62 protein-coding genes (1 of these 62 only partly in view) are annotated in these 56,673 nt (G+C 45.3%); 21 read left to right on the plus strand and 41 right to left on the minus strand.

The annotated features are described in order from the left end of the window. Window positions 1-502 precede the first annotated feature (502 nt). The 6 genes from ACJB0T_RS15175 to dusA all read right to left on the minus strand — a co-directional run bounded on the left by ACJB0T_RS15175 (window position 503) and on the right by dusA (window position 6,762). Complete coding sequence (locus ACJB0T_RS15175; protein ID WP_479292180.1) at window positions 503-1,279, minus strand: phosphoadenylyl-sulfate reductase; 777 nt, start codon at window positions 1,277-1,279, stop codon at window positions 503-505. Window positions 1,280-1,328: 49 nt separating this feature from the next. After that, window positions 1,329-3,077 carry an assimilatory sulfite reductase (NADPH) hemoprotein subunit gene (gene cysI / locus ACJB0T_RS15180; RefSeq protein WP_252013305.1) on the minus strand — a complete coding sequence of 583 codons (1,749 nt, stop codon included), beginning with the start codon at window positions 3,075-3,077 and terminating at the stop codon, window positions 1,329-1,331. Then, window positions 3,077-4,951: an assimilatory sulfite reductase (NADPH) flavoprotein subunit gene (locus tag ACJB0T_RS15185; RefSeq protein ID WP_479288672.1), complete on the minus strand. Its 1,875-nt coding sequence runs from the start codon at window positions 4,949-4,951 to the stop codon at window positions 3,077-3,079. The genes cysI and ACJB0T_RS15185 overlap by 1 nt, the downstream gene beginning before the upstream one ends. A 98-nt stretch (window positions 4,952-5,049) precedes the next feature. Next, window positions 5,050-5,280 carry a thymidylate kinase gene (locus ACJB0T_RS15190; protein ID WP_479288671.1) on the minus strand — a complete coding sequence of 77 codons (231 nt, stop codon included), beginning with the start codon at window positions 5,278-5,280 and terminating at the stop codon, window positions 5,050-5,052. A gap of 98 nt (window positions 5,281-5,378) precedes the next feature. Next, complete coding sequence (locus ACJB0T_RS15195) at window positions 5,379-5,588, minus strand: envelope stress response protein PspG (protein WP_042478737.1); 210 nt, start codon at window positions 5,586-5,588, stop codon at window positions 5,379-5,381. Window positions 5,589-5,757: 169 nt separating this feature from the next. Then, on the minus strand, window positions 5,758-6,762 hold the full coding sequence (dusA, locus tag ACJB0T_RS15200; RefSeq protein WP_479288670.1) for a tRNA dihydrouridine(20/20a) synthase DusA: 1,005 nt from the start codon (window positions 6,760-6,762) through the stop codon (window positions 5,758-5,760). 111 nt (window positions 6,763-6,873) lie between these two features. On the opposite strand from dusA, the gene ACJB0T_RS15205 reads away from it, so the two are divergent. After that, on the plus strand, window positions 6,874-7,935 hold the full coding sequence (locus ACJB0T_RS15205; protein WP_479288669.1) for a site-specific integrase: 1,062 nt from the start codon (window positions 6,874-6,876) through the stop codon (window positions 7,933-7,935). A gap of 24 nt (window positions 7,936-7,959) precedes the next feature. On the opposite strand, the gene ACJB0T_RS15210 is transcribed toward ACJB0T_RS15205, so the two are convergent. From ACJB0T_RS15210 to ACJB0T_RS15300, 19 genes are all read right to left on the minus strand, one after another. Beyond that, window positions 7,960-8,979: a hypothetical protein gene (locus tag ACJB0T_RS15210; RefSeq protein ID WP_479288668.1), complete on the minus strand. Its 1,020-nt coding sequence runs from the start codon at window positions 8,977-8,979 to the stop codon at window positions 7,960-7,962. A 253-nt stretch (window positions 8,980-9,232) separates the two neighbouring features. Next, entirely contained in the window at window positions 9,233-9,433 is a 201-nt protein-coding gene (locus ACJB0T_RS15215; RefSeq protein ID WP_479288667.1) for a hypothetical protein, read from the minus strand. Between the two features lie 97 nt (window positions 9,434-9,530). Then, window positions 9,531-10,010, minus strand: a complete 480-nt coding sequence (locus ACJB0T_RS15220; protein WP_479288666.1) for a structural protein — start codon at window positions 10,008-10,010, stop codon at window positions 9,531-9,533. 5 nt (window positions 10,011-10,015) lie between these two features. Then, window positions 10,016-10,753 (minus strand): hypothetical protein, encoded by a 738-nt coding sequence (locus tag ACJB0T_RS15225; RefSeq protein ID WP_479288665.1) that lies wholly within the window; start codon window positions 10,751-10,753, stop codon window positions 10,016-10,018. A 2-nt stretch (window positions 10,754-10,755) separates the two neighbouring features. Then, window positions 10,756-11,475 carry a hypothetical protein gene (locus ACJB0T_RS15230; RefSeq protein WP_479288664.1) on the minus strand — a complete coding sequence of 240 codons (720 nt, stop codon included), beginning with the start codon at window positions 11,473-11,475 and terminating at the stop codon, window positions 10,756-10,758. Further along, window positions 11,472-12,029: a chemotaxis protein gene (locus tag ACJB0T_RS15235; protein ID WP_479288663.1), complete on the minus strand. Its 558-nt coding sequence runs from the start codon at window positions 12,027-12,029 to the stop codon at window positions 11,472-11,474. The genes ACJB0T_RS15230 and ACJB0T_RS15235 overlap by 4 nt, the downstream gene beginning before the upstream one ends. Window position 12,030: 1 nt before the next feature. Next, on the minus strand, window positions 12,031-12,405 hold the full coding sequence (locus tag ACJB0T_RS15240; RefSeq protein ID WP_429761604.1) for a DNAase: 375 nt from the start codon (window positions 12,403-12,405) through the stop codon (window positions 12,031-12,033). Next, window positions 12,402-12,602: a hypothetical protein gene (locus ACJB0T_RS15245; protein WP_112479085.1), complete on the minus strand. Its 201-nt coding sequence runs from the start codon at window positions 12,600-12,602 to the stop codon at window positions 12,402-12,404. The genes ACJB0T_RS15240 and ACJB0T_RS15245 overlap by 4 nt, the downstream gene beginning before the upstream one ends. Window positions 12,603-12,730: 128 nt before the next feature. Beyond that, complete coding sequence (locus tag ACJB0T_RS15250) at window positions 12,731-13,066, minus strand: hypothetical protein (protein ID WP_353497231.1); 336 nt, start codon at window positions 13,064-13,066, stop codon at window positions 12,731-12,733. Between the two features lie 11 nt (window positions 13,067-13,077). After that, the gene (locus tag ACJB0T_RS15255) at window positions 13,078-13,911 is read right to left on the minus strand and encodes a major capsid protein P2 (RefSeq protein ID WP_338163416.1); all 834 of its coding nucleotides are present in this window, start codon (window positions 13,909-13,911) and stop codon (window positions 13,078-13,080) included. 3 nt (window positions 13,912-13,914) lie between these two features. After that, window positions 13,915-14,043: a hypothetical protein gene (locus ACJB0T_RS15260; protein ID WP_275426429.1), complete on the minus strand. Its 129-nt coding sequence runs from the start codon at window positions 14,041-14,043 to the stop codon at window positions 13,915-13,917. 125 nt (window positions 14,044-14,168) lie between these two features. Further along, window positions 14,169-14,918: a hypothetical protein gene (locus ACJB0T_RS15265; RefSeq protein ID WP_479288662.1), complete on the minus strand. Its 750-nt coding sequence runs from the start codon at window positions 14,916-14,918 to the stop codon at window positions 14,169-14,171. After that, a complete protein-coding gene (locus ACJB0T_RS15270; RefSeq protein WP_088876284.1) occupies window positions 14,893-15,330 on the minus strand; it encodes a hypothetical protein in 438 nt (145 codons plus the stop codon). The genes ACJB0T_RS15265 and ACJB0T_RS15270 overlap by 26 nt, the downstream gene beginning before the upstream one ends. Next, window positions 15,323-15,853, minus strand: a complete 531-nt coding sequence (locus ACJB0T_RS15275) for a hypothetical protein (RefSeq protein ID WP_479288661.1) — start codon at window positions 15,851-15,853, stop codon at window positions 15,323-15,325. Before ACJB0T_RS15275 ends, ACJB0T_RS15270 begins: the two co-directional genes overlap by 8 nt. After that, window positions 15,846-16,154, minus strand: a complete 309-nt coding sequence (locus ACJB0T_RS15280; RefSeq protein ID WP_429761609.1) for a hypothetical protein — start codon at window positions 16,152-16,154, stop codon at window positions 15,846-15,848. Before ACJB0T_RS15280 ends, ACJB0T_RS15275 begins: the two co-directional genes overlap by 8 nt. 73 nt (window positions 16,155-16,227) lie before the next feature. Next, entirely contained in the window at window positions 16,228-18,120 is a 1,893-nt protein-coding gene (locus tag ACJB0T_RS15285; RefSeq protein WP_479288660.1) for a replication endonuclease, read from the minus strand. Window positions 18,121-18,123: 3 nt separating this feature from the next. After that, the gene (locus tag ACJB0T_RS15290; RefSeq protein ID WP_338163410.1) at window positions 18,124-18,303 is read right to left on the minus strand and encodes a hypothetical protein; all 180 of its coding nucleotides are present in this window, start codon (window positions 18,301-18,303) and stop codon (window positions 18,124-18,126) included. A 1-nt stretch (window position 18,304) separates the two neighbouring features. Further along, window positions 18,305-18,487 (minus strand): hypothetical protein, encoded by a 183-nt coding sequence (locus tag ACJB0T_RS15295; RefSeq protein WP_479288659.1) that lies wholly within the window; start codon window positions 18,485-18,487, stop codon window positions 18,305-18,307. Beyond that, a complete protein-coding gene (locus ACJB0T_RS15300; protein ID WP_479288658.1) occupies window positions 18,484-18,747 on the minus strand; it encodes a pyocin activator PrtN family protein in 264 nt (87 codons plus the stop codon). The genes ACJB0T_RS15295 and ACJB0T_RS15300 overlap by 4 nt, the downstream gene beginning before the upstream one ends. Before the next feature lie 134 nt (window positions 18,748-18,881). On the opposite strand from ACJB0T_RS15300, the gene ACJB0T_RS15305 reads away from it, so the two are divergent. The 5 genes from ACJB0T_RS15305 (at window position 18,882) to ACJB0T_RS15325 (ending at window position 23,483) form a co-directional block, all read left to right on the plus strand. After that, window positions 18,882-19,487, plus strand: coding sequence for a S24 family peptidase (locus ACJB0T_RS15305; protein WP_479288657.1), 606 nt, complete (start codon window positions 18,882-18,884; stop codon window positions 19,485-19,487). Between the two features lie 3 nt (window positions 19,488-19,490). Next, entirely contained in the window at window positions 19,491-20,525 is a 1,035-nt protein-coding gene (locus tag ACJB0T_RS15310) for a GAF domain-containing protein (protein ID WP_479288656.1), read from the plus strand. After that, window positions 20,525-20,716: a hypothetical protein gene (locus ACJB0T_RS15315; RefSeq protein WP_479288655.1), complete on the plus strand. Its 192-nt coding sequence runs from the start codon at window positions 20,525-20,527 to the stop codon at window positions 20,714-20,716. The genes ACJB0T_RS15310 and ACJB0T_RS15315 overlap by 1 nt, the downstream gene beginning before the upstream one ends. A gap of 402 nt (window positions 20,717-21,118) precedes the next feature. After that, window positions 21,119-22,186, plus strand: a complete 1,068-nt coding sequence (locus tag ACJB0T_RS15320) for a site-specific integrase (RefSeq protein ID WP_479288654.1) — start codon at window positions 21,119-21,121, stop codon at window positions 22,184-22,186. Window positions 22,187-22,418: 232 nt separating this feature from the next. Continuing rightward, on the plus strand, window positions 22,419-23,483 hold the full coding sequence (locus ACJB0T_RS15325) for a site-specific integrase (protein ID WP_479288653.1): 1,065 nt from the start codon (window positions 22,419-22,421) through the stop codon (window positions 23,481-23,483). A gap of 1,242 nt (window positions 23,484-24,725) precedes the next feature. On the opposite strand, the gene ACJB0T_RS15330 is transcribed toward ACJB0T_RS15325, so the two are convergent. Together ACJB0T_RS15330 and ACJB0T_RS15335 are read right to left on the minus strand one after the other, a co-directional pair. Next, a complete protein-coding gene (locus ACJB0T_RS15330) occupies window positions 24,726-26,276 on the minus strand; it encodes a hypothetical protein (RefSeq protein ID WP_479288652.1) in 1,551 nt (516 codons plus the stop codon). 212 nt (window positions 26,277-26,488) lie between these two features. Continuing rightward, window positions 26,489-27,235: a metallophosphoesterase gene (locus tag ACJB0T_RS15335; RefSeq protein WP_479288651.1), complete on the minus strand. Its 747-nt coding sequence runs from the start codon at window positions 27,233-27,235 to the stop codon at window positions 26,489-26,491. 543 nt (window positions 27,236-27,778) lie between these two features. On the opposite strand from ACJB0T_RS15335, the gene ACJB0T_RS15340 reads away from it, so the two are divergent. The 5 genes from ACJB0T_RS15340 to ACJB0T_RS15360 all read left to right on the plus strand — a co-directional run bounded on the left by ACJB0T_RS15340 (window position 27,779) and on the right by ACJB0T_RS15360 (window position 33,736). Beyond that, complete coding sequence (locus ACJB0T_RS15340) at window positions 27,779-28,285, plus strand: hypothetical protein (RefSeq protein ID WP_479288650.1); 507 nt, start codon at window positions 27,779-27,781, stop codon at window positions 28,283-28,285. 192 nt (window positions 28,286-28,477) lie between these two features. Beyond that, on the plus strand, window positions 28,478-29,833 hold the full coding sequence (locus ACJB0T_RS15345; protein ID WP_479288649.1) for an ATP-binding protein: 1,356 nt from the start codon (window positions 28,478-28,480) through the stop codon (window positions 29,831-29,833). Between the two features lie 881 nt (window positions 29,834-30,714). After that, on the plus strand, window positions 30,715-31,830 hold the full coding sequence (locus tag ACJB0T_RS15350) for a RepB family plasmid replication initiator protein (protein ID WP_495292922.1): 1,116 nt from the start codon (window positions 30,715-30,717) through the stop codon (window positions 31,828-31,830). A 269-nt stretch (window positions 31,831-32,099) separates the two neighbouring features. After that, window positions 32,100-32,873, plus strand: coding sequence for a HipA family kinase (locus ACJB0T_RS15355; protein ID WP_479288647.1), 774 nt, complete (start codon window positions 32,100-32,102; stop codon window positions 32,871-32,873). Continuing rightward, window positions 32,870-33,736, plus strand: coding sequence for a hypothetical protein (locus ACJB0T_RS15360; RefSeq protein WP_479288646.1), 867 nt, complete (start codon window positions 32,870-32,872; stop codon window positions 33,734-33,736). Before ACJB0T_RS15355 ends, ACJB0T_RS15360 begins: the two co-directional genes overlap by 4 nt. Before the next feature lie 267 nt (window positions 33,737-34,003). Here the strand turns inward: ACJB0T_RS15360 and ACJB0T_RS15365 are convergent, their stop codons facing one another. The 3 genes from ACJB0T_RS15365 to ACJB0T_RS15375 all read right to left on the minus strand — a co-directional run bounded on the left by ACJB0T_RS15365 (window position 34,004) and on the right by ACJB0T_RS15375 (window position 35,609). After that, window positions 34,004-34,282: a pyocin activator PrtN family protein gene (locus ACJB0T_RS15365; protein WP_479288645.1), complete on the minus strand. Its 279-nt coding sequence runs from the start codon at window positions 34,280-34,282 to the stop codon at window positions 34,004-34,006. A 555-nt stretch (window positions 34,283-34,837) separates the two neighbouring features. Next, window positions 34,838-35,056 carry a hypothetical protein gene (locus ACJB0T_RS15370; protein WP_479288644.1) on the minus strand — a complete coding sequence of 73 codons (219 nt, stop codon included), beginning with the start codon at window positions 35,054-35,056 and terminating at the stop codon, window positions 34,838-34,840. 208 nt (window positions 35,057-35,264) lie between these two features. Then, a complete protein-coding gene (locus tag ACJB0T_RS15375) occupies window positions 35,265-35,609 on the minus strand; it encodes a hypothetical protein (RefSeq protein ID WP_479288643.1) in 345 nt (114 codons plus the stop codon). A gap of 254 nt (window positions 35,610-35,863) precedes the next feature. Here ACJB0T_RS15375 and zur point away from each other — a divergent pair, with 254 nt between their 5' ends. Together zur and ACJB0T_RS15385 are read left to right on the plus strand one after the other, a co-directional pair. Then, the gene (gene zur, locus ACJB0T_RS15380; protein ID WP_479288642.1) at window positions 35,864-36,316 is read left to right on the plus strand and encodes a zinc uptake transcriptional repressor Zur; all 453 of its coding nucleotides are present in this window, start codon (window positions 35,864-35,866) and stop codon (window positions 36,314-36,316) included. Window positions 36,317-36,324: 8 nt separating this feature from the next. Next, window positions 36,325-36,786 (plus strand): chemotaxis protein CheX, encoded by a 462-nt coding sequence (locus tag ACJB0T_RS15385; RefSeq protein ID WP_479288641.1) that lies wholly within the window; start codon window positions 36,325-36,327, stop codon window positions 36,784-36,786. A gap of 81 nt (window positions 36,787-36,867) precedes the next feature. Here the strand turns inward: ACJB0T_RS15385 and pmbA are convergent, their stop codons facing one another. Next, entirely contained in the window at window positions 36,868-38,211 is a 1,344-nt protein-coding gene (pmbA, locus tag ACJB0T_RS15390) for a metalloprotease PmbA (RefSeq protein WP_479288640.1), read from the minus strand. A 117-nt stretch (window positions 38,212-38,328) separates the two neighbouring features. On the opposite strand from pmbA, the gene yjgA reads away from it, so the two are divergent. After that, a complete protein-coding gene (yjgA, locus tag ACJB0T_RS15395; protein ID WP_112460383.1) occupies window positions 38,329-38,856 on the plus strand; it encodes a ribosome biogenesis factor YjgA in 528 nt (175 codons plus the stop codon). A 65-nt stretch (window positions 38,857-38,921) separates the two neighbouring features. On the opposite strand, the gene thiQ is transcribed toward yjgA, so the two are convergent. From thiQ to mpl, 5 genes are all read right to left on the minus strand, one after another. After that, window positions 38,922-39,626, minus strand: coding sequence for a thiamine ABC transporter ATP-binding protein (gene thiQ, locus ACJB0T_RS15400; protein WP_479288639.1), 705 nt, complete (start codon window positions 39,624-39,626; stop codon window positions 38,922-38,924). Further along, window positions 39,610-41,241, minus strand: a complete 1,632-nt coding sequence (thiP, locus tag ACJB0T_RS15405; protein ID WP_479288638.1) for a thiamine/thiamine pyrophosphate ABC transporter permease — start codon at window positions 41,239-41,241, stop codon at window positions 39,610-39,612. The genes thiQ and thiP overlap by 17 nt, the downstream gene beginning before the upstream one ends. A 79-nt stretch (window positions 41,242-41,320) precedes the next feature. Beyond that, window positions 41,321-42,304 (minus strand): thiamine ABC transporter substrate binding subunit, encoded by a 984-nt coding sequence (thiB, locus tag ACJB0T_RS15410; RefSeq protein ID WP_479292178.1) that lies wholly within the window; start codon window positions 42,302-42,304, stop codon window positions 41,321-41,323. A 310-nt stretch (window positions 42,305-42,614) separates the two neighbouring features. Continuing rightward, window positions 42,615-43,235, minus strand: coding sequence for a flavin prenyltransferase UbiX (locus ACJB0T_RS15415; protein WP_479288637.1), 621 nt, complete (start codon window positions 43,233-43,235; stop codon window positions 42,615-42,617). Then, entirely contained in the window at window positions 43,235-44,584 is a 1,350-nt protein-coding gene (mpl, locus tag ACJB0T_RS15420; RefSeq protein WP_479288636.1) for a UDP-N-acetylmuramate:L-alanyl-gamma-D-glutamyl-meso-diaminopimelate ligase, read from the minus strand. Before mpl ends, ACJB0T_RS15415 begins: the two co-directional genes overlap by 1 nt. 284 nt (window positions 44,585-44,868) lie before the next feature. On the opposite strand from mpl, the gene fbp reads away from it, so the two are divergent. Both fbp and ppa read left to right on the plus strand, forming a co-directional pair. Continuing rightward, a complete protein-coding gene (gene fbp, locus ACJB0T_RS15425; RefSeq protein ID WP_042502808.1) occupies window positions 44,869-45,879 on the plus strand; it encodes a class 1 fructose-bisphosphatase in 1,011 nt (336 codons plus the stop codon). Between the two features lie 135 nt (window positions 45,880-46,014). Beyond that, window positions 46,015-46,545 carry an inorganic diphosphatase gene (ppa, locus tag ACJB0T_RS15430; protein ID WP_112460387.1) on the plus strand — a complete coding sequence of 177 codons (531 nt, stop codon included), beginning with the start codon at window positions 46,015-46,017 and terminating at the stop codon, window positions 46,543-46,545. A gap of 101 nt (window positions 46,546-46,646) precedes the next feature. Here the strand turns inward: ppa and ACJB0T_RS15435 are convergent, their stop codons facing one another. From ACJB0T_RS15435 to tamA, 4 genes are read right to left on the minus strand one after another with little or no spacing between them, the layout of a single operon-like run. Beyond that, window positions 46,647-47,000 carry a DUF2799 domain-containing protein gene (locus tag ACJB0T_RS15435; RefSeq protein ID WP_042502805.1) on the minus strand — a complete coding sequence of 118 codons (354 nt, stop codon included), beginning with the start codon at window positions 46,998-47,000 and terminating at the stop codon, window positions 46,647-46,649. A gap of 47 nt (window positions 47,001-47,047) precedes the next feature. Next, entirely contained in the window at window positions 47,048-47,401 is a 354-nt protein-coding gene (locus ACJB0T_RS15440) for a DUF2799 domain-containing protein (protein ID WP_112460389.1), read from the minus strand. Window positions 47,402-47,459: 58 nt separating this feature from the next. Then, on the minus strand, window positions 47,460-51,224 hold the full coding sequence (tamB, locus tag ACJB0T_RS15445; protein WP_479292176.1) for an autotransporter assembly complex protein TamB: 3,765 nt from the start codon (window positions 51,222-51,224) through the stop codon (window positions 47,460-47,462). Further along, entirely contained in the window at window positions 51,224-52,939 is a 1,716-nt protein-coding gene (gene tamA, locus ACJB0T_RS15450; protein WP_479288635.1) for an autotransporter assembly complex protein TamA, read from the minus strand. The genes tamB and tamA overlap by 1 nt, the downstream gene beginning before the upstream one ends. A 164-nt stretch (window positions 52,940-53,103) precedes the next feature. On the opposite strand from tamA, the gene msrA reads away from it, so the two are divergent. Then, window positions 53,104-53,727, plus strand: a complete 624-nt coding sequence (gene msrA / locus ACJB0T_RS15455) for a peptide-methionine (S)-S-oxide reductase MsrA (RefSeq protein ID WP_479288634.1) — start codon at window positions 53,104-53,106, stop codon at window positions 53,725-53,727. 58 nt (window positions 53,728-53,785) lie between these two features. Here the strand turns inward: msrA and ACJB0T_RS15460 are convergent, their stop codons facing one another. Next, the gene (locus tag ACJB0T_RS15460; RefSeq protein ID WP_112460392.1) at window positions 53,786-53,986 is read right to left on the minus strand and encodes a DUF1107 domain-containing protein; all 201 of its coding nucleotides are present in this window, start codon (window positions 53,984-53,986) and stop codon (window positions 53,786-53,788) included. Between the two features lie 279 nt (window positions 53,987-54,265). On the opposite strand from ACJB0T_RS15460, the gene ACJB0T_RS15465 reads away from it, so the two are divergent. The 4 genes from ACJB0T_RS15465 to ACJB0T_RS15480 all read left to right on the plus strand — a co-directional run. Beyond that, the gene (locus ACJB0T_RS15465; protein ID WP_479288633.1) at window positions 54,266-54,817 is read left to right on the plus strand and encodes a YtfJ family protein; all 552 of its coding nucleotides are present in this window, start codon (window positions 54,266-54,268) and stop codon (window positions 54,815-54,817) included. Between the two features lie 245 nt (window positions 54,818-55,062). After that, a complete protein-coding gene (gene zrgA / locus ACJB0T_RS15470) occupies window positions 55,063-55,797 on the plus strand; it encodes a zinc uptake protein ZrgA (RefSeq protein WP_479288632.1) in 735 nt (244 codons plus the stop codon). A 55-nt stretch (window positions 55,798-55,852) separates the two neighbouring features. Next, entirely contained in the window at window positions 55,853-56,542 is a 690-nt protein-coding gene (locus ACJB0T_RS15475; RefSeq protein WP_479288631.1) for an ABC transporter ATP-binding protein, read from the plus strand. Continuing rightward, a protein-coding gene (locus tag ACJB0T_RS15480) for an ABC transporter permease (RefSeq protein WP_479288630.1) crosses the window boundary here: on the plus strand, window positions 56,539-56,673 show its 5' portion. The gene runs 1,125 nt beyond the window's last position; the window shows 135 of its 1,260 coding nt (coding positions 1-135); the start codon lies at window positions 56,539-56,541; the stop codon falls past the right edge of the window. The genes ACJB0T_RS15475 and ACJB0T_RS15480 overlap by 4 nt, the downstream gene beginning before the upstream one ends.

Raw genomic sequence — 56,673 nt, forward strand, 5'->3', positions numbered from 1 at the left:
TTGGTCACTCAGTTCATTGAAAACCTAATTTGATACCGCTCTTTATTAAGAGAAACATCTAATTTGATTATCATCAACGAGTGCCCACACAGATTGATAGGTTTAAATTTTTAAAGAACATTCTCTTCAGAACTCTGCGTTTCGCTTTCCGTCTGAAGAGGCGGCTATTTTAGCGAGATGAATCTCAGTGTCAAACACTTTTTTCTAATTATTTTTGATTTTTTCAAATCTAACTAGAAGACCATCTTGTAAGCTGAACGCCTTACTGACTATCGTCTCGAACCCTTGTGGGCTCTGCCGTGTCAGTGGAAGCGCATTATAGAGATACCGATCACATTAGCAAGCCTTTTTTTAGAAAAAATACAAAAATAACGCCTAACCGCGTCTTTTTCGCTCAAAGGCTTATTTATTCAACTTTATCCTACTGATGACTACAAGTTATCCACAGAGTTATTAAAAAAGGAGGGCTAAACCCTCCTTCTTGTGATGATATGAACGACGGTCAAATACCAGAACCGTCTGTCTCACCATCGTCTTCATGTAATCCACACTCTCGTTTTAGACCATTAAAACGAGTTTCCTCTTCTTTCATACCTGGTTCCCACTTCACTGTAGAGTGCGTATCACCTAAAGATAGGTAACCCGCTTCTTTAAGAGGGTGGTAACTCAAGCCATGCTCTTCTATATAGCTATCAACTTGTTCGTTGCTCCAATCGATTATCGGCAAGAACTTGAAGCGGCCATTTTGAATAGCAAGTACTGGTAAGTTGGCACGGCTCTCTGACTGCTCACGTCTTAGGCCAGAAAACCAAGTATGAACATCCAACTCTTCAAGTGCCCTTTTCATTGGCTCTACTTTATTAAGCTGGTTGTATTGTTTAAGTCCATCCAGCCCTTTTTCCCATAACTTACCGTAGCGAGCCTCTTGCCAAGCTGGTGAGATGTTCGCTTTATAGATATGTAAGTTCAGATCTAATTGCTTCTGAAGCTTATCTATAAATTGATAGGTTTCTGGAAATAGATAGCCTGTATCCGTGAGCACCACGGGAACGTCTGCTTTCACGCTGGTCACAAGATGAAGCATAACCGCCGCTTGCACCCCGAAGCTTGAGCTTAGAATATGCCCACTAGGCAAATTCTCTAGTGCCCACTCAACTCTCTGCTTCGCACTCAATAGCTCAAGCTGACCATTTAGCTCTGCTAGCTTAAGAATCTGCTCGGTTTTAGTCAGTGACAACAGCTCTTGAAGCTCTAGCGCTTTTGACTGCTCTTGCACGATGTCGCTAACTGAACCTTGTTTAGCTGCTTGTTTCTGGGAAATAACGTCTCTAGGCATAGAAGTCCCTTTTCGATACTTTGACCTCTTCTATAATCCCAGCGCGGATAACGAAGTCACCAAATGCTTCACCTTCATTACGCTGCTCCGCCCATTGACCTACTAAAGCATCAATCTCTTCTAGGATTTGCGTATCCGTAATGTTCTCTTTGTACATCTTAGGTACACGGGTACCTGCCTTGTTGCCGCCTAAATGCAGGTTGTATCGGCCAGGTGCTTTACCAACCAAACCAATTTCAGCCAACATCGCTCGACCACAACCATTTGGACAGCCGGTGATCCTCAAAATGATGCTCTCATCACTTGGGATCTGGTGTTTATCCAGAATGCTCTCTACATCAGTAACAAAGCTTGGTAGGAAACGTTCCGCTTCTGCCATTGCAAGAGGACAAGTTGGGAAAGCCACACATGCCATCGAATTTTTGCGCTGCTCAGATACCGCATCGTCCATCAGACCATGTTCACGAGCAATCTTCTCAATCTTGGCCTTGTTTGACTTAGATACCTTAGCGACAATCAGGTTTTGGTTTGCCGTCATCCTAAAGTCACCTTTGTGGATCTTAGCGATCTCAGCCACACCGGTTTTAAGAGGCTTACCTGGGAAGTCAAGCAATCGACCATTCTCAATGAATAGTGCTAAGTGGTATTTACCATCGATACCCTCAACCCAACCAATTCTGTCGCCACGCTCAGTAAACTCGTAAGGACGGCTTTGCTCGAAGCTAATGCCCGCACGTTTTTCAACTTCTGCTTTAAATACATCAATACCAACGCGGTCTAGTGTGTACTTAGTCTTGGCATTCTTACGATTTGAACGGTTACCCCAGTCACGCTGAGTCGTCACAACCGCTGCTGCTACATCTAGCGTTTTCTCCAGAGGAACAAAACCAAAGTCATCAGCACGTCTTGGGTACGTCGACGTATCACCGTGAGTCATGGCAAGACCACCGCCAACAAGAACATTGAAACCCACCAGCTTGCCGTTATCAGCAATCGCTACGAAGTTCAGATCATTGGCGTGCACGTCCACATCATTTTGTGGTGGGATCACGACTGTCGTTTTGAACTTACGTGGTAAGTAGTTTTTACCCAGAATAGGTTCGTCTTCTTCCTTACCTTCTGATGCAGTCGATTCTACTTTCTCACCATCAAGCCAAATCTCTGCATACGCTTTGGTTTTTGGAAGCAAATGCTCACTGATCTTTTTCGCCCATTCATAGGCTTCTTGATGTAGCTCTGATTCCACAGGGTTAGTCGTACATAACACGTTACGGTTCACGTCACCGGCTGTCGCGATAGAATCAATACCGATAGAGTTCAGTGTTTGGTGCATTAGCTTGATGTTTGGCTTCAGAACACCATGAAACTGGAACGTTTGACGCGTCGTTAAACGAATACTTCCATACAACGAATGATCAGTCGCAAACTTGTCGATAGCTAACCATTGCTTAGGCGTGATAATACCGCCCGGCATACGTGCACGAAGCATCACGTTATGAAGAGGCTCTAGTTTTTGCTTAGCTCGCTCGTTACGGATATCACGGTCATCTTGCTGATACATACCGTGGAAACGAATGAGCTGGAAATTGTCAGCGGTAAATCCACCTGTGATGCGATCTTGTAGATCGTTCTCAATGGTTCCGCGCAGTAGGTTACTCTGCCCTTTTAGACGCTCGTTATCAGACAACGGCCCCAACTCTTCACCCAACACTTCTTGAATAGTGGCTGATTGCTTGCTCATTAGTACACATCCTTCTGATAACGTTTTGCTTTTCTTAGTTCGTTGACAAATTCTTCTGCCTGTTCAGCTTCTTTTCCACCATGCACCTTAACAATCTCGATCAGGGCATTGTGAACATCTTTAGCCATATGGTTGGCATCGCCACATACATAAATGTGAGCGCCTTCCTGTAGCCATTGCCATACCTGCTCGCCTTGCTTTAGCAATCGATGCTGAACATACACTTTCTCGTGCTGGTCACGGCTAAAGGCCACATCCAATCGGTTTAACACTCCTGACTTCAGATACTTTTGCCACTCCACTTGATATAGGAAATCTTGAGTAAACGTGCGGTCACCGAAGAACAACCAGTTCTTGCCAGTGTCGCCTTGGTTATCACGCTCTTGGATGAAGCTTCTAAATGGCGCAATACCCGTACCAGGACCCACCATAATCACAGGCGTGTCACCATTTTCTGGTAGCTTGAAGTTATTGTTGTGCTCAACGAATACTTTGACTTCACCACCTTCCTCCAATCCACGCGATAGGAAGTAAGATGCGCCGCCAAATCGGCTTTCCTCGCCCGCTTGATATTCAACAAGCCCAACCGTTAGATGAACTTCTTCATCTACTTCTTCTTGGCTGGATGCAATTGAATAGAGACGTGGGGTTAAACGGCGTAGTAGACCCAGTAGTTGCTCGGCGTCTAGTTTTGCTTTCTTCTCTTTAAATACGTCAATCACTTGGGTATTCGAAGCATATTCGCGAAGTTTGTCTTTATCCGCCGCCAGCTTCTCAAGCTTTTTGCTTCCAGAAATCTCCGCATATTGTGCTACTTGCTGAGGATTTGCCGCAGTGATCTCATAGTGCTTAATCAGCGCAGAGCGTAAAGATAGGCTTTCCCCATCCACTTCCACACTTTCAATACCCGATAGGCCAACTTGAGCAAGAAGTGCGTCCACCAGCTCACTGCTGTTCTCGAACCACACACCCAGCGCATCGCCAGGCTTGTAACTGATGCCTGAGCCTTCAAGATCAATCTCGATATGACGAACATCTTTGCCAGAATCACGACCCGTGATCTTTTGGCTGGTCAGTAGTGTAGCGGTATATGGATTTTTCTTGGTGTAGTTAACCGTAGCGGCTGCAGTTGCAACAGGCAGTGTCACAACGTCTGCTGGTTGAGAGGCAAGATCTTCTTTGATGACCTCTAGCGCTTTCGCTCGCCACTCACCCGCTGGCGCGTCGTAATCAACGTCACAGTCAATGCGATCAATAAATGAGGTGGCACCTAACTTGCCAAGGTACTCATCAAAATCTTTACCGGTTTGGCAGAAGAACTCATAGCTAGAATCGCCTAAGCCAATAACACCATACTTAAGATTCGGAAGTTTTGGCGCTTTCTTAGATTGAAGGAACTCATGTAGCTCAATCGCATTATCAGGCGCTTCACCCTCACCGTTTGTAGAGGCAACAACGATGACGTGTGTCTCTTTCGCTAGGTTCTTACCTTTGTAGTCACTGGCATCAAATAGCTCAACATCGATACCAAGCGCAGAAGCTTCTTCTTTTAGCTCCTCAGCAACCCCTTTGGCGTTACCTGTTTGAGAAGCAAAGATAATGGTCAGCTTACCTGCTGGTACGGCTGCCGCTGCTGTATTGACTGCGCTAGCAACTGGAGTAAGCGCTGATGGTGCACCCGCCTGACTCAATCCCCAAAAATACCCGCTTACCCATGCAAGCTGGTTTGAAGATAGGTTCGTTGATGCTTGTTGTAGTTGTGATAGCTGCTGATCGTTAAGTGGAGCAGCTAGGCTTGGTAATTCTTGAGAATTGTTATTACCGTTCGGCGACTGTTTTACGTTTGAAGACATTGTCACGACATCCCTAATCATTGCGTGACGATAGATTAACCAACCACCTTAATAACAAGAAAGAATAGATATGAATGTTTTATAACTTTTTGGAAGAAGAGGTTCGTTTGGTAGGGAGGCTATTTAGCCTCAATACGAACCTCAGTGAAGCCGACGGCGAGCGCGGATTTAGACGCCTTGTCGAGATCATTGTACTGACACTCAGCGCCGTGAATATCCGTCAGCATAACGAAACCGCCTTGCCTATGGCGAAACTCAACGATCCAACCGCCTTCGGATTCGGCGGGTTCAATGATCGCTTCTGCCAGTAAATCTTGATGGAATAAATACTTCAATTCCGTAATTGTCATGGCTCCCTCCAGAAATCCTATAATGACCGACGCCCTTGGTCATATAGATAACTATAGCAATTGTGCTTATCCCTGTAGGGTTATTTGTGATCAGTTTGTTAATTTGTGGGCGCCATTACCTTTTTATAGATCCAAATCGCTATAAGGAAGGCGATAATGTAAGGCAAGAGATTTAAAACAACCCCAACCATACCCAACAGAAACATCACCGCGAACGACACTACAATTGCCATTGTCACAGTGACAAACGTAACGCCTGTCATAACAAGAGTTGCAAGAAATACCAAAACGAAAATTAGTTCAAACATAACCTCTCCCATTTCGTTGCTAGTTTAAGTCTTTTGAATTATTTAAATGGATTGCAGGAAGCGTTCCAACTTTTAGATTCTTTAAAAATCATATAGATAGCTAGAAACAAAAACTCCGACTGGCTTTCGCACAGTCGGAGTTGGTATTTATCGCCAAATGATTGGTAAATTACACATCTAGTTCAGATGGAATTTTTGCTAGTGCTGTTTCAAGCACTTCAATGCCAGCACCTTTCTTATGTGCATTTTCACTGATATAACGACGCCATTGCCTTGCGCCTGGCATTGCTTGGAATAAGCCAATCATATGACGCGAGATATGACCAAGGTACGAGCCGTTAGAAAGCTGACGTTCAATGTACGGGTACATCTCTTCAACGACTTGCTTACGCTTTTTCACTGGAGTGTCTAAACCAAAAATAAGCTGGTCAACCTGCGCAAGGATGTATGGGTTCTGATAAGCCTCACGACCGATCATCACGCCATCAAGATGCTGCAAGTGCTCTAGAGATTCTTCTAGTGTTTTTACGCCACCATTCACCGCCACATTCAGATGTGGGAAGTCCTTCTTAATTTGGTAAGCGCGAGGATAGTCCAACGGTGGGATTTCACGGTTCTCTTTAGGGCTCAAGCCACTTAGCCAAGCTTTGCGTGCGTGAATGGTAAACTGATCCACACCGCCCTTCTCAGATACCGTAGAGACAAACTTAGTCAGAAACTCATACGAGTCTTGGTCGTCGATACCAATACGAGTTTTTACCGTCACCGGAATATCAACCACTTCACGCATCGCTGCCACACACTCAGCCACTAAATCTGGTTCAGCCATCAAGCATGCACCGAAACGACCATTCTGTACGCGATCGGATGGACAACCTACGTTTAAGTTTACTTCATCATAGCCACGCTCAGCAGCAAGCTTTGCACAGGTTGCCAAATCAGCCGGGTTTGAACCACCTAACTGAAGTGCCACTGGGTGTTCTTCTTCGTTGTACGCTAGAAAATCACCTTTACCGTGAATGATCGCACCAGTTGTCACCATTTCGGTGTACAACAAAGTCTGTGATGACAGAAGGCGATGGAAGTAACGGCAATGCCTATCTGTCCAATCGAGCATCGGTGCCACGGATAAGCGGTTTGATTGGAAATTGCTTGTGTTATCTGGCTTGGTCATTGTTTTACCTAATAATTTTACCCATCAAATCCGCTTTGAATATCGTGGAATTTTCCCAAATTTCGTCCTATAGTACCCCTTACAGTACCCCTCAAAGAGTAGGACGACGGAATGGCATCACTTTCAATCGAAAAGCGGCAACTTAAAAACGGTGAATTCCGCTATAAAGCAACAATCATCGTCAAGAAAAAGCAGGCAATCATACACAGAGAGTCAAAGACTTTCAAAAAGAAAGAGCATGCCCGTACCTATGGCAAGAAACGCCTATCCGACATTGAATTAAACGGCGTAAATAGTACCAAAACCGTCCCCCTTTCGGTACTCCTCGATAAGTTCATGGCGGATAAGGATTTATGGAACAATACAGGGCGAACCAAGCGCTACGTTATAGAAATGCTCAGAGATTGCGATATAGCGCAAATAGACACCAATGAGCTAAAAACTAGTGACCTCATCCAACACTGCAAAAATCGCCGTGGCGCAGGCGCCAAACCCGCGACCATTTATCACGATATCGCTTATCTTCGCTCAGTGATGAAAAAAGCGAACCCCGTATTCGACATAGAAGCCAACTATAAGATTTTTGATGAAGCAGTACCGGTATTAACGGATATGCAGCTTATTGGTAAAAGTGAGAAGCGAACGCGCCGCCCTACAGGTGACGAACTCGAAGCGCTAAAGCAAGGGTTGATTGAGCGTCAAAACGCCAGAGCCAATGGACAAGCTCGCATCCCGTTTGTCGATATCCTTGAGTTTAGTATTTTGACTTGCATGAGGATCGGTGAGGTTTGTTCTCTGCGTTGGGAGGATATCAACGAAGAACACAAAACTGTGGTTGTGCGTGACCGTAAAGACCCGCGCAAGAAGCAGGGGAATCACATGATTGTTCCTTTGTTGGCAGAGTCGTTTGATATTGCTATGCGCCAACCAAAAGAGAGCGAGTTGATTTTTCCTTTTAACTCTCGAAGTGTGACCGCAGGTTTCCAGCGCGTTAGAAATAAGCTAGGAATTGAAGATTTACGTTATCATGATTTGCGACGTGAAGGCGCTAGTCGTTTATTTGAAAAAGGCTACTCCATTGAAGAAGTAGCCCAAGTGACTGGTCATAGAAACTTAAATATTCTTTGGCAAGTCTACACTCAGCTTTATCCGCACAAGCTGCACTCAAAATAGTCGGTAAAGACCTATCAAGTAAACCTAGTCCTTTTTAGCTTGAGCAATTGATGTGTTATCTACAACGCTAATTAAGCGAGCGTTTACTATCTCACCATTCTTTAGGTTTGCTTGATATTTCAGCTCGATAGATGACTCATTTTTAAAAGCGTCATGTATTAACTCTTTCTCTTTATCTTGAAGAAAGGAGGTGTCCACTTTTAGGTTAAATGACAGTTCACTCTCAACAGCAGTAACACCAAGAATCATATAGTCTGGTTTCTTCTTGATAGACTCAATAAAGAAGTTAGCTTTCGCCTCCGCTACGTCTTTTACCACATCTGGTTTAGCTGAAATGCGCTTTATATCTACGTTGGTTAGTTCCGTTTGACCAATAGACATTTTCGTAGCATCTGGAACAGACTTGACGACATTTTTGTAACCTTCTTCGATATGCTCGACTACTTTAATTCCGCTATCTGGACTTTGTGACAGAGCCTTATCAAGAACAACATCTCTCAGTGCAGCCACACTCTGAGCATTAGTATCGGATAGAGTTTTAATTTGCTCAGTGCGCTCTTTCTCTATCTCTACTTTACTCTGTCCATCTAGAAAATTGTTTGCGACAGTCCCGCCAGCTATAGCTAGAACAAGCAAAGCAAGCAACGCTGTTTTCTGTGTTCCGCTCATACCTTTAAACACCACATCTAACTTATCCATAAGGGCATTCATCCAATCACCACCACCACTGGTAGCGCCTGTAGACCCTTCTTTGATAGTAAATACTAGTTCTAGTGCATCCTTATCGGCGTTTGTTAGCTTCTGTCTGTTAGAAGTGTCATATTGCAAGCATGCATACGCTTTATCCACTTCTTGTTGAAAACTAACCAAACCTTCCATCAGTTTTGTTGGCAGCGAACTATGATATCGACCACCACTAATGTCAAGATCTACTGTTGGCCAACTGCCGAACTTAATAGCCCCAGCTTCTTTCTCATCAATCAGCACACCATAAGCATAGTCAAGAAAATCTTTCTCACTATTAATCAATAAAGTCTGTGTCATACAGTAACTTAAATCCCTTTATCCGATTTTCTAATTAACGGCTACATTATCATATATATGCACGCAGTGTGTATGTAACGCGAGGCACAAAAATGGAACTTATTACCGTCAGTGCCTACTTTCAAGTTTCGTTAACCTAGTGTCCATCTTTTCCATCATAAGTCGCATCCACTTGATATCAGTCTTTATTGCGATACCAACTCCAATTCCACTTGAGAGTGCACTTACCGCCGCAACAATAATCGTCTGATACTCAGCCATTAAACTCATCTCGTATAGCTTCCCACAAACCAACCAAAATCGGCGCAGCAACACCAATTAAGCCACCTACCTCAACACCTTCAGGCGTCACACTTGCCGTCAGTAATTCAGGATGCCCCGTTGCCAGCGCTACACCTGCACCAATGAGCGCAAGCCCCTTCTTTGTTGATGCCTGTTTCAAATCTATTTTCATTGCTGTTACTCCTAGCCGTTGATGCGCTTCCAGATATAAGCGCTGATTAAAGCGGTCAAGATGCCAACCGCTAGACGTTGCATTACTTCTTTTTGGGTCATGCCAGTGCTACCCCTTGCGCTGCATCTTCTAATGAGTAGTAGCGCCCGACTTCCATAATCGACATGGAATGCACTAGGTGCGTCATGAACTCATCATCAAAGAGATTAAGGGGCGTACTGGCGCCCACATTGAGGCGACCCGCTACGAACTGCACGTAGTTATCCGTGTCGTTATTATCGCTCTTTGGCGCAAAGCGGCTGATAATTCCCTGAAGGGTGTTTAGCCCATAAAGGTTTTGGTAGTTGCGAATGAGCTTAGTCGCCGCTCGAAAGCCGTACTTCGAGTGTGAGAAGGTTTCAAACGCTTTATCTTTGGAGGGCGTTACTTTGCCCGTCCAAGCATTGTTACTAATGCGAATGTTGAGCGGGTTGTTGTTACGAATCCCACGGTTGAGTTGTGATTTCACGATGTTTACCCCTTTGGGTGCGCCAATCATCAGCGCACCAACTATCAGAACTATGATGATTAGACGCATAGTGATTACTCAGGCATTGGCGGCGGTGGTATTACGACCACCTCAGACCCAACCAAACGCAACATTCCCGCATCTTCAAACAAGATATTCGCGGCATTGAACTTGGTGCCAGCTCCGTCCAAATCACCGTGCATTTTGATGCCGATTTCAATTGGAAACCCTTCCGAATAGCGGTCGAATATTTCCGCTATATCACGGACAAAAACCGTTACGACACATTCACCCAGAAAAGAGAAAAAGCTTTGACCTGTTGAACCCTCACCAGTCCTCACTAGATGGATTTTTTCATCAAAGATATATCTCTCTGATTCCATGATGTAAGAACTCATCGAACCACGTACAAAACGACTTAGTGACACTTTTTCGGCATCGGTTAAGTCGGTACCGCCGTTTGCCCAATCTATGCGAAATGGAATGTTCAAACTGAACGTGAGTGCAACCATAGCGGCGGGGTCTTCATCTTTGAACTGCTCAACCAAGCCATTCACCATCACCTTTGTTTCTGGGTCGTTCTGATACTGGTAAAACGCTTTATCTCCCGCCGTATTGGTACTCGGCATGAGTTTTTTTAACGCAAATTTCTTCTCATTAAAGCCTGCGCTCATTGATGTGCTGGGGATTGGGGTAACCATAGTTTGTATTAACTCGCTGCTACCGCCGCCACCCAAACCACTAAGCAAGTCATAAAGAAACTCTATTTTGTTGCGGCTGCTGCCCGTGGGTAACGCTGGAAAGTTAGACATGATTAATACTCCAATACCTGCGCTTTATCGGGCGCGGTTCCTGTTAATGTGAATGTGGCGGCAGTTTGAACCGTGAGCTTTTCGCCTGCCGTAAGCTCAAAGCCGTTAAGACTGATTAGCCCTGCGTTGGTACTGCTGGCTTTGATGATGACGCCATTGCGGGCAGGGTTAGCGGGCACCTCTAGAGGCATTTCTCCACTAATGGTTGAAAGCGCACTACCAGAGAGCACTTTGATTGTTTGCCCTGCTGCCAGTTCAACGCTTGGCATGGTGCCAATATTCACCGACTGACCGCTTTTAAGTTGAACATCAGGCAAGCTGGCAATATCGACTTGCTGACCATCCTCAATCTGCACTTTTGGCAGATAGGACACGCCCACGCTTTGCCCTGCTTCAATTTCAACTTTGGGTAGCTCGGTGATACCCACTGTTTGACCAGGCAAGAAACTGACTGACGGCATGGTTTGTATATCGAGCTTTTGCCCTTCCACTGGCGGGGTGAAATCACCCACACCATGCTCAAGAGAAAGCTCACCTTCTCCTGATAGAAGAATTCGACCTAACGGCTTGCCATAGCGAAGAACCGAGCGATTAGGTAGCGAAAAACTTTCCCCTGTCTCGTCAATTCGCACCGATAACTTGCCCGAAATCGACTCAACAAAGAGCCACGTAGAATCAATGGTTAGGGGAATGGTTTGCCCCTTGGTGAGATTTAGGTTCATTTGCCTACCGCCTTAACCAGCACAAAACCCAGCACCAACACAATCACTGCCATGAGTATCAATTGCTGCTTATTGAGTGCGCTTTGCCCGTTGTCTTGTTTGAACTTCGCAAGCTCGGTGAGCTTGGCAAGGTTCTCGGTGTTTTGAGCCGCTTGGTTGCCCGCAAGCCCTGCCATCATTTGCAGGTTTTCGCTATTGGTCGAGCTGAACTCGTTGAGCGCACCCGCTGCGAACTTGAGACTGTTATCAGTATTTCGCTCCACTAAACCGAGCGATTCACTCATTGCCCCACTTGCAAACTCGTAGGACTCATCTAGGGCATCCCCTGCAAAGGCAAAGGACTCATCCACCGTGTCACTAGCAAAATCAAGAGTTTGCTCGCCAAAGGCAAAGGCTTTGTCCACGGCGCCGTGGTCGGTTGCGGTGATATTGAGCGTGGAATCGCTCACCCCGCTGACCGCTACGCCTAAGTTGTCGCCGTCAATGGCATTCTGACCACTGATGTTTTTAGTATTCGTTGTTGTATTGCTTGAGGAGCTACCGCCACCACCCATGCTACAACCTCCACTTTAGGTATTTGGCGTTGCCGTGGGTCGATTCCGTCACACCACCTAGCCGCTTGAGTAGCCTCACCACTAAAGGAAAATAAGAGTGGCAAGCCATTGCGGTTAAGTCGTTTTGCTTCACGAACTCGGATAGCACACGGGTAGCCTTGAGCGCGTTTTTGCCTACTGCCGCCCAAATAAAATAGGTATCGCCGCGCACCTCACCCGCCAGTAAACAATCTACCCCTTCCCCTTGGATGTGATAGACACTCACACGCCCCGCCTCAATCTCATGCAGCATGACCGCAAAGTCATTGGGGCAAGCGCGAAAAGCGGGTTTCAGTGCGTCAATCGACGCTTGGCTTTTGGTGACGACGCGAATCATTTTTTTCGCATCCAGACAATGAGCACGGCAACTACCCCCGCGACAATCAACCAAGTCGGCACACCGCCGCCCATGTTGATACCACCTACAGATTGACCAGAGCTATTGCTTGAACGTGACGACGAAGGCGCCGCCGCGCCGCCACCTGCATTGATGGGCATCGAACCGCTATTGGTCAGAGAATCAAAACCAATCATTTACCACCTCAACTTGAACCAGATGACCAGCGCAATCACTGCGAAAACCATCCACTTTGCTTTGTTGATTTCCTTGGCAGTGAGGTAACCCAATGTCACCCCCGCCAAGCCTAAGTACGCTAACGGCATCACTTGCCCCCTTTGAGCGCAAAAGCAAAGCCACCAAGTAGCACTAACGCTATCAGCACGATGATAGCCACGGTTTGCCACTGCATACCGCCAGAGGTGGTGTGCACGGGTTGCCCGTTGGGTTGCTGATAGTCGTTATTGTTGGCGCGGTTCTCGTCAGGGCTGGCAGACTTAGCGCGGTCTAGCTCGTTATCCATCTTGATACCAAGCCAATCCTCACCAAAGCCACCGACCACATCCACGGCACCACCCACAAGCTCACCCGCACCCTCTAAGATGCCATCGAACCAACCGCCACCACTTGTGGCGGTTTGCGTCACACTAGGGTTTTCCATCGGTCACCCCCTTACTTTGGTTGTGCGATAACGCCCACTTGCTCAATCGCTTCAATCAGCACGGGCACACTGCCGTGTTGTGATTTATCAAGCTCGAATTGCAATTGCTTCATTGCATTAGTTGGCAAGCGCCCCTCAACGCCGAAACCAGTACGAACAAAATCAAGGCTGAACCAACCTGCGTTTTGCTCTAGACCTGAAATCGCCAAGTCAAAAGCGTTATCCGCTTTGGTGACGTTGATTTCTTCCACGCTGTCACGCAGGACACGAACACGGTCAATAGACGAGTCTTTGAAGTGAACACGCTTGAGTGAAAACAGTGGCGAACGCTCGGCAAAGTCGAACGGGGTGCGACCTGTCGCGCTGGCGAACCAAGTCAGTGAATAGATACGTGGTAGGTAAACACGCTTCGATTGTGCGGCTGTCGTATGAGAGCGAGCGCGGATACTTGGCGCAGGCGTACCACCCGCTTTTGAGGCAAGCTGGATATACACAAACCAGATTTCGCCTTGCAGCGTGACCAGTTCACCAGTACGAACGCCGCCTTTAGTACGAAGGGTTAAATCCGCAAATGGGATAACGTAGCGACCTTCTTGAGTAAATTGCTTACGGTGTTCTTGAAGGTCTACTAAATCTTGACCTGTCAGGTTGTACACTTCCTTACCGTTTAGCGTGATGCGTACACGCTCAACATCGGCAGGGTCAGTAATATCAGTGACCAGTTCGATGGATTGGTAAGTTGGACCACTCACCAAGCGCAGTGTGGCTTGGTTGCCCCAATTCACACCCTCAACAGGGTCTAAATCGAGTGGGCGCGGGTTAAATGGCGTGTTTAGTAGTTCCATAGCTTAAAACCACCCTGAGTTACCATTGATTTGCTCTTTGATAGGCTTGAGCGCGCCTACGTTGTTGATGACTGCCAATGCAATCAACATGACCACGATGGTCATTAGCATTGTTTTGTGCGTTGCTTTCATGTGTTTCCCCTGCTTCACAGCGTTGGAACGGTTAAAGGAGTCATTATCAAATCAGGTGGCGGGGAGTTCGTCACTAAGGTTCAACCTATAGGTATAACTTTTAACCTATAGGTTGAAATGAGAGGTTAACGGTAGTTTCGTGAGAGCTTTTTGCCCGTTTCGCAGTTCAACGCACCGCGCTCTAGGTTGCCAATGCCATCGCGAATAATCAGGTATTCGGCAATGGCTTTGCCGATACACTGCTTATTGACCTTGGCACTTTTAAGGTCAGCAACTTCATTAGAGTGAACCCCTTTTTGTTTGGCGACCCAATCGGCATCAACGCCAGAGTTGACCGCACCGAGCCACCACACGCTTGATTGGTTAGTGACGGTTTTGGGCACCTCCTGACCCCGCTGAAAGATGGTGTGAACCACATGACCAAACTGACGACCACCACGGAGCAATTCCCCCGTTTTGCCTTCGAGCTTTCCAGAGGTTTCCGCGCAGCTTGCCAGCTCCTCAATCACCACATGTAACTTGGGTTTATGACCATCGCCAAGCGCCCAAGCTATCGCGCTAAAGGTTTCAAGCTCAGACATACACGCGCCCTTTGGTGGAATGTAGGCGAGCTTAAACGAACACCCCGAACGGCGCCCTTGTACCGCTGCCTTGATAAATTTGGCGGGGTCAGTAAAGCCGTGGCACATCTGCCCGTGAAACTTTTGACCTGCGTAGTTGCGGTACGGGTCAAAGAACAGGGCTTGTGACTTTTTAGGTACTAGCCCCATGTATTTCACTGCACTGGTTTTGCCGCTACCTGTGCCGCCTAGGTACACGGTGTGCTCGGCGTCATGGGATGGGTTGGAGTTAATCGGGTTTACGATGAGAGTCACGCTCGGCCTCCTGCTGCTTTTTCAGTTCAAGGGCAGTGATTTGCTTTTTCGACGCCCACCACAAACCAAGAATTGCCAATGCAAGGGTCATGACATTCATGTAGTCGCCGCATTGGTCGAGCAATGCCCCGCCGTATTGTTTGGCAACAGGGCGAGCTGCATTGACCACGCTTTGCTTGGCGCGCTCATCAAACTCAAAATCAATGTCTTTGAGAATCGACACGGCTTGCTCAACCACCACAAGCCCAGTGGTGACCAGCGCATCAAACGCCTCACTGGTATCGACCTCTGGCTGGCTTTCAGTTGAAGCTAATGCACCTTCTTGTGCTGACGGCTCATTGTTGAGGTTGGCAATGTACGCATCCAACTCATCAAGGTTGTCAGCGCTCGTTTCAACGGTTGGGTTACTCATGGCTATCACCCTCCTCACTCGGTTGTGGTTTGGCTAACATGCGCTTGATGGCAAACAGCAACACGACAATGACGCCAAGACAGGCGGCAACCTTGAAGATTTGCGGTTTCAGGCCTGTCTCTGGCGGTGTTGGCTCAGTGGTTTCAGTGGTACTTGATTCGGTTGGAGGCAGCACTTCAGCGGGAGGGGTTACCGTAGGCGAAAAACTCTCAACGCTTTCAACACTCGGTTCAACCGTTGATTCAACCGACTCCGTAACCGTTGGCTCAACCTTGTCAGATAAGGCTTGGAGCGCATCGGCGGTGTCGGTCATGTTGTCAGTGCAATAGCCACTCACGGTTTTGCTCATTGAACTGTTGCCGCAGTCAGGGCACTTGTAATAGAGCAAACCAAGGTTGCGCCCGTTCTTGACGGTTTCCCCGCTATCTATCAAACGACCTTCACCCACCATGTGAACGGTGGCAGTGCTGCTGCAAACAGGGCACGGCACATAGCCGCGCACTGGATTTGGCGTTTTACTCATCGGTGGTCGCCTCCTCAATCACTGCATTCAACTGCTTTTCAAGCGCTTGTTTGCGCTGCGCTCGAATGACTCGGTTTGATTTGGCGACCAGCTTTGCTTTGTCGATGAGCTTGGGGTCTAAGCCAAGCATGGAAAGCGGGTCAGCGCCGCCCATAAGGACTTTGGGCGCCAGTGATAAAAGCTCACTTGGTGACAGGTCTTTGACGGTATCAAACGCCGTTTCTAACTCCGCTTCCAGTGCGTCAATGGTGTTAAGGCGCGCAAGCTCGGCTTGGCACTCATCTTTGGTCATGGTTTTCATGGTGTTCCCCTGTCTCTCGACGTTGGTTAATTTGTTGGTAAGGTTGCCCCTGATTCACATCGTTGGCAGTAAGCTAGGTGCCACCTCTGGCGGCGAACTCCTCCCACTCTGGCGAGCCAAACCTATCTAGCTCGTGGAACAGGAAAAAGTTATCAATGATTTGTTGTTGTCTTGGTGGCGAAATTTGCTGCGTACAATTATTGCCACTAGACCAAGGCGCAAGCTCCCGCTTGCTTGAAGAAGCCTCCGACAAGTCGGAAGGCTTTTTGATGAGCTTCCACTCTATCTCATGCGTGAGCACTTCTAGACCGCTTCCACGTAACCCAATAACACGCGCTGTCATTTCGCCGTATTTGTTCTCTTTGGCTTCTTTCTTGGTGGTAATTGGGCGCATGGATTGAGGCAGTCTGTGACCGCCCATGTAATCAAAAAAGGCAGAGAAGAAACCCGCATCAGCCGCACGGCGCGCCTTCTCAAAGGTGCAATATTCTTGCTCGTCGCTAATGCGTCTTAGCTCGCGCCAAACCGTGACAGACGGTGTTTTTTGAAACTGGAACTGACGAAAACAGAAGGTGCGCGACCATGAGGTGACGTTTTTTACCGTGTCTTGCAGCTTGGCTTTCTTGTTATCGAGATCCGATAAATCCTCAAGCCCAAAGCCGTCTACGTTTTTAGAAATGTACTTGGCAAGGTAAGCTACGGCGCCGCCTTCGGTGCCGTCCAGCATCTTAGCTTCAAAGCGCGCTTTCATAGCTCGGTGTTTTGGGTCGCCGTTCTTGAAATAAAGCTCTGCGCTGTCACGCTGAAATTGGTATTCCTGCAGCATTTTGATAAACACGGGCATTTGCTCAAGTGGCATGAAAAACACACCATGCCAATGCGGTGTGCCGTCTTGGTGAGGCTCCACGACTCGCATCCCGTAATAAGTTAAGTCATGGCGCCCCGCCCAAGCTCGAAAGCGATTCCAAGACGTAGACAACCAAGCATGAGCACCTTTAGGGGTGCCACCGTCCCAATGGGTGTTTTCAATCCAGTATTCACCTCGCTTGGTGAGTCGGTGAAAACGGCTTGGTGCCGTCATGGTGATAAAAATGGCGGCGTGGTTGTTTGAGTCGGCATACTCCTGACAGCCAGCAATACGAGTCATAAGTTCATGACGACGATTAACAGGGTTGGACTGTGACGACTCATGAACTTGTGACATTTCCACCACATCCCCCTCAACGGATTCAATCGCCATGAGTTCTAGCCACTCACGCTGTCGCTCTTGGCGAATCTTGAGCCACTCACACGCCGAAATCGACGCATAAGGGGAAATGTGCGGCGATACCATTCCCGCCGCCCTGCGCGCATTCTCAAACGCTGCAAGGGTCTGTTTGTCGATAGCTCGTCGCCATACGCCCTCATCAAGCAAACGGGCAAGGATGGAATACGCCTCATCTTCATCATTGGCGACTTCAAATTGAGGCATCCAAAGACAAGCACCCACGAACTCATGAATACGCTTAATCGCTTCCATTGGGGTACCGCCTGTTTTGGCAACTAACTCAAAGTGAAAACCTGCGCGCCCTGATAACTCAGTGGCAAGGCGAGCGCGTTTTAACTCTGTATTGATTTTCCAGTATGGCTCAGGCAGTGACCCAAGCGCAGACGATGCCGCCGCACTGCGCGACTCAATGAATTGCAATGCGCGCTTAAAGCCGTACTTACGGAAACGAACCGCTGACGCTTTATCAAGATAGTTGCGAATGTCATTAGGTAGCTTGAACTTGTTAGCGACTTGGTGAGCGAACTCAAACACGCGCTCTTTAGGCGTGGCACCACATAGCGGTTGATGCTTTTCCGCTACCATCGCCAAATGAGGCGCCGTGGCTTGGTTTTTCATCACATACGTCGCAAGCTCCTGACGCAGATTAGTCGGGAGCTTAGTCAACGGGTTATTGGTGGTCTTGCCGATTTTTTGCATTGATTAACGCTTAGTCCAAGTCAGAGGGTTAACGTTGAGTTTGCGAGCGCGTGGGCGGTTCAAGCCAAGCTCAGAGCGAAGCTTTTCAACCATACGCGCTGACTTTTCACTCTTGTCAGGGTCGAAGTTGGCGCACCCCGCCATATCGGGGCACGGCAAATGAATGGGGTCAGATACTTTCATGTTAAGCCTCGACGCTTTCCATGAGTTCAATTGCCTCCTCAAGCTGAATGAGCACACCCGTGAGATAGTTATCTTGGTCAGTGCTGTTGCTAGGCTGCATTTGATTTTCAATCACCTTATACAAAAGCTTGGCTTCGCTTGAGTGAGTAAAGTCTAGGTTGATACCGTGTAGTGGTGTGCTCATCGGATACCCCCATTTACTGACTGCCAATCATTCATTGCTTCAGCGTGGCGTTGGTCGATATACGCGGCGAGATCTTCAATTTTGATTAGGGATGGGCTGCGCTCAGAATCGCGCAACTTGAAGGTAGGAACGGGAAAGTCACAAGCCTTAGCTTTCTGCTCTGCCGTTTTAGGAGTGATACCGAAAAACTCTTGGCATACCTGCTTTAGTTCAACCGTGGGACTTTCGAATCGTGCTAGTAGTGCAAAATTTGTGTTCATACTTCCTCCGTGTAGTACACTTAAAGGCATTAAAGGAAACTCCAACATCCCTCAAACACCCCGAAATAGCTTATGGGGAATTATTGAGGATCAAAATCAAGAATGCAACCCCAAAAGTACACGGAGAAATCTATATGGGAAGTTTTGAGGAACAACTAAAGGAACTAAAGAAACTAACCAACACCTCTAAGAACGTTGATTTAGCAAGGGTTTTAGGTAAGTCACCGAAGACTATTTCTAACTGGAAACATCGAGATCACATTCCTGAAGATATTTTCCTAAAAGCGCAGGAGATCGCAAAAACGGGTTCTCTCGCACCAAGGGGGTATCTTGAACTGAAGTTTTTTGATATCGAAGTGAGCGCAGGTCATGGCGCGTTAGTTGAGAAGATTGAAGAATCAAGTTCAATGGTATTCAGTGAGCGCTTTATACGCCAAGAGCTAGGCTACAACCCTAACAATATCTTCTTAATGCCAGTGCGCGGCGATAGCATGAGCCCTACTCTTCAGAATCAGAGCATAGTGATGGTAAATCGTGTAGATGGTTTCACGACTGACGGTGTATATGTATTCCGATACGATAGCCGTTTGATGGTGAAAAGGCTTCAATTCTTGCCAAATGGAATCAAGGTCGTGAGTGATAATACTGCTTATGAGCCGTGGGAACTAAGTCGAGAGGATATTAAAGGGGCTGATTTTGAGATTGTTGGTGAAGTGGTGTGGTCAGGGCAAAGGATGTAAGTAATGAAATCAATTAAAGAGTTAGCCTCAGAAAACGATAGCGCAAATGCAGAGCTCAACGAAAAAGTGAATCTATTGTCCAACGTTTGGATGACTTTGGTAGCACCGTTTATCGTGGGCGCCCTAATTTCCTACTGGTTTTCATTGAAAGGGGATAACAATGAAGGTATCTACTTCATACTCATTGTTTTTTCTCTTGCCTTCTTACTTGTGCACTTGACGCTTTCATGGGTTCAAATCAAAAACTCAAAAAAACATCACACTTACCCACAAGTAGTTGAACTTATAGAAAAATACAATGAAAACATCACTAATTACAACAACCTAAGGTCATCCTATAAATATATGAGTGACCTAAGTATTGCTCAAGTAACAACGTTGTACCTTGTTTCAGCAGAGCTTGATAAAGCAGTCGGAGATCTCAATAAAGAGCTGAGAAAAGAACTTGAAAGAGATCCTAAAGCCCCTCCACTCCCATTGGCAGATAGTATTTCAACGTTAATGGACAAACACTTAAACGATCTTTTATGGCCATTATTCGTAAAGAAAGGTGACCTCTTTTCATACAAAGAAGAATCTCTATATAACATTGCGCTATATGTATACAACGAATCCTCTGATAGACTTGAGGTCAAGATGCGTTTCAACGATGATCGCATCGAAGTTCAAAACCGTGATTGGCGTCCCGGTATTGGGCACGTTGGCATGACTTTTTTGCACAAAGAGATAAAAAGCTGTCCTAATATAAATCATAGTACTGAGTTGACGGTCAAAACCGAGAAAGACATCAAGTACTACCGTGCATTCATATCTGTACCTATACTTACATGTGAAGATACAGAGCAAACAGACAATGAGCCGCACGGAGTTTTGGTTTTAACAAGTGCGACAGAGCGACAATTTGATCTACACAGAGATCAGTTCTTCCTGCAGGCAATAAGTAAAATGTTGGCTGTTTATCTAGACAAACAGGAACACGCACAGAGAATGGCATCCCTCATCAGTGATGGTAAGGGCTCTGCTGAAGGTGGTGAATAATGAAAAAAATGGTCTACATCAAAGGTAATAGTGAAAACGGGTATACTGTTTCTATGGACTTCGAGAGAGATGTAACCTCCAAGCCGAACCAAAATGCATCTGCTCAGAACATTGATAGGCTCGTTGAACAGCAGCAGAAAGCAGCCCAGAAACGATTCAATATGGAATTCCCTGAAGCTGCGACTCTGTAGCAAATCACTGACAAAATAAGGCGCCCATGTGGCGCCTTATTTTATCCGAGCTCAGTACCCCTATAGTACCCCTCATAACACATTAGCCTTTATATAGAAAGCATACATATCCAATCGAGCATGGGAGCGACAGAGAGTCTAGATGATGGGTACATTTTACAATACTCCTTTAGTATCAGCATCTTAAGGCAAATACCACAAAGGGGCATTGCAACATTATCTGTCTTATTTGAGCTTATTTTAGCACCGAGGGACAGATAGGGGACGAAATAGGGGACATGCACTGTCCCCTAAAAATACCATTAAAGGCGGCGGATTATAGCTATCTAAGGACATAGCTTCAATGCTGCTGAGCAAAAGTAAATCACCTCTAAAGCAATCTATCCAACGCTAGAGGTAAACATGGCTACAATCAACATCGAAAAAGTCGCACGTAAATCAGGGGTCAAATATAAAGCCAGAGTAAGAGCTTCACGGCATAACAAGCGAGTATTCGAGAAATCTAAAACATTCGACAAAAAATCCCTCGCACAAGCATGGGCTGACGATGTCGTAAAAGGACTAGAGGACAATGGCATACCATCGATAGACATGCCTAAACAAAGTATCCTCATCGGAGACCTGATTACCTTGTATCTTAACGATCAGATAACTTCAAAAGATCTCGGTCGCTCAAAAGCAGCGGTATTACGCAGACTTCGTAGCTACGATATCGCTTTGGTACAAGCAGATCAGTTGACAGCAACACATCTGGTAAGACATTGCAGAGAAAGACTTAATGAACCTAGCGCACCTTTGCCCCAAACTGTATATCAAGATATCACTTACCTGCGAAGCGTCATTAATGTTGCTGGCCCTATCTTTGGATTCAAAGCAAATATTCATGCCCACAATGAGGCTATTCCAACTCTCGTTAAATATAGACTCATTGGTCGAAGCAATAAGCGTGACCGTAGACCTAGCAAAGAAGAACTAGCTCTTGCTGAAGAAGGGTTACTCAAAAGACAAAACCATCGTGCATCCCACATACCGCTAGTAGATATCTTCCACATATCGATACTTACATGTATGCGTTTAGGTGAAATCACACGTGTAACTTGGAAGGATCTTTCGTTAGGCGACAACACAATAACCATCAGAGATCGCAAAGACCCACGTCAAAAAGCAGGGAATCACAGTACTATCCCACTTTTCCCTGAAGCTATGAGAATTATTGAACGTCAGCCAAAACTAGAAGAACGCATATTCCCGTATAACCCGACGTCGATCGGAGCCGCATGGCAACGTATGTGTAAGTCTCAAGGAATTGAAGACCTTCACTATCACGACCTAAGGGCGGAGGGAGCATGTCAGCTTTTTGAAAGAGGCTTAAACATTGTCGAAATATCGAAAATCACCGGGCATAAAGATATCAATGTATTAAACAATATTTACTTGCGTGTCGGTGTAGCCAACTTACACAACAGATAGTAGAGGGTTTCACTAAACCAAGCCTAATTGTGACGAACCTATCACTTTTAGTGAAGATTTAGAAAAAATACAGATAATTTAATCTGCTGTAAGTGTGTGAATCACTTCAACTCTTCACGGACTTCACTCAGCTAAGTCCGTGAATCCCTTGAAAACAAACGAAACTTTACTTATTTAAAATCAACAACTTAAACTAACCCCTTCTAAGGATTTATTATCTAAGGGAGGGGAAATGCCTTCAATTTTTATCGAAAAAACTAATTCAAATTTTAAAGTCAGAGCTAGAAGCTTAAAAACTGATCCCGTCAGAGGCTCGAAAACACGTACCTTTCCCTCTTTAGCACTAGCCAGAGCATTCAAGAAGAAACTTCGAGGTCAGTTTGATAAAGGAAACTTCAATTTCTTCTGTGGAACAAAGAGCCACTTTACTATTGGTGAGGTCATTAAGTTAATTCTGACTCAACCTCATGAGATAAATGCCAATACGCTATCTGTCCTTCAGCGCATTTCTGCGAGCACGCCTATCAGCTCAGTGCCAGCAGAAAAAGTCGATAGTTCTCATTGGTACAATCTAGCCGTTTACATGCACGAGCACTGGAAGAATCAACCACAAACCATTGCCCACAACTTATCTACTTTAAAAACTCAACTTCAAGATGCCAAAACGATACTTCGTTGCAACGTAGATCTTAGCTCATATTCAGATGCTCTAAGCACACTCAAACGCAAAGGCTATATTGCTCAAAGCGTAGAGAGAACACGTCGACCCACTTATGTAGAACTAAATACTATTACCGCTCGGCTTAGAAAGGAATGCTCGAACAAGCGGAGGAAAATTCCATTACTTGATATCTTCGAGTTTGCAATTGAAACAGCGGCAAGGTTAGGAGAGATTTGTAGTGAACGAATATCATGGCAGAACTTCGATAAAGACGCAGGTACACTGACAATAACCAAGCGTAAATCACCTAAAAAAGGAAGAGAGGTTCGCTCATGCTTCGAACTTTCGCCAAAAGCGATTGAGATCATTGAGCGCCAACCACGAGGCAAAGATACGGATCCTATTTTTCCATACAATAAAAGTTCTGTTGGTTCCGCTTGGCGAACGATAATGAAAGAACTGAATATTATAGACTTGAGATTTCATGACCTTCGAGCTGAAGCACTGTGTCGATTGTACGATAGAGGCTGGGATCTATCTGCGATATCAAAAGTCTCGGGCCATCGTGACTTAAACATTCTTAACAATACTTATCTACGTTTATACCCTACCTACGTCAGCAAACGGCTTGTTTAAAAGTTCTTGCATAGATTTCTCGTACCTTGAGACTAAACAAGCTACGAGAAAGCTAAAGTGGTTCTACAGCTAATTTGGTGAGGATGACGTAACAAACTAGGTGAGAACTACGTGACAAACTAGATGAGAACTACGTGACAAACTAGATGAGAACTACGTGACAAACTGGGTGAGAACTACGTGACAACTGGGTGAGAACTACGTGACAAACTAGGTGAGAACTACGTGACAACTGGGTAAGAACTACGTGACAAACTAGGTGAGAACTACGTGACAAAATAAAATTAAAAACATAAATATCAATAATTTAACCCACACCCCCTTCACATAAGAACGCAAAGATATTGCAAGTAACTAGGTTAGATATACGTAACAAAGCCTCAATGAAACACCTACTACCTGCCCAACATATCCTTTCCATATCTGCACATGATTACTTGTAGTCTGCCCAGTGAGAAGCACGTGACAAATTAAAATAAAAACATTTTAAATCAGCGACTTAAAAGCAAGCCCTTCAAAAAAAGAAACTAGTCGTAACTGCCTAAGTGATAAGTACGCAACAAAACTTCAATAACGCACTTGTTGCTCCATAAAGTGCACCTTATCCAAAAAACCAACGATACTATAAGAACACCAACGTAAAGATCACGACAGAATTCAAAAAATAATACATTAAATATCAACAACTTAATCATATTATGATTAGTTGATAATTAATAAAAACTAGTATCTACGTAGGTGAGAACTACGTGACAAACTTCGACGAAGCACCTTCCCCAATCCAGCCGCTATTTTCCCAATATACTAAAGGTAGTTAGAAAACCTATAAGTGAGATACTCATAACAAAATTCGACTAAAAATATAATTATCAATAACTTAAATCAAGAAAGTTCTTTGGGCGAATAAGAAAATTGTAAATTCCTAGGTGAGAACTACGTGACAAATTTCAACAAAGCACCTCTTCTCATTCAGCCACTATTTTCCCAAAAACATCAATGATGATCAGGAAAACTCATGAGTGAGATGTACGTGACAAACCAAAGACAAAAAACAAAATTATCAATAACTTAAATCAAAAAAGTTCTTTAAACAGCTAAACCGATATCGTAAATACCTAGGTGAGAAGTACGTGAGGAATTCAGATAGAAACAGCTGATTGAATAACATATGACAATGCTTTTTCCAGCAACTTTAGCTCAATATCATGAGCTAAAGTACAATCCTCTAAGGAACATTTAACCTTAGAATCTCGGCCTCATCTTAGCCATGCGTTTACTTCGCTCTTGAGATGATGAATCTGGAGTTCGAGATTCCATCTGTCCATGTATGTTGTTAAACACACCAATTACATCCTTATCAACACACAAGCTATTGATCTCTTCCGCATCAGACCTAATAGTCTCTAGAATCACCTTTTTTGCCTCTGGAGTAGCTTCGTAGTGTCGGTAGTTGCATTCATTAGCATTTTCTATGGCTTTGGCTTGGTCGTTTGCAACAATACTCTCTATTAGCTTTTTATAGGGAGCAAGGAACAGAGTTAGAATCTCTCTTATATTACTGATACATTGCTCCAAGGCTCTCAACTCTACTTGTTTAGCTTCTATACTGAGACGAACACTATTCAAGTGTCCTTCCTCATCTGCAACACGTCTTTCAACCTCAAATAGCATTTCTTGACTTGATTGACTCTCTTTGATGCGAGTTTTACGTTCTTTCACTAAACGTTGGTTATGTAGCGTAAGAAGTTGGTTTAGATTGTATAACCTATCTGCTTTTGGCCTCTTCGCATTTTCATATTGTCTGTGAAATGACATCACCTTCCGCACTCTGGATTTAGTCCATCTCACATCAAGTTCTTGAAAATTAGCTCGAACATGAGCCATGAACATATCTTGAATTATTATTCCTTGGATTTTTGAAGCAGCAAGACCACCTACCAATGAACTATCAATACTCGAGATAGTCTGTTTCTCGTGCCGACGAGTTTCAGGGTTCCACAGAGACACCTCTGTCGGTTTTGCCCTAAGGTATCTATTGGCTGTTTCTCGTATAGAAGCGCAAAGATCTCGCTTTCCAGTCTTACTGTTTTTTGTACTAAGAAAGATGTGAGGATGGGCGCCAGTTTTAATATCCACGCTCCGTTCATCATCATGGACAACCAAAAGGCGTATCGGGTAGTCTGGTAGGTACTTAGCATAAAAGCTTCTTATACATTCGGCCATACGTTTGGGTTCGACAACTGCGCCATGCCGATGAGGAAACTTAAAGAACGCTTCATGCATTTTAGCTGCACGACCGTCTTCGCACCCTTCTACTTTTTTGGACAAGTCCATGAAAATATCCAGCATATTTATCAGTTGATTACGGCGTTTAACTCCGCTAATTGATTCGATTATCTCTTTGTAATTCTCTGGTTTACGGTCTCGAATCAACATCAACTGTTCTGCAAGATACTCATCTCCAGAACTACTAGCAGACAGGATTTTCTTATTGAGCTTGTACTCGTACTTTTTGTAGTTACTTTTAACCTCAGTGGGAATTTTCTTAGGTGCAAACTCCTCAGAAATTAACTGGGAGATAAAACTCGAACGAGCTTCTTCTGACTGCTCACTTAGCCTAATTCCTTGGGGGTTGTTTTCGGTGAATACCCAGTTATTTTCAGCTAGTAAATCAACCCACTCATTGCACTTGAATTTATTCGATTTGATACGTAATGAGTGCTTCAAACTCTTCGTTAAAGCGGCACTTTTTCGGTAATTAACATGACGATAAATCATGGTAGTTTTGATCATAGAATCATTTGATTTTTGGGAACTTAGGGTCGAGGGCGAAGCCTCGCCAGCAGCACTTTGCTCATCTTTTGTGTAGCAAAAGTGTGAAAGTGCGTAGCTGGTTACTTAAAGCGTAAAAACTTCTTTAATAAAGTACAAGTATTGCTCTCGAACCAGTCAGTAACACATTAGAAATGATAGCTATAGGATATGTGCTCTCAGGGTATCCTCAATCAGATTTCTAGCGTTTTATATGCATCAAAATCATCAACGATTTCATAACCATGATAACCACGCTGATTAGTTAGAAACTTAATCCCCTCTTTTTCAAACACTCTACAGTCGTGATTATGACCATAAAACCATGCCGTAATTCTATGACTAAACAGCTGAGAACAATCAGACGCAAAGGCTGGGTTCAGCACACTATCTTTAAACTTCTCATGTATCGCATCTTGTGTAGGCAAATGGTGGGTTACAACGACATTCTTCAAGCTAGGGGATAACCTAATCGCTTCATTGAGCCACTCCACTGATTTTTTGTGTAGCGCTGCTGACATTGAAGGCGTAAAGGTTTGAGCATTGTCGAAATTTATACGCCTGTAATCGCTCATGGACTTTTGTGCATAGTAAAACGCTAGATCTGGGTTTCCATAAAGCTCAAAGTCAGTCCAAAGTGTGCAGCCATGAAAAGCCACGTCATCAATCACTATAGATTCATTGTTTAGCACATGTACATTGGAATACTTGTTGGCATAGTCTTTCAAGTCTAAGGGCAAACAGGTAATTGTCCCACCAGAGTAAAACTCATGGTTTCCCAGCACAAAGATGACCTCTTGAGGGAACCGAGATGCCCAATCTACAGCCCTTCGAGCGTTAGCATGAATATCCCCAGCTAAAACAACGATATCAGCATCCGTCAAAGGTATATCCAAGGAAGCGACTTCCAAATGAATGTCTGACAGGTATTGGATTTTCATTAGAGAGTCTCACAGTCAGGGGATAACTAAAGCTAGTAGTTAGAGCCTAGAAAGTCAACATTGAAAGTTGTGGTAATATAATGATTTTAAAGGATATTTTGACAAATCAGCCGTTCTAACCTTATGCTATTACTATGAGTTTATTGGAACATATAGTATGGATAACAGTAGCGCTTTTATACATCAAAAGGGGCTGGAGGCATCACTCAAGATTTTGACGAGGTGGAAAGCTAGCAAAGTTCAAATCTCTGCTATTTTAGGGCTCCCCTATCCCATTTATCAAACCCAACTATCTGGTCAACTATCCGCTGAACAAGCAATTAGGATAAGTCACATAATAAACATCCATGCAGCACTAAGAACACTGTTTGCCAATGATAAGAATGTGTATGGGTTTATGACGATGGAAAATAAGAGCGTTTTTTTTGGCGGGGAGTGTCCACTGAGTCTTATTGAATCCGGGAGTCTAGAAGCTCTTGAGAAGGTCGCTAGCCACCTTAACTCGTTAAGTCTAGGGAATTAGTCTGGTTTAAGGAAAGTTACATGAGAATGGTCTTAGAGATGCGCTATCGAAGAGAAGGCAAGTTTTTCTATTCCAAAGAAGAGATCTGTGCCGTGCATATGTCCGATGATTTGGACTGGATTTTACAGACAAGCCCCTATCTCACCAGTATAGATAATGAACTATTTGTCTATAACAACATAAACATGACTTCTACTCAATTTGAACGTTTGGTATTGGCGCTGAGAAAAGAACACCGTTGCTATATTTCATTCGAGGATGCTCTATCCCGCTGGGGAGTGATATCTCAGATTCCGATGATGATGATTCTCGCCACAACGGGGCCTTCGAGCATCTACTCAACACCATTCGGTAGGTTTGAATTTGTGCATGTTGAACACCCGATAGAGAAGCTTGACGAACAAACTGTAGATACAGGCCGCCCAATATGTATCGCCGAAAAAGACTTGGCTTATCAAGATCTCAAACTGCTAAGCCGCAACATGCATTTGATAGATTACGTGGCATTGTTTACTGATGATTATTAATCACAACAGCAGCAATTTTCAGGTGCAAAATTCGCTATCTAAGTTCAGACATGAGAAGTAACCTGCCAGAGCTTGGATCAGCTTTCACAACGAAATTAAGCTAAGAACCATTAGGCTAACGTTTTTTAGACTCATGGGATTTAGCAAGATCATTGTTCTTGTGTGATTAAGTGAACGTCGAAGGCTTTGAGTATGAAGGAATTCTGCTACAGACAGTTAGAGCTGAGCGAGCTTGCGAGCATCTCAGAAAAGATTAAATCAACATACGGCCAGTTGACTGTCGTGATTGGTAAGCGCCGTGTAGGCAAGACCCGGCTACTTAAAGACGCCTTTTACTACCACGACACTACTAAAACACTTTATTTTTTAGTCAGTCGAAAGAGTGAAGCGATGTTGGTTCATGAGTTCGCTGATATCATTGCAACTGAACTCAATGTAAAACTCTTCAAACCTGAGTCACTAAAGGACATCATTGAGTACCTGATCCACTATTCAATGCGAATCCCACTGACAATCATCATTGATGAGTTTCAAGATATCGAGAGAGTAAGCCCTTCATTATTCTCAGATATCCAAAACCTGTGGGACTCCCACAAGACACAATCCATGATGCACCTCGTCTGCTGCGGTAGCATGCACAACATGATGACAAAAATCTTCAAGGGCAACGATGCACCTCTAATGAATCGTGACGATCGATTCTTCCGCATTACCCCACTAAAACCATCACACATTAAACGTATTATGAAGGACTTGGGCGTATTCGACTCTGAGAAAATGCTCGAGTGGTGGTGCCTAACTGGTGGGATTCCGAAATACCTTAAATGGCTATCCTTATCGACTGGCCATGACAACGTCTTTGACTATGTAATCTCCAGCAACTCGCCATTCTTGAAAGAAGGTACTCATCGATTAGTTGAGGACTTTGGTTCAGAGCACCAAAACTACTTCGATATACTCAATGCTATCTCTCTTGGTAAAACGAAACGTTCTGATATTCAAAACCACGTTAGGACGGGTGTGGACGTGCATTTGGAGCACATGGAGAGCAACTTTAATGTTATCACTAAGGTAAAGCCTATCTCTTCAGATGAGACTACCAGAGATTCCCGCTTCGAGATTGAAGACCCATTCCTCAATTTCTGGTTCAAGTTCATCCATTCGAATTCAAGCGCAGTTGAAATGGACAATTTTGACCATATCAAGGCACACATAGAACGAGACTTCGACACATTCTCCGCTTGGCAACTAAAAAGCCTGTTTAAGGCTATCCTTGCTGAATCTAAGAGATTCAACAAAATTGGCGGCTACTGGAATGCAAAAGGGCAGGATGTAATTGATATCGTAGCTGTTAACGAGCTTGAGAAAGCAGTTCTCATTGCTGAGTGTCAGCGTCAACAAAGCAAATATGATGAAACAATGCTGATCACAAACTCTCAAAGCTTAATTTCCAAGATGAAACTACAGAATTACAAGATCACCTATCGAGGATTTTCCCTCGTTAATCTAGAGGAACTAATGGAAGAATTTACTCCCAATCTGCAGTAGCCACTACATACACCACTCAATCTCATTCGCTCTAATCAACTTCACTAGATCTCAAAACGCATGCGTTTTCCCGAAAAAAGAACCGATAGTGAGTAGGTTGAGAGACCCTTTCTATAGGAGGGTAGTTATGGCAATGCGGAGGTTTGGGGAAATAACCAATGTTAGTTCAAAAACAATCAAAAACCTCAGCGACCCACAATAGTCGCCGAGGCAGATGATGAACCTAGACAAGACAAAGATACCTTTTAGGAGCATCTCTAACAAGAAGCGGCTTCTAAAACAATTCTTCTCCCCTCAAAAGCCGACTTGACTCCAATAGATAAATCCTGAGTGCCTTACCATTAAACAGAGCCTAAAAGGCTCTGCCCCAAAAACCGCTTCTGCTACTGGCTGACCTATAGAGATAAGTTTGTTTTTCTAGGTATAGAAAGGTTAGGAGCACGAATGCCCAATTTGAATTGGGCTTTTTAAAGGATCAGCTTTATTTTTCTAAAGTCTTTAATAATTATATTTTAAACCCACTCCAAAAATACCAATAAAACAAATAAAAATCAACAACTTAACACCAAACAACTCATAATCTAGGTGCTAATTTTACGACTAGGTCACTTTTTGGGTGATATTTTTACGACACTTTAAAGGTGACAATATTACGACAAAGTACTACTATTTAGGAAAATTAAAAGAAACTCAATATGTCTCAACTAACAACGAACCAAAATCTAGCAAGCCTAAAAAAACAAAACTGGTACTCTGTACAAAACTCTCTTGTAGAAGCTAACTTCACACACCTATCCCCACAGAACACCAATGCCTTGTCCTACAAGTTCTTCCTATGTGCAATTTGTGGTTGGCAACAACTGCCTCACGTTAAGAATTTTGTGAATGAACTATGGGCATCTCATACTCCAACCAGCAACAACTTTATCCCTGACCTCGTTCTTGAGAGCTTTACTGACAAAAACCAGCGTACTGTTACTTTGTGGTTTGAGGAACTCAGTGAGTTTTGCACGGTAAGAAGAAACAATGATAAGAAACGTAAGAGCTATAACAGAAAACGCTTTTCTGAAGCTTGGGAACATGCCGCCAAGTTCCACATTTCTACTGCCACGCTGTCCACTATAGAAGAATGGGCGGCTCTTAAAACTAAAGTCCATGCAAAAGAGGGAATTAGTCTAGATTCCGATTTAAGGCACCTTTCCCCTATCTTAGATTTTGAACAGTACTCGAATAATCCTTTCAGTGCAGAGGAATTCGTAGGCCATCCTATTGAATCAATATCATTTGATGAAAAAAAACCATTAGTGTCGATAACGTTCAACATTAAGTTTCTTCACCTAATGTTCGCCACCGCCAACTACACAACACTGAGTCTGGAACATCTGAGTAAGTTCAAATCACTGGCTACGATTCGCATCCACGACATTATGACTTCTAGATTCAACAAGCAGAATCAACTTAGAGACGATACAGATCTCAACTTCAGCTTATCTCGTTGGCGAGCGATACTTGGAATCAACGAAAGCATCGAGCTAGTCGTAGATAAATCTGATGCTGAGGATAAATCTAAAAATAAAGCAAAGACACTACTTAGCCTTACATGGGAAGACATTGCACTGCTGACTCAACATGAGTATCTGTATAAGGCCTCAGAATCTTTGAACTACAAATCAATGGATAAAACTACCTCGATGGCTTTTGACAATTCTCTCGACCTGCTAGAAGAGTTGTATCGTGAATACACATCTGAAACCAGTGATTATAGTGACTCGCAAGGAATTCTAGTGTGTAAACACGAGGCTAAATACGCAGACTATAAAGCTCTGGTTAGGGATATGTTTAAAAAAGCCGCTGATGAGATTAACGATAATAAAAAGGGCGGTAGCAAACTTAAGTTTACTTTGGGTAAAGCTTATGGCGTTAAGAAAAAAAGTTCACGTGCAACTACTTCTGCAAAGATCAAAGGTACGAAGAAACCAAAGATACAGGTAATTTGAAGCAACAGAGTTCAAAGTCGATAGTATATCACCCTCCGCCCTTTGGTAACTTTTGCCTCAGGCTACATTAGCCTTCTATGAGTTTTGGTAAAATTGGGGTTCGGCCACGCATCTAATATAGAGTATCAACTAGTATTATTCATACTGGATATTGTGAGCTACCCCGCTTCAACTGAGATCACAACACTCAGCAAAATGCGTATTATCTCGCCAAAACAGCTATTTATGATTAAGATATATGCCATAAATTGCAAAGAAGGTGCAAATACGTGGAGACCGTTGATTTAGTGACAATGCTGCCGGGTGCAGTAAAAGTTGACGACCAAAATGTAAACCCAACATGGAAGGCTCATGTGCTTCATAGCAACAACTCTTTCTCTGTTGCTTATGTAAAACTGGTCGATAGTCGAAAAATATTTATTGAGTGTTTCTGTGCTTTGTTGGGAAGAAACATGGGACTTCCGATTCCAAAGCCTTACTTGGTTAATGTACCACATGAGTCATTGAGTGATATCGTGCCGAATGGTGAGTCTCGTATTGCTTTTGGTTCTGAAGATGCGGCATATCCTAGCTTTAGGCGCAAGTTTAATCAGAGTGAACCTGAGGCCATGAAGTTATTGAAAGCTTATTCAAAGATATTGGATGTATCAGTCTTCGATGAATGGATTGGAAATGGTGACAGAAATATAGGTAACATCCTCTATGATGGTAAATCGCTCTTCAATTTTATCGATCACGAACTCGCATTACCAAAAGGGCTGAGTAAAGATAACCGTGCAGCTAAAAATCAACTACTGTCGTCTTGCTTTGCAACCATATCAGAGTTTGAAAAACACAAAGCCAGCAAGAATATACAGAACGACATACACCCTAAGATGAGTGCTATGGATCTGAAATCTGCCGTAGACCACTGTCTAGCATCGTTCTATTTTAACGAAGTTGATGCCACGATGCTCAAAGACGTAGTCAGCAATCGGCTTTCAACGTTGGTACAACACTCGGACTTACGCATGGGTATCAAACAACAAGGTTTAGCAATATGAGTAACCTGTCGTTTCCATCAATGCCAACCTACCAAGGTTCATGGCAAGCTATTTATTTTGAGCCAATTGTTGGTTCAGGTGAAAGAATTACAGTGGGTCTCCTTGCTCTTTCGGATAAGGGAGAATTTAAAGTAGTTAGAGCTATGCGCTCAGAGGTATTTGAATGCCTTTATGGTATCAATGCGCCGAAAATATCGAGCATGGTTGACTTGGTAATCACTTCTGTAAACAATGCGTTAGCAGCCAATGGTACTATAGAGAGCTGGAACTCGCCTATAGATGGAGTGATCCTAGGTGAAGCCAAAAGAGCTTTTGCTCACGATATCAATGGAATTTTGAAGCAGGGCCTTCAGTTCTCAGCAAGCTTGGGGTCTTTGGCACTAGAAGCAGAAAGAGATGACTCTGATGAAGTTCAACCAAAACGCTACACATCAAACTTCTCAAAGAAAATTCAAAGACAACTTGAAATCATTAATCCAAGTTTGGTGCGTAGTTTTAATCAAAAAGTTAAAATCTCTGGTAGTGATGCCCTCACTACATATGGCTTTATGAATGACCGATATGTATCTAACTTTGGGGTGTTGGTTCCTTCAAGATTAACTGCTTCTATGAACACAATCAAAGCCAAAATATTTGATATTGAGGCCTTAAAGAAATCTGATTACTTGGTTAAACCACTAAGATTTGAAGTCATTATTGGCACCCCATCTTTTGATGATCCTTCTCTAACGGATCAAGCCATCTTGAACTTGAAGAACTCATTGGAAATGGTTGAAGAAATTGCAGATAAAGATGAAATACATATCTTTAGAGCTATAGACTCGACCACAGCAGCTCAACATGTTTCGAAACATGCAGCTTAGCTGAACTCCGAGGAGGAATACTGAGATTCCTCCTCTTTAATAATATTTTGTCAAATGAAGCCCAGTAACATTCTGGTAAATATTTAAAAGTCAGAACGCCTTTCAAAATATCACTAATATCACACTCTTAGATTTCCTGTTTCCGTAATCTTATAGGAAACCGACTACCGTATTTGTCGTCAGTAATTGTGCAATCTAGCTTGTGTAACAACCTCCTTTGGCTAGGCCAATCTGTCCCAATCGCACTTTATGACTGGCAAACATTTACTAGGGCTGCATACGACACCAATCGTAATGCGATTTGCTTCTTTGACCTTCGATGAACGAAACTAAGTCATCAAAACTAACATACCAAGGGAGCTTTTGAGAGTCGCCTAATCTAATGGCAGGGAAAGGAAGTTCATGGTTACGAGCTTTGCGCTTAGCTGTACTAGGAGCTAACCCAAGATACTCTTCGGCAATGTCGATTAGTGGGATGAGAGGTTTAAAATTATGTTTTGCTGCCAAAAGGGATTTAGTTGATGGGGAACCTAAAGCATCTTTCATTCTAGCCTTCTAAATATCAAGAGTTTGCTTACAGCATTTTGCTATGTTTACTCGATATTTAGCTGCTAATGTTCACGCCCAGCAAGCTCTTTTTGACCTTTGTTTCTAGGGAAAGTAGTATGGGGGCGAGAGTGATTTACTGCTCGTGTTTGTGGTAACCGTCCCTCATCCATCCCTCACGATTTCAGCAATAGACGTAACGCCTTGTTTTAGCTGAATCAACCTCTCTAATCACTTCCAATCGAGCATGGGCGCAACGGATAAGCGGTTCGCAGTGTATTTACTAGTTTCTTCAGGCTTCATATGGTGTTACTCGAAATCTTGATGCTGTATATATACATGAACTTGCTAGAATTGCCCCCAAATGCCCCCTCCATAATCATGTGGAAGAAGTAGGACAAATGACATCATTCAGCAGTGCAACGCATACTACAAAGCGCCAAAACGCTTCATTGTAGACGTCGTCTTCAAAAATAGGTCGGAGATTATACACAGAGATTCGAAAACATTCAGAAAAAAAGCGCTGCACTCTATTGTTAACTGGCGTATTGGACTCTAAAAGACATTCAATTGTTCAGCGACAACGAAAACACTGAAGACAGAGATCTGCTCGCTGATTAACTCAATTTGTCGGTAGTCCAAATCTTCAATGTCGGTTTTATCAGGTTCATCAAGCCTAAGCGCTGAACCAAACATCTTTTCCAACTCTTGAACGTCTTGTTCCGAGTATGTCTGCTTTATCTTACTTGTCTCCCCTAATGTACATTGGTACATCTTGAGCTCAGACAAGTACAAAACGACCCGTCTTTTATCATCTTTAGTCAAAGATTCAAACCAAGATGTTATTGGAAACGTGTCAGCATTGTTGCTTCGGATGTCAAAGCACTCCGCGTGTCTATTATTCCACTCGACCAATAAATCAAAGCGGTCTGAAGTTGTTTCAGCGGCGCACGCCGAGAGTGGTAGAAGAAGCAGAATCCTACTAAAGGGCAGCTTCACTTATACACCTCCAAAACTTTTGTTCCGACCCACTTGTTGTCCATGTTAGAGGTTCTGCTATTTGCAAAACCCTGTCTCTTGTAATTTTGGAAACACTCGACATTGCCTCGCCAAAAATCTCCCAATCGTATTCGCGAATTGTAATCATGGTTTCTGCTGGCTTCCCTGTCACACTTGGACTAAAAAATATCTGATAAAGCGGTGTTGAAGCAATTGCAAAACCCAACATTCCACCTCTATTAATAATATCGTGAACTTGTGATACTGCCGTTCTGCTTGCTGGACTAAGTTGCAGGTCGCTAACTTCACAATATCCTACTCTCAACATACCGCCTCCTTTCTACAATGCCATATTATTATGCTGGTCATCGCACCGAAAAAAGACTGATTTAAGTTGACGTCGGTCGTAAAAATTTCACTCAAACCGCACTCTAGAATTGTGAACTGTGGCTGCTCTTATGTCGTCTACTCGGCTTTGCAACTTACAACTAAACACGCTGTCAGCAATTCCATAACCGAGACTAACGATCTATTGATGGAATTAGTATAAAATGAACAGAATTCGCAAACATAGGTGGACATGTGGATCAGAAGCTAATCAAACAACTAGAAGAAACGTGCTCGGCGCGAGGGGTTCGTTTAACGCCTCAGCGCAAGCGTGTGTATGAGCTGATTTGTGAAAGTAATAAAGCCTCAAGCGCTTATGAACTCCTTGACCAACTCAAAGAGACGGAACCACAGGCTAAGCCACCGACGGTATACCGAGCACTGGACTTTCTTTTAGAGCAAGGATTTATCCATCGCGTTGAATCGACTAACAGTTTTGTCTCTTGCTGTTCATTTGGTGAGCATAAACACTACTCGCATCTGCTGATTTGTGACAAGTGCGGTAATGTCGTTGAACTACAAGATGATATTCTGATAGCCTTGCTTAATAGCAACGTTGAAAAACATGGCTTCCAGTTTTCAAATCACGTCATAGAAACTCATGGCACATGTCAGACGTGCTCATCATTGGAAGAATCGAACAAATAGAAGAAGTTATGCGCGCTGAATTTGTAAATCCGTTTTTGGCCTCATTGATGAATGTGCTAAAAACGATGGCTTCAATGGAGATCAAGCCACTTAAGCCAAGAATTAAAAAAGACGAAATCGCTCGAGGCGATGTGTCTGGTCTTATCGGTATGGTAGGCACACAAACCCGTGGTTCTATGTCGATCACGTTTGAAGAAGGGCTTGCCCTTGAAATCATGCAAAACATGCTAGGTGAAAAACCACATGGGTTGAATGAGGAAGTGACCGATATGGTCGGCGAAATCACCAACATGGTGACGGGCGGTGCGAAACGTATTCTGGCAGAAAACGGCTTTGATTTTGATATGGCGACACCGGTTGTGGTATCAGGTAAAGGTCACACCATCCGCCACAAATGTGACGGTGCGATCATCATCATGCCATTTACCTCAGAGTGGGGTAATGCGTTTATTGAAATTTGTTTTGAATAAACACATTTCAGGACGGGACAGCTAAATGCAAAAAGGGCGTCATGGTTATGACGCCCTTTTACTATCTTAGGTAATGCAGGGTTATTCCCCCGCCACCTTCATTGACTCAAGCAAAATCGAACCGGTTTGGATTTGTGAACGTGTTTCTACGTCATTACCTACCGCAACGATGTGTTGGAACATTTGTGCCAAGTTGCCCGCAACGGTAATTTCAGAGACTGGGAATTGGATCTCGCCATTTTCAACCCAGAAACCTGCTGCGCCGCGCGAGTAATCGCCAGTCACGATATTCACACCCTGCCCCATCACTTCAGTCACCAGTAGACCAGTTCCAAGCTGTTTGAGCATGGCATCATAGTCTTGGCCTGTCGATTTCACGTACCAGTTGTGGATGCCACCAGCATGACCTGTTGGGGTCATGTTCATTTTGCGCGCCGCGTAACTGGTTAGTAGGTAGGTCGCCAGTTTACCATCGGTGATGATGTCCATATCGTGGGTAGCAACACCTTCATTATCAAACGGGCTCGATGCCAGACCGCGTAATACGTGTGGTTTTTCTTGTACCGAGAACCAGTCTGGCAAGATTTGCTCACCAAGTTTGTCCAATAGGAACGAAGACTTGCGATACAGGTTGCCACCGCTGATACCCATCACGAGGTGGCCAATCAATCCGGTCGCGACATCATTGGCAAACAGCACTGGGTATTGGCCCGTTTTGATCTTTCTTGCGTCAAGGCGTTCAATGGTTTTCTTCGCCGCCTTCTCACCTACTGACTCTGGTGTCCAAAGATCGTCGCGATGGCGCGCAAGGGTATAACTATAGTCTCGCTCCATATCACCGTTTTGGCCTTGGCCAATCACGCTGCAGCTAATGCTGTGACGGCTTGATGCGTAACCGGCAAGCAGACCATGAGAGTTACCATACACCTTCACGCCATAGTGACTATCGTAGCTCGCGCCGTCACTTTGTTTGATTTTGTCGCTGTACTCCAGCGCAGCCTTTTCAGCAGCAATGGCTTTTTGCGCCGCCATGTCTGGGTTTGGCTCATCTGGGTGGAAGAGGTCAAGATCTGGAATGTCAGTGACCATAAGCTCTTTTGGTGCAGGGCCTGCGTATGGATCTTCTGACGTGTATTGAGCAATATCCAGCGCAGCCGCTACCGTTTGAGCAATCGCTTTTTCGCTCAGGTCAGACGTTGAAGCGCTGCCTTTTTTCTGACCACGGTAAACCGTGATACCTAAAGCGCCATCACTATTAAACTCAACGTTTTCCACCTCGCACATACGCGTCGAAACACTAAGACCCGTGCTCTTGGTGATCGCCACCTCGGCCGCATCTGCGCTTACCGAAGCCATGTCCAATGCTTTCGCAACTGCCGCTTCTAGCTCAGCTTTTTGCTGAGCAACTTGCTCTCTTACGTCCATATTTATCTAATTCTTTGCTAATAACTGAGTCTAGAATAACAAGGTTTTCGCATTCTCCCCAGATTTCTTGCTAAAATAGCGGATATTCGTAATGAGATAGTGATATAGGCAGACATCATGGCCCGCAAAAATCAGAAAGCGCCTTGGGAAGAGGAAGAAGAGATCATTTGGGTAAGCAGAACCGAAATGAAAAACGACATGGAAGAGTTGCAAAAGCTCGGTGAAGAGCTCGTTGAGCTAAAACCTGCTGTGTTGGATAAATTCCCACTAAGCGAAGATCTGAGAGAAGCGATCGCAGACGCGCAGCGCTTTAAGAACGAAGCTAGGCGTCGTCAGCTGCAATACATTGGTAAGCTAATGCGCACCGAAGATCCAGAGCCAATTCAAGCCGCTCTTGATCGCGTACGTAACAAGCACTCACAATCTACCGCAGCTCTGCACAAACTTGAGCAATTGCGCGACCGTATCATTGCAGAAGGTGATGAGGCGATTGCAGCAGCAATGGCACTTTACCCAGAGCTAGATCGTCAGCGCCTGCGCCAGCTTGCTCGTCAAGCAAACAAAGAGAAAAAAGCTGGGAAGCCTGCGAAAGCATTCCGTGAAATCTTCCAAATGCTTAAGCACGAAGAAGAGCAAGAGTTTTAAGACTGTTCTCGACTGAGTATCACGAAAGGCAACTGAGTAGTCAGTTGCCTTTTTGTTTATGGGTGCTAGTGCGCAGCGTGCACAAACTCAGCCAATGCCGTATTGGAATGTGCATCCGTCAGCTCACTAACCTCCCCTTGCGCTTCAATGCAACCGTTCGCCAAATAGGCAAAGCGATTCGCTATGGCGCGAGCATCACTTAGATGGTGAGTCACCATAATCACGGTCACTTGTTTCTCGCTCGCCAGCTGTTTCACTACACTGAGCATTTCTTTACGAAGGATAGGATCAAGCGCTGAGAAGGGCTCATCGAGTAGCCATATTGGATGTGGCTGTACAAAGCAGCGCGCAAGCGCCACCCGCTGTTTTTGGCCACCTGATAGCTCAGAAGGAAGTCGCGTTAACATCTCTCCTAGTCCTACTTTTTCTGCCACTTTACGCACTGTCTTTTTGTCTGTTTCGGTGAGTTTGAGGGATGGACTTAATCCCAAACCAATGTTGTCAAATACCGATAAGTGATCAAAAAGATTGTGCTCTTGAAATAACATCGACAGCGGCCTTTGATGAGGTTCAAGCCTATCGATGTTCTTACCTTCTACTCGAATAGCCCCAGATTCGGGCTGACAAAAACCAGATACCAAGGCTAGTAATGTTGATTTGCCTGCACCGCTTGGTCCAATCAAGGAGACGATGTCGCCTTGGTTTACCTCAAGATCAAAATAGAACCAATCACTATGGTAGCGATAGGCGACGTTATTTAGGTGCAACATGGCGGGAGCCTTCCTGTGATTGAGTTTTGGTTGAACTAACCTTTTTAGACGTTCTATTCAGTGTATCGGTCAGTGAAAAAATACCGATACTCAACGCAAACAGCACCAAGGATACTACGGCTGCCGATTCGAGCTGGTAGCTGCCCATAAGCTGATAAAGGTACAACGGCAGGGTATTAAAATCTTGGCTGCCAAATAGGGCAATCACGGTAAGGTCACCCATAGACAAAATGAAGCTTATCGAAAATGCATGCAGTATCGGCGCTCGAATCGCGCGCCATTCCATCAGCCAAAATCGGCGCAGCCCGTGCATACCGAGACTTTGCCATAATGGATAGTATTGATCAGCAAGGCGCTGCATTGGCTGATTCAAGGTCTTAATCACATAAGGCAGCGCCATTAGAGCATTGACTAACACCACAATGCCAAACGCTAGGCTGAACACATTTGCCATGCCTCGCAGCATCAAGAAGGTAGCAGTACTAAGGACTAACGCTGGTGTCACCAGAATAACGGTTCCTACAAGCTCAAGGCTGTCCGCTCGGCGAGCTTGAGACTTTAGCCTGAAAACTCGCGTTGTTGATAGCAAGACAATCCCCACCAGCAGAGCAATACTCCCTGCCAGTACAGCCACTTGCAGCGAAGTGCCCACAGCACTCCAAAAACGTGAATCCGTAAACACATCAAGCAATTTCGAGTTCAAACCACTGAGCAAAATAGCCAGTATCGGAGGTATGACGAGCATTAGGGTTGCCATGATCCAAAAGCTATCCCAACTCTTTTTAAGCATCGTATCTTTGGGCTGTAAGCTAGGTGTCGTGTGAAAATTACTTTTACCATAAACAGGTTTACTGAATCGTCCAACAAACATCACCAAAGCAGCGCAGATTGCCATTTGCCAAAGAGCAAGCACTGCGCCCGTAGGCAAGTCAAAGTCGAACTTAATCGCTTGATAGATAGCCAGTTCGATAGTGGTCGCTTGTGGCCCACCTCCAAGCGCCATGACAGTCGCAAAGCTGGTAAAGCAAAGCATGAACACCAAGCCTATAACATGAGGAAGATGCGACTTGAGCCTTGGCCATTCCACCAATCGAAAGCATTGCCAACTGTTCATGCCAAGATGAAGTGCTAACTTTCGCTGCTCCTCAGGCACCCCCTCTATCGTTACCAACAAAAGCCGAGTAGCAAATGGCAGATTGAAGAACACGTGAGCGAGCAAAATACCATTGAGCCCATAGATGGAAAAAAGCGCCGAGCCACCAGCGAACCATTTGGCAATCACCCCTTGGTTGCCATAAATAGCCACAATACCAAACACACCAACGAGCACAGGCATCACCAAGGTTGTGGCAAACAGTTTGAGTAGCCAGTCTCGTCCCCAGAAGTGGCGACGCGAAATTGCATGAGCTACGGGAACAGCAAGTCCAACACTTAACAGCGTCGATAGACTCGCTTGCCAGAAACTGAATTTGGCCACGTGCTGATAATAAGGATCGCTAAACAGCAGACCAATATCATCAATGGAAGAGTAGGAAAGCAGTGTCCACAAGGACGCGACGACATACAGGCCAATGAGCAGCGCAACCACTAAGCCGGCTTTGGGAATTCGAATCACAGTGACCTCAAGGGAAGAACAAAACTTTCGACGATACGTTATTCTCTAGCAAGAATAATGTATCGTCGAATAAACAGCGTTACTTAATCAACGCAGATTGCCATTCACGGATCCACGCTTTGCGATTATTCGCCACTTCATCCGGGGAGAAAGACAGCGCCTTGGCCGGAATAGTTAAGCTCTCAAACCCATCAGGTAACTTGCTGTCCACCACTGGGTACATCCAGTTACCCGTTGGGATGTTGGATTGAAAGCCATCCGAGACAATAAACTGCATAAATTCATCGGCTAGTTTCTGATTGCTGCTACCGGCGACCTTGGCTGCGACTTCCACTTGAGTGTAGTGGCCTTCTGCAAAATCAGCCGCCGCGAAGCGTTCGTCTTGCTCAGCAATAATGTGGTAAGCCGGAGATGTCGTGTAAGACAGCACAAGATCCGCCTCCCCTTCTAGGAACATCGAGTACGCTTCAGACCAGCCCTTGGTCACCGTCACGGTTTTCTTCGATAATTGCTGCCATGCAGCACTTGAGTCATCCCCATACACAGACTTCATCCACAGCAATAAGCCTTGGCCTGGTGTCGACGTGCGTGGGTCTTGGTAAATCACTTTAAGGTCATCGCGCTGCTCAACGAGCTCTTTAAGGCTTTTTGGCGGGTTCTTTACCTTCTCTTTGTTGTACACAAAGGCAAAGTAGCCGTAATCAAATGGGACGAACACGTCATCACTCCAACCATTCGGCAGTACAACTGACGACAAATCAGCGCCATGGTTAGCCAGTAGGCCCGACTTTTTCGCTTCACTCATTAGGTTGTTATCAAGACCAAGCACGATATCGGCTTGAGTGCTACTGCCTTCCAAGCGAAGACGGTTGAGGATAGACACGCCATCATCCAGAGCTACGTAGTTAAGGTCGCAACCACATTGTGCTTCGAATGCTTTTTCAATCGCAGGACCTGGTCCCCAATCGGATGCAAATGAACTGTAGGTATAGACGGTCAGCGATTGCGCCGATGCCATGAGTGAAGTAGAAAAGAGTGCCGTCGCTAACGCGATTTTGCTGATTGAATGGTTTTTCACTGGTTCTGTCCTTAGTTATTGTTTTGAGATCCAGAGAAAACGCGCGATGTGGGAGTGCATCCAATACATTGGAGCTAGAGTGTCTACTTAGCCGATTAATAGCAAAGGAGCCTCATCCCTACGCCAGCATTACCTGGATCAGGGCTGTTACTTAACGTACGCGGGTATCAGGCTTGACCTTCTCTCAGCACCACTGCTAGTGCACCCCGTGAGTTACAACCTTTGAGGGCGAATTGTAACCTTTTCGTCACAGATCCGCCAAATCTATCCTTAATATTCGTTAGATAACGTCAATCTATCGCTGATCGTAACCCCAACGAGGCACTAGGTTTTGTTCTAGCCCCATATGATCGAGCACCCTCGCCACGATAAAGTCCACCAAATCATCGATAGATTGTGGCTGATGATAGAAGCCAGGCGCTGCGGGCATAATGGTGACACCCATTTGAGAAAGTTTGTGCATGTTTTCGAGGTGAATTGTTGAAAACGGCGTTTCACGAACCACGAGCAGAAGTTGCCCTTTCTCTTTAATCACCACATCAGCGGCACGTTCAATTAGGTTATCCGACATACCGTGAGCAATCGCTGCCACGCTACCCGCAGAACACGGACAGACAATCATCTGTTTAGGCGCAGCGGAACCAGAAGCCACAGGCGAGAACCAATCTTCTTTACCACACACCACCAGCTTTTCTGGCTTGCAGTTCAAACGCTCAACCAGTGCTTTGTGGGCAGCATCTGGGCCACTTGGCAGTTTAATATCATGCTCGGTGGCAAGTACCACGCGCGCGGCCGACGAAATCAATAAGTAAACGGTGTAATCTTGAGCCAGTAAGCACTCAAGCAGGCGCATACCGTAAGGCGCGCCAGACGCACCAGTAAATGCAAGGGTAATGGCTTTATCTGCCGGTTTCATTAGGCTAACGCCTCCAATAATTTTTGGTGGATACCACCAAAGCCGCCGTTACTCATCACCAAGATCTGATCGTGAGGCTCTGCCTGTTCTGCAATCTTAGCCACTAACGCGTCAATGTCACTTTCAACTTGAGATGGCTGGCTACATGCATCGGCAATATCTTGTACCGACCACTCAATATTGTCTGGCTGGAACAAGAACACTTGGTCGGCTTTGGTCAGTGATTGAGCAAGCGTTTCCTTGTGCACGCCACGTTTCATGGTCGCGCTGCGCGGCTCTAATACCGCAAGAATACGTTTATCGCCGACCTTGTTACGCAGACCATCCAACGTCAGCTCAATTGCCGTTGGGTGATGGGCAAAATCATCGTAGACCGTCACTTGATTTACTTCGCCTTTTAACTCGAGGCGTCGCTTAGTATTGATAAACTTACCCAGTGCCTCACACGCTAAATCGGGCGTAACACCCACATGCCTTGCACCCGCAATCGCCATCAGTGCATTGTCGACATTATGGTCACCCACCAAGTCCCATTTCACCTCGCCCACTTTCGCGCCATGCAAGAACACTTCAAAATGCGAGCCGTCAGCAATCAGTTTATTCGCGCGCCAATCTGCGCCGGTACCCGTATGTTCAACTTCACTCCAGCAGCCTCTGCCTAATACATCGCTGAGCGCTTTGTCGTTTTTCGGTGTCATGATCCTTCCGTTACCCGGAACGGTGCGCACTAGATGATGGAACTGCCTCTTGATCGCTTCAAGATCATCAAAAATATCCGCATGATCAAACTCAAGGTTATTCATGATCAAAGTGCGAGGATGGTAATGAACAAACTTAGAACGTTTATCGAAAAAGGCACTATCGTACTCATCCGCTTCTACCACAAAGAACATCGACTCGCCCAGTCTCGCCGATTGCCCAAAGTTGCCCAAGACGCCGCCCACTAAGAAGCCTGGTGTATAACCGCAGTCCTCTAAAATCCAGCTAAGCATGCTCGAGGTTGTGGTTTTTCCGTGCGTTCCAGACACTGCCAATACCCAACGATCATGCAAAAGGAATTCCTGCAACCATTGAGGTCCTGAAGTGTACTTAAGGTTGTGATTAAGGACATATTCAACGCAAGGATTTCCGCGGCTCATCGCATTGCCAATCACCACGAGATCGGGCGCAGGGTTGAGCTGCGCAGGGTCAAAACCTTCGATGATTTCGATTCCTTCCGATTCCAATAGAGTGCTCATTGGTGGATAGACGTTTGCATCACTGCCGGTGACTCGATGTCCAAGTTGCTGGGCCAGTACAGCAGCGCCACCCATAAAGGTGCCGCAGATGCCAAGGATATGAATATGCATAACTTGCTCTCTTAAATTCCGTTGCGTCTTAGTTTACGCCATTGTCGCTATATATACCCAAAGCGTGTGTTAAAAGCGAGAAAGTTAGTGGTTAGACAGATAAATGTGACATTCATCGTACAAATTGCCACTCTGCACTCTTACTTCATTACCATTAAAAAGTTCTGCCCCCTACAATATCCATGTGTGTTGATGAATACCCCCAACTCGCGCAATCGTTTGATTTCGCGTTATTCCACACACATACCCCCAAGAAAATAAGTAAAAAACTTAAAGGATATAACATGTCTGATATGCGCACCCTTGGCGAATTCATTGTTGAGAAGCAACATGATTTCCCCCACGCTAGCGGTGATCTCTCCTCTCTTTTGTCCTCGATTCGACTTGCTGCAAAAATTGTAAACCGAGAAATCAACAAAGCTGGCCTTGTTGATATCACAGGTGCGGTTGGTACAGACAATGTTCAAGGCGAAGCTCAGCAAAAGCTCGATGTCTATGCGAATGATAAGTTCAAAGCCGCGTTAGAAGCACGTGACCAAGTTTGTGGTGTCGCGAGTGAAGAAGAAGATGAGGCAGTCGCGTTCAATAAAGAGCTCAACAAGAACGCCAAATATGTTGTGTTAATGGATCCATTGGATGGATCATCAAACATAGATGTTAACGTCTCAGTTGGTACTATCTTCTCTATTTACCGTCGTATCTCACCAGTAGGCACGCCTCCAACTCAAGAGGACTTCCTACAACCTGGTAATAAACAGGTGGCAGCGGGTTATGTGGTCTACGGCTCGTCAACCATGTTGGTATACACAACAGGTAAAGGCGTAAATGGCTTCACTTACGATCCATCGATCGGCAGCTTCTGCCTTTCTCACGAAAACATGATGATTCCTGAAGACGGAACCATCTATTCAATCAACGAAGGCAACTACATCCGTTTCCCTATGGGTGTGAAGAAGTACATTAAGTACTGCCAGGAAAACGTGCCGGAAGAGAAACGTCCATACACCTCTCGCTACATCGGCTCACTAGTGTCTGATTTCCATCGTAACTTGCTTAAAGGTGGCATCTACTTGTACCCAAGTACGCAAAGTCACCCGAGTGGTAAGCTGCGTTTGCTTTATGAGTGCAACCCAATGGCATTCATCATGGAGCAAGCTGGCGGTGTCGCTTCAGATGGCACCCAGCGCATTATGGATATCAAACCGACAGAGCTTCACCAGCGCGTGCCATTCTTTGTAGGTTCAAAGAACATGGTTGAAAAAGTCGAGTCCTTCCTCGAAGAGTACCAAGACTAATAACTTCGAAGTGCCTCTCAATGAGGCACTTTTTGTTTTAAAATTAACCAAGTATACTGACTGTAAACGATTCGTGTTTCAGCCCTCAGTTCCTTACGCCTAAAGGAATATCGAACAAAGAAAAGGAAAGTCAAAATGAGCTTAAACAATGTGCCTGCGGGTAAGTCACTCCCAGATGACATCTATGTCGTCATTGAAATCCCTGCAAACGCTGATCCCATCAAGTACGAAGTCGATAAAGACTCTGGCGCCGTATTCGTTGACCGCTTTATGTCAGCCCCAATGTTCTACCCTTGTAACTATGGCTATGTAAACCACACTCTATCACTGGATGGTGACCCGGTAGACGTTCTGGTTCCAACTCCGTACCCATTAATGCCAGGCTCAGTGATTCGCTGCCGCCCGGTTGGGGTACTAAAAATGACCGATGAGTCAGGTGAAGATGCCAAAGTGTTCGCAGTTCCACACAGCAAACTGAGTAAAGAGTACGACCACATCCAAGATGTCGGCGATATTCCAGAGCTTCTAAAAGCGCAAATCACGCAATTCTTTGAGCGTTATAAAGAGCTAGAAGCAGGCAAGTGGGTGAAAGTCGATGGCTGGGCAGATGTTCAAGCGGCACGTGATGAAATCCAATCATCGTATGAGCGAGCTCAAGGCAAGTAGGCTTTTAGCCGACTGACCAATACAAACATCAAAAAGGGCTCACTAACTTGTCGTTGGTGAGCCCTTTTTAAATTGAGTTGGTTTTAGCAAGAGATGGGTCGTTAATAGCGACTTCGAGAAGCTTTACCGTTGTTGTACCAAATCCGAAACGTCGGTCGAATATCGTCACAAATACCGCGATATAGCTCGCCTTTTTTACCGAGTATTTTCGGGTCTTGCTGACAGTACTCCTGGCGGCCTTGCTCGTAGCCTGCTGAATACGCTTGATACAGTTCACTATCGACACTGACTTGTGATGACTGCTTCAATTCATCATCACTCTGTTTCTCGTAGCCGACCAACGCTTGCTGCTCTCCAAACTGAAACCAATCTTGCTGCGAAGTACTGTTCGGTCCGCTGTTTTGAGCGCACGCCACCAGTGTCGCGGCAAACAATGAAAGCCAAATTATTTTCATTGCTCCTCCTAATTGCCTGTGTCTCGCTTGGTAGAGAAATCGCTCAATCAATTGCGACTGCGAGCCTTCTTACCTCGCCAGTACTCGTCGTTGTAACGGCGGTCGAGGTCGTTGCAAATGCCGTAGTAGATCTTACCAGCATAGCCAAGGTCAAACGGGTTCTGCTTGCAATACTCAGCCTTGCCTGTTGCATAGCCTGATTGATACTGAGCAAACTGATCTGTGGACAATTCAGGGACTTTTTTCACCAAATCAGATTGGCTTTCGATGATGTAACCCTTCATTGCCCATTGATAACCAAAATCTTGCCAACTTTGAGCACTTTCATCGGTGGGTGGCGTGAGCTGCACGCAACCCGATAACAGCACGAATGCCGCAACAATTACCCCTTTCCTAAACATAGTTACTCCTTGTTACCAAAGGTTGTACGAACGACAACCTTTTCGGCATCACTGTTTATCAGTCCACTTCAAATTGGTATAGGAAGGTGACAGAGCTATAAAGACCTGAAACGGCTTCCACATAGAAATCCTCGATGATGCGGTAGCGCACCGTAAATTCACCGAGTGAGTTGAAGATACCGACGCCATATTTAACCTGTAGCCCCGGCAACACGTAACCACTAACCGTTACCTGCGAGTCATCCCCAGAGCCTGCTGTGTCGAGCTGAAGATCTTGGACACCAAATGCCTGACCAATATCACCAACCACTTTACCGCTTCGCGCTAGGCTCAAGCCGATTAACGTCGTGGTCAGGGCGTTACCACCGGTTTCACCATCGATATCTTGCCCACGTAACAGGTAAGAAAGCGCATTTGCCTGTGGCATGGTTGGATCCGAGAAAATATCAATTTTCGGCTCTGTCGCAAGGCCAGATACTTTCACACCCGCCTTAACATCATCAGCCGTCGTGTCGGGGTTACGGATCGCCGTAATGTTGACATAAGGCTGATCGACCGGGCCTGTCATGAGAATTTTACCTTCTTCAATCAGCAAATCCTGACCAAATGAACTGTACGAGCCATTGACGATATTGATTTCACCTTGCACGAATGGCCCTTGGTCTTTTTGAGACACATGGAGCTTACCGCGCAGTCCACCCTTAAGACCGAATGCTGAGATGGTAAAGTCGTTACCAATGGAAATCGACACATCGGTCTCAACGTTAAATGGTACCGCTGCTTCTTCATTGACCGGGGTCATGTCTGGATTCAGCAACACCTGGTCACTAGAGACAGCGACCGCACTTTTCGGTAGCTCCTCAACTAAAATGCGCCCCCAAGGCAATCCGATAGAACCGGTGATTTTCGCTAATGTCGGGTTGGCCTCAATCGTCATATCTGGCACCACCTTCACTTTCACCATGGGTGGTACGTCAACATTAAGCTCATCGGCAAACACTCTTAACTTAGTTCGCCACGCTTTCAAATCTTGCCAGTTGCCATCACCTTCCAGCTTAAGCTCACCATCATTAGTTTGAATGTTTGCATCAAGCAGCGCATTGTAACCATTGAAGGCAATATCGACCTTGCCAGACTCAACCTGTATCGGCGAAATATCACCTTGCAACGACAAATCCGCAACCGAGAACTGACCATAAAGCTCAGGATGCAACGCATCACCTTTGATCTTAATGTCCGCCGCTAAATTCGCCTTCAGCTGATTAAACTCTCCCACCAACGGTTGCAAGAAATCGAGATTAAACGTTGAAAGATTCAACTCACCATCAATCGTTTTTTGTTCGGCAAGAACGTTTGGCAAGGTCACCTTACCTGAGAGGTCACCATTGTCGGTCACATCAATCAACCAACTCGCGTCAAGCTTATCATCGGCTAGGTTTGCTTTAACGCTTACCGACTCCCAACCCACCACCAATGGCGTTTCTAGATTTTGAGTCACAGTACCTTTTGGTAGTGCCACATCCAACTTCACTTGTGGGGATGTCTCAGGCGCCCATTTTGCCCAAGCAGTAATATTGGCACGGCCCTCTACCAGCATGTTTTCTGGGATATAAGCCTTAATTTGGTCAAAGTCGAAGTTCTTCACTGTGACCAACGCCTCTCCCGCCTGTCCCGCCTCGATGTCTTTTTCTAGGCACAATCGAGAGTCAGCCTGTTTCCAGCAGTGTGCAGCAACATTGGCTACTTGTTTATCAATATCGACTTTGATTGCCACTGGCTCAGTCAAATCAAGAGGGCCTTGCTCGGTCTCAAGGTGCACCTCTGCCAGTTCGCCATCCCAAACTAGGTTTGGCTTATCCGTGAGTTTACCGCTGATCTCTAGATTTAAAGACGCTATCTTGGAAACCACATCCAGTGCGAGCACATGTGCAGCTTGAGTACCGGAGAGTGTGAGACTAGCGGAATCGACCTCTTGGTCTTGATACTTAACGCCGCGCACATTGAGTCGTAGCTCCGCTTGTGCGCTCTCGATTGGCAGAGGTTTAGCCGTACCAGATAACGTTAACGCCTCAAGACTTGCCTCGTCCTTCCACTGAATCTTTTCAATACTCAGATCAGTGGCAATATCCGGCTCTTTCATGTCACCTTTGAGGTTAAGCTTACCGCGTAGAATACCAGAGAGATCCGGCACCGATTTCGCCAGCTCGGGGAAATCAATATCGACACTCATATCCCAGCTTTGATCAAGCTTACCCCGAGCATTAAGCTGGTTAGGACCATGGGCGACCGAAAGCCCTTGGGTATCGATCTTGAACTCGCCTTTACCGGTTTGATCAGACGCATCAAGCTGACCTTTGATGTTAATAGGGTAGTTTCTAAGTATGCCGACGATATCCAATGTTGGCACTGACACTTGCCAGCCCCCCGCATCAGTAAGAGAGCCAGATGTCACTATTTTACCGCTAATATCACCCTCGGCTTCTGGCCACTGCAAACCCGGCTGGATGTTAGTGAGGTCAATATCGCCTTGCCAGTTAACCGGTGCAGACCAGTTCGCCATCACTTGACCAGCAACATTGCCGCCCAATGTATCAATGGAAAGCATACTCAAATCGATATGCTCTAAGTCGCCAGCGCCCTCCAAATCCACTGCAAGGTCAGGGATCTCTTTACCAGAAGCTGATGCTATCAGATTGACCTCATAACCTTCTAACGAACCTTTAGCTCCTAAGGTATCAATAGATACTTGGTAATCCGACTCGCCGCTCAATGGCCAGTTCGCCTTAGCGCTCGTTATTGTTGCATCAAATGGAATCGTCGGTTCTAACGGTTGAACTTGCCCCTTTAGTAAGCCTGTAATTAGCCCAGAGAACTCACTATCCAGTTGAAGAGTTTGCACACTACCCGAGGCATTGAGCTTAAGCTTCTGTCCAGCAAAATCGGTTTGTTTAAGGTGTGCACCTAAATCAAGATCAAGTGGATAGCCTTCTTTCAGGGTCACCTTGCCTTGCAGACTGGCATCGACCAAAGGCATTTCCAATTCTAACGTAGACACATCCACATCATGCTTACCCGCCTTACCGACGAGCTTGAGTCTATCGACAATCACAGGCTCTGGCTGATCGAGTTTAAAATCAAGGATCTCAATCCCGGTAATGTTAACGAATAGGGGGATCAACACCTCAGGCAGCTCAATCGCCGTTGCGGGTTCGTTTGATGCAGTAGGCGCTTCTTCACTCGTTTGTGGGGCTTCCGTTGCTGGTGGCAGCGCAACTAAAGGAGAGGTTAACTTTGTCTCACCGACCGTTAAGTTAGAGCCCGTCATCGACAATGAAGTAGAAAAACTATCCCAGCTCACCTTAGTGCCAAGAATATCCAATTGGATATCGTCAAAATTGACGTGACCAATCGCCACAGGAATTGGCAGTGTTATTTTGGTTAATGGCTCTGTCGGCTCTGGAGAAGGCTCACTAGGCGCCACCTCTGGCATGCTAAAATCAAGCCCTTGAATCGCCAGTTCATTTACGCACACTCTTGGGTCGGACAGACAATTGAGATCTACAGCCAACGTTAGTGATTGTGCTTTTAAGTCAATGAATAAGCTTTCATCTTGAAAACTCACATCGTTAATCGTGAATCTTGGAAACAGCGCCCCTTGTGTCTCGCCCGCTTCAAATTGTGGTAAGGCTTTATTTACCCCCCACAAAATGCTGTTAAGACCGGCATTGGTAAACAGAGCGAACGCCAGCGTTGCAAGAATCAGTAAAATCAGAGTAATGAGGCCAATAGAACACCATTTGGTGACTTGCCAAACTTTCAACATCATAGTTCGGGCCCTAAGCTAAAGTGAATGCGCCATTCGGCTTGCGGTTTAGTATCCAATCCTTTTGCATAATCGAATTTAACGGGGCCTACTGGGGAGACCCAACGTATGCCAAAACCGGCACCACGCTTCCATTCAGGATCATCATCAAAGGCATCACCGACATCAAAAAAGGTTGCCGCCCACCAGTTGCCGGTTAAGCGATATTGATATTCAAGGCTACTGGTCGCGAGATATTGACCACCGGTTTTATTGCCCGCATCATCAACAGGTGAGATGCTCTCGTAATCGTAACCACGTACACTATTATCACCACCGGCATAGAAACGCAGTGATGGGGAAAGTTTGGAAGGATCACTGGCAATGTTGGCGCCAATATCAACTTTGAACAAACCACGGTGATTCTCACCAATACTGGATATCCAAGTCGAGGTACCGCGGAGCCTAAACACCGAGGTTTCAGACAGTGCCCGCTCATCACCCACTTCAAACATAATGGTTTGCTTGTTGCCACTCATCGGCAAGACGCCACCGCGTGAGACTACGCGAGAATAGGAAAGCCCGGGCAGTACAAACTGACCTAGCTCCCCTTGCGCATTAAATTCATAGTTCTCAATCAAATATCGTAAGTAAGCTGTTCGATGCCAGCCGCTGTCTAACACCCAGTGCCGCTCAAACGCCAGGTTTGATTCCAAGGTTTTTTTGTCGCTTCGATTGACGTTTTTCAAACCGTATTGAATGACGTAGTAGTCTTTAAGCACATCGTCGAGCGGGATCTTATAGCTCGCCGTTACCTGCTGCTCAGGAATGGATAAATCCAAACTGGTTTTGAAACTGTGACCATGTTCGTTGAGCCACGGTTTTTTCCAACCAAACTTCACTTTTGCTCCCACGTCTGTGGAATAGCCGAGACCGGTTTCAAACTGATTTCGCACTTGAGGAGCCAATGACACTTTCATTGGCAGTTCGCGTCCTTTACCCACTTCAGACAGATCAGGCTCGACAAATACCGATGAAAACCACTCTGTATTGGATAAGTTTTGGTTGTGCTCACCCACCTTGGCAACTTGATACTCATCACCAATTTTATAAGGCTGTAATGACTGCACTTTTTGGATATCGATTTGGCTGCCCGTAATCGTTGCCTTACCAAACTGGTAACGGATACCACTGTCATAATGAAGTCTCACAATCGCTTCATTCTGCTCTGGGATAACCTCTAGGCGGCTCATGGTATAAGCGCCATCAAAATAGCCTTTTTGCAGCGCTAGATTACGAATGCCCGATTTCAAACTATCATATTGATTGTGATTGAGTGTATCGCCCTCTTTGAGCGGCGAGATACGAATGAGGCGCATGAAATCCTCATCCTTTTCAGCTTCACCCGTCAACTGAACATCCACCAGCTTAATACGGGTTGGCGGTCCTGGGTTAATCTTGACCGTCAATTCATCACCACGCTCATTCACAGAAAAATCGATCTTAGCGTTGTAGTGCCCTAGAGCATTGAGCGCTTCGTTGATTTCTTTGGTGAGTCGAGATTGGAATCGCAGCGACGTCGAGTATTCATTCTCCGCTATCGCGGAAACGTAGACATTGACGTTATCCTGAAGCGCGCCACTTAATCCTTGAACATTCAAAGACACACTCTCATCAGCAAAGGCGAGTGCGGGCGATAAGGTCAAGAATAGCGGTGGTAAAAGTCTCTTTATCATGCTTTATTGTGAGGCTGTGATGCGTTTATTTTTGTTGTTACGTAGAATGATAACCCTGATTGATAGAGAAGTCTGTAGACAAGGTTGAAACAAATAAATGACTGCGCTCATTTTGTTTTCAGACGCTTTGCATTTGAAATACTAGTCTAAAAAAGGAACTGACGATGCGTAAACAAGAAATGATTTCCGCCGACCAAGCACTTCCGGGTCGAGATAGCGCCATAGCGAATATGGAGCCGCACTTTATCAATCAATCTGACCTTTACGCACCGCTTAGCGCGCAGCATCAGAGCATTGTTTTAGGTTTGGGCTGCTTTTGGGGGGCAGAACGCTTGTTTTGGCAATTGCCGGGCGTGGTTTCTACGTCTGTAGGCTACTCCGGCGGCTTCACGCCTAACCCGACCTACGAAGAGGTTTGCAGCGGTTTAACCGGCCACACCGAAGTGGTTCGTATCGTGTTTGATACCACACAAACTTCATTAGCCACCATATTGCGCACTTTTTGGGAAAAGCACGATCCGACTCAAGGAATGCGTCAAGGCAACGATATCGGTACTCAATATCGCTCAGCGATTTACACCACAAATGACGAGCAGGCAGACATTGCTAAGCAAACTCAGCAACGATATCAGCAAGCGCTGGGCGATACTGGTATCACCACTGAAATTGCTCCGCTTGGTGAGTACTACTTTGCAGAGGTCTATCACCAGCAATATCTTGCGAAGAATCCGAATGGCTACTGCGGCATTGGCGGCACCGGAGTGTGCTTTCCGCCTGAGTTAAACTGACACCTACAAAAATGCCCTCGCAATTGCAAGGGCATTTCATATTAGTTATTGTGTCTATTTAGAGTGCCAATGCGGCAATCTCACCGTTTATCTCTTTAAACGCTACCAGCTTTTGCCTGTCCTCTACTTCTGGAAGCAGCACCTTGCCGTTATCAAAACGAAACAATCCAATGCCTGCAATAAAGAACTGACCTTTAAACAACGTCTTTACGAACTTCGCAATTTGACGCGGACGATAAACCGTAAACTTACGCAGCATAACCTAACCTCAATATCCGTTTGAGTACATCTAATCGTAACCACATTTCTGCGAGTCATTTCGCAATATAGTTTGCGTTCGATTGGAATTATACTCGAAATTCTTGAGGAAACAAACGAAAGTTAACAACTTTGCAACAAACTATAAATTGCTGTTATGCTTGAAATGATTTTATTGAGAGACAGACAATTCTTGGTCAAATCATCATTATTTACGTTGTGGCTAACCTTGAGTTCGCCTAAGGTAGCCGCCCAATACAAAGTAACGGAAACTATTACAATGAAACTAAAGCCTCTCCTAACTCTCGCGATGCTGCTTGTGCCAGCATTTGCTATGGCAACCAACCTACAAGTCGGTGGAAATGCTCGCTCTGTATCGGTCAGTGATCACGGTGAACTTATCCTAAACAACGACGCGATCAATTACCAAGCATGGAGCACTAATGACATGCTAGGTAAAGTACGTGTCATCCAAGCTATCGCTGGCCGCAGCAGCTCAAAAGAGATGAACGCACCACTGATGGCTGCGATTACCGCAGCTGATTTTCCAAAAGAAAGCTATCAAACCACAACCGTCATCAACCAAGATGACGCAATGTGGGGCACGAGCTCTTTTGTCAAATCTTCTGCTGAAGATAGCAAAAAAGAATTTCCTTGGTCATCAATGGTGCTCGATAAGCACGGTCTGGTGGCGAATGCTTGGCAACTTGCAGAAGACAGCTCAGCAATTATCGTTCAGGACAAGCAAGGCAAGATCCTCTATGTTAAAGAAGGGGCACTAAGCGAAGCTGACATTCAGCAAGTGCTGAGCTTAGTTACTGACAACATCTAATTGACAGTAAAAGATTCTGAGAAGGAGCCCTTGCGGCTCCTTTTTTGTTGTTTTCCGGTCAGAAAGCTCAGGCTGAATGTTGTTTCCGCTGGAAAATATATTTGTTTGTTATAACATAACAAACAACAGTTAAACGAGAACCGATCGCATCGTTCTCACCAGAGGCCTTTGCACTCGGTTATTTCAACAGCCTCTTTACCTGCATTGGTGCTCACTACTTTTACTTCGCTATTTAAGGATTAATCATGAAACTGAAGATGACACTCTTAGCTGGTCTTGTTGTATCGCAGTTCGCTGTCGCTGAAGACCAATTTCGCCAACATGATGCTCATGTGCATGGTCACGTAGAATTTAACATTGCTCAAGATGGTCAAGATCTTTTAGTGGAAATCACCGCTCCAGGCGCTGATGTAGTGGGCTTTGAACACGCACCAAAGACGGATGCAGAAAAGGCAGCCATCGCTGATGCCACAGCAAAACTGAACAATGTAAACAGCATTCTAACGATTCCAGCTGCTGCGAACTGTAAACTGGTTGAGGCTCATATTGAAAACACGCTAGAGAAAGGCGAGCATCATGACGAGCATAAAGATCATGATGATCACAAAGGTCACGATCATCACGACGACCATAAGGAACATGATCACAAAGGTCACGATCATCACGACGACCATAAGGAACATGATCATGAAGGTCATGACCACCACGATGATCATAAAGGACATGATGACCACGAACATCATGATGAGCACAAAGACCACGACCACGACCACGACCACGACCACGACCATCATGATGGCCACGGTGAATTCTCAGTTCAATACCAATTCTCTTGTGAAGACGTCGCTAAAGTCTCGCAAATTGATACACAGTGGTTTACACATTTCCCTGCAACTGAGAAAGTATCGGTGAACCTGCTAACGGATAGCGCACAATCGGCAACGGAACTGACATCAGGTAGTACAATTATTAAATTCTAAACCGTCCAACCCTCAGGCCTCGCCCGAGGCTTGAGGGTAGTTTTTAGAGGACACTATGGCTAGCGTAATCGAACTCAAAGACGTCACGTTTAAGTGGCAGCCCGACCAAGCTCCAACTCTTGATATCCCCTCTCTTATCATCGAACAAGGTGAGCATTTATTTCTCAAAGGCCCAAGTGGCAGTGGTAAATCGACACTGCTCGGTTTGCTTACTGGTATAAATACGGCCACTAGCGGAGATATCTTGGCACTCAATCAAAACTTAACTGCACTTTCAGCGTCAAAACGCGATAGATTTCGCGCCGACCACATCGGCTATGTTTTTCAGCAGTTTAATTTGATCCCTTACTTGTCGGTCATCGACAATGTCACGCTGCCTTGCCACTTTTCGCAAAGACGCAAAGAGAAGGTATCTGGCTCACTCGCCGATGAGGCCAAGCGACTGCTTGATCACCTGCGTCTGCCATCCAATTTGCTGCAAAAACCTGTGATTGAACTCAGTATTGGTCAGCAGCAACGCGTCGCGGCCGCAAGAGCTCTTATCGGCCAACCCGAATTTCTGATTGCTGACGAGCCGACCTCAGCCTTAGATCACGACAATCGTGAAGCCTTCATCGAGCTACTCATGGAACAAGCGAACCGCGCTGAATCGACACTCATTTTCGTCAGCCACGACCCAACGCTCGAGCCTTTATTCAAGCGCACTGAAAACCTACAAGATATTAATCAAGTGAGGCCGCTATGAGCATCACATTAAAGCTGGCGTGGAAAAGCCTGCTGAATCGTAAAACCACGGCACTACTCACTATTCTGACGGTGGCGATTTCAGTTATTTTGCTGATGGGTGTTGAGCGCATTCGAACTCAAGCAAAAAGC

It is taken from the genome of Vibrio sp. CB1-5 (genome assembly GCF_059412285.1).

Coding starts and splice junctions, on each gene's coding strand:
- ACJB0T_RS15415 (WP_479288637.1), bottom strand. CDS start 43,235: ATGAAACCGGCAGATAAAGCCATTACCCTTGCATTTACTGGTGCGTCT.
- ACJB0T_RS15325 (WP_479288653.1), top strand. CDS start 22,419: ATGCCTTCAATTTTTATCGAAAAAACTAATTCAAATTTTAAAGTCAGA.
- ACJB0T_RS15315 (WP_479288655.1), top strand. CDS start 20,525: ATGAAAAAAATGGTCTACATCAAAGGTAATAGTGAAAACGGGTATACT.
- ACJB0T_RS15260 (WP_275426429.1), bottom strand. CDS start 14,043: ATGAAAGCAACGCACAAAACAATGCTAATGACCATCGTGGTCATGTTG.
- ACJB0T_RS15475 (WP_479288631.1), top strand. CDS start 55,853: ATGGCTAGCGTAATCGAACTCAAAGACGTCACGTTTAAGTGGCAGCCC.
- ACJB0T_RS15340 (WP_479288650.1), top strand. CDS start 27,779: ATGAGAATGGTCTTAGAGATGCGCTATCGAAGAGAAGGCAAGTTTTTC.
- ACJB0T_RS15235 (WP_479288663.1), bottom strand. CDS start 12,029: ATGGGTGGTGGCGGTAGCTCCTCAAGCAATACAACAACGAATACTAAA.
- ACJB0T_RS15250 (WP_353497231.1), bottom strand. CDS start 13,066: ATGGAAAACCCTAGTGTGACGCAAACCGCCACAAGTGGTGGCGGTTGG.
- ACJB0T_RS15245 (WP_112479085.1), bottom strand. CDS start 12,602: ATGATTGGTTTTGATTCTCTGACCAATAGCGGTTCGATGCCCATCAAT.
- ACJB0T_RS15330 (WP_479288652.1), bottom strand. CDS start 26,276: ATGATCAAAACTACCATGATTTATCGTCATGTTAATTACCGAAAAAGT.
- tamA (WP_479288635.1), bottom strand. CDS start 52,939: ATGATAAAGAGACTTTTACCACCGCTATTCTTGACCTTATCGCCCGCA.
- ppa (WP_112460387.1), top strand. CDS start 46,015: ATGAGCTTAAACAATGTGCCTGCGGGTAAGTCACTCCCAGATGACATC.
- cysI (WP_252013305.1), bottom strand. CDS start 3,077: ATGAGCAAGCAATCAGCCACTATTCAAGAAGTGTTGGGTGAAGAGTTG.
- ACJB0T_RS15435 (WP_042502805.1), bottom strand. CDS start 47,000: ATGAAAATAATTTGGCTTTCATTGTTTGCCGCGACACTGGTGGCGTGC.
- ACJB0T_RS15460 (WP_112460392.1), bottom strand. CDS start 53,986: ATGCTGCGTAAGTTTACGGTTTATCGTCCGCGTCAAATTGCGAAGTTC.
- ACJB0T_RS15275 (WP_479288661.1), bottom strand. CDS start 15,853: ATGAGTAAAACGCCAAATCCAGTGCGCGGCTATGTGCCGTGCCCTGTT.
- ACJB0T_RS15385 (WP_479288641.1), top strand. CDS start 36,325: ATGCGCGCTGAATTTGTAAATCCGTTTTTGGCCTCATTGATGAATGTG.
- ACJB0T_RS15280 (WP_429761609.1), bottom strand. CDS start 16,154: ATGAAAACCATGACCAAAGATGAGTGCCAAGCCGAGCTTGCGCGCCTT.
- ACJB0T_RS15220 (WP_479288666.1), bottom strand. CDS start 10,010: ATGCGTCTAATCATCATAGTTCTGATAGTTGGTGCGCTGATGATTGGC.
- mpl (WP_479288636.1), bottom strand. CDS start 44,584: ATGCATATTCATATCCTTGGCATCTGCGGCACCTTTATGGGTGGCGCT.
- ACJB0T_RS15230 (WP_479288664.1), bottom strand. CDS start 11,475: ATGAACCTAAATCTCACCAAGGGGCAAACCATTCCCCTAACCATTGAT.
- ACJB0T_RS15210 (WP_479288668.1), bottom strand. CDS start 8,979: ATGACACAGACTTTATTGATTAATAGTGAGAAAGATTTTCTTGACTAT.
- tamB (WP_479292176.1), bottom strand. CDS start 51,224: ATGTTGAAAGTTTGGCAAGTCACCAAATGGTGTTCTATTGGCCTCATT.
- ACJB0T_RS15225 (WP_479288665.1), bottom strand. CDS start 10,753: ATGTCTAACTTTCCAGCGTTACCCACGGGCAGCAGCCGCAACAAAATA.
- ACJB0T_RS15305 (WP_479288657.1), top strand. CDS start 18,882: ATGGGAAGTTTTGAGGAACAACTAAAGGAACTAAAGAAACTAACCAAC.
- ACJB0T_RS15300 (WP_479288658.1), bottom strand. CDS start 18,747: ATGAACACAAATTTTGCACTACTAGCACGATTCGAAAGTCCCACGGTT.
- ACJB0T_RS15205 (WP_479288669.1), top strand. CDS start 6,874: ATGGCATCACTTTCAATCGAAAAGCGGCAACTTAAAAACGGTGAATTC.
- dusA (WP_479288670.1), bottom strand. CDS start 6,762: ATGACCAAGCCAGATAACACAAGCAATTTCCAATCAAACCGCTTATCC.
- ACJB0T_RS15310 (WP_479288656.1), top strand. CDS start 19,491: ATGAAATCAATTAAAGAGTTAGCCTCAGAAAACGATAGCGCAAATGCA.
- ACJB0T_RS15370 (WP_479288644.1), bottom strand. CDS start 35,056: ATGTACCAATGTACATTAGGGGAGACAAGTAAGATAAAGCAGACATAC.
- ACJB0T_RS15285 (WP_479288660.1), bottom strand. CDS start 18,120: ATGCAAAAAATCGGCAAGACCACCAATAACCCGTTGACTAAGCTCCCG.
- ACJB0T_RS15360 (WP_479288646.1), top strand. CDS start 32,870: ATGAGTAACCTGTCGTTTCCATCAATGCCAACCTACCAAGGTTCATGG.
- ACJB0T_RS15295 (WP_479288659.1), bottom strand. CDS start 18,487: ATGAGCACACCACTACACGGTATCAACCTAGACTTTACTCACTCAAGC.
- ACJB0T_RS15335 (WP_479288651.1), bottom strand. CDS start 27,235: ATGAAAATCCAATACCTGTCAGACATTCATTTGGAAGTCGCTTCCTTG.
- ACJB0T_RS15195 (WP_042478737.1), bottom strand. CDS start 5,588: ATGTTTGAACTAATTTTCGTTTTGGTATTTCTTGCAACTCTTGTTATG.
- pmbA (WP_479288640.1), bottom strand. CDS start 38,211: ATGGACGTAAGAGAGCAAGTTGCTCAGCAAAAAGCTGAGCTAGAAGCG.
- fbp (WP_042502808.1), top strand. CDS start 44,869: ATGTCTGATATGCGCACCCTTGGCGAATTCATTGTTGAGAAGCAACAT.
- ACJB0T_RS15320 (WP_479288654.1), top strand. CDS start 21,119: ATGGCTACAATCAACATCGAAAAAGTCGCACGTAAATCAGGGGTCAAA.
- yjgA (WP_112460383.1), top strand. CDS start 38,329: ATGGCCCGCAAAAATCAGAAAGCGCCTTGGGAAGAGGAAGAAGAGATC.
- ACJB0T_RS15255 (WP_338163416.1), bottom strand. CDS start 13,911: ATGGAACTACTAAACACGCCATTTAACCCGCGCCCACTCGATTTAGAC.
- msrA (WP_479288634.1), top strand. CDS start 53,104: ATGCGTAAACAAGAAATGATTTCCGCCGACCAAGCACTTCCGGGTCGA.
- ACJB0T_RS15440 (WP_112460389.1), bottom strand. CDS start 47,401: ATGTTTAGGAAAGGGGTAATTGTTGCGGCATTCGTGCTGTTATCGGGT.
- ACJB0T_RS15365 (WP_479288645.1), bottom strand. CDS start 34,282: ATGAAAGATGCTTTAGGTTCCCCATCAACTAAATCCCTTTTGGCAGCA.
- ACJB0T_RS15290 (WP_338163410.1), bottom strand. CDS start 18,303: ATGAAAGTATCTGACCCCATTCATTTGCCGTGCCCCGATATGGCGGGG.
- ACJB0T_RS15270 (WP_088876284.1), bottom strand. CDS start 15,330: ATGAGTAACCCAACCGTTGAAACGAGCGCTGACAACCTTGATGAGTTG.
- zrgA (WP_479288632.1), top strand. CDS start 55,063: ATGAAACTGAAGATGACACTCTTAGCTGGTCTTGTTGTATCGCAGTTC.
- thiQ (WP_479288639.1), bottom strand. CDS start 39,626: ATGTTGCACCTAAATAACGTCGCCTATCGCTACCATAGTGATTGGTTC.
- ACJB0T_RS15465 (WP_479288633.1), top strand. CDS start 54,266: ATGAAACTAAAGCCTCTCCTAACTCTCGCGATGCTGCTTGTGCCAGCA.
- ACJB0T_RS15345 (WP_479288649.1), top strand. CDS start 28,478: ATGAAGGAATTCTGCTACAGACAGTTAGAGCTGAGCGAGCTTGCGAGC.
- ACJB0T_RS15190 (WP_479288671.1), bottom strand. CDS start 5,280: ATGACAATTACGGAATTGAAGTATTTATTCCATCAAGATTTACTGGCA.
- ACJB0T_RS15215 (WP_479288667.1), bottom strand. CDS start 9,433: ATGAAAATAGATTTGAAACAGGCATCAACAAAGAAGGGGCTTGCGCTC.
- ACJB0T_RS15185 (WP_479288672.1), bottom strand. CDS start 4,951: ATGATTAGGGATGTCGTGACAATGTCTTCAAACGTAAAACAGTCGCCG.
- ACJB0T_RS15240 (WP_429761604.1), bottom strand. CDS start 12,405: ATGATTCGCGTCGTCACCAAAAGCCAAGCGTCGATTGACGCACTGAAA.
- ACJB0T_RS15375 (WP_479288643.1), bottom strand. CDS start 35,609: ATGTTGAGAGTAGGATATTGTGAAGTTAGCGACCTGCAACTTAGTCCA.